The sequence below is a fragment of the bacterium genome, assembly GCA_037128595.1.
Lineage (GTDB): Bacteria > Verrucomicrobiota > Kiritimatiellia > CAIKKV01 > CAITUY01 > JAABPW01.
Genome location: JBAXWB010000004.1, coordinates 1 through 57,671, shown reverse-complemented (window position 1 = coordinate 57,671; position 57,671 = coordinate 1). Strand labels below are relative to the sequence as shown.

Annotated in this window: 53 protein-coding genes, 1 tRNA gene and 1 pseudogene (1 of these 55 running past the window's edge); 26 read left to right on the top strand and 29 right to left on the bottom strand. The window is 57.9% G+C overall.

The genetic code is table 11. The features are described 5' to 3' along the window. Together WCS52_03175 and WCS52_03170 are read right to left on the bottom strand one after the other, a co-directional pair. Nucleotides 1-769 carry the 5' portion of a metallophosphoesterase gene (locus WCS52_03175; GenBank protein ID MEI6166172.1) on the bottom strand. Its footprint begins 710 nt before the window's first position, so the window shows 769 of its 1,479 coding nt (coding positions 1-769); it begins with the start codon at nt 767-769; the stop codon falls past the left edge of the window. Next, nucleotides 766-1,137 carry a hypothetical protein gene (locus WCS52_03170; protein MEI6166171.1) on the bottom strand — a complete coding sequence of 124 codons (372 nt, stop codon included), beginning with the start codon at nt 1,135-1,137 and terminating at the stop codon, nt 766-768. Before WCS52_03170 ends, WCS52_03175 begins: the two co-directional genes overlap by 4 nt. Nucleotides 1,138-1,387: 250 nt before the next feature. On the opposite strand from WCS52_03170, the gene WCS52_03165 reads away from it, so the two are divergent. The 4 genes from WCS52_03165 to WCS52_03150 all read left to right on the top strand — a co-directional run bounded on the left by WCS52_03165 (nt 1,388) and on the right by WCS52_03150 (nt 8,598). Next, nucleotides 1,388-2,065, top strand: a complete 678-nt coding sequence (locus WCS52_03165) for a response regulator transcription factor (GenBank protein MEI6166170.1) — start codon at nt 1,388-1,390, stop codon at nt 2,063-2,065. After that, a complete protein-coding gene (locus WCS52_03160) occupies nt 2,062-3,597 on the top strand; it encodes an ATP-binding protein (GenBank protein MEI6166169.1) in 1,536 nt (511 codons plus the stop codon). Before WCS52_03165 ends, WCS52_03160 begins: the two co-directional genes overlap by 4 nt. After that, complete coding sequence (mfd, locus tag WCS52_03155) at nt 3,590-7,030, top strand: transcription-repair coupling factor (protein MEI6166168.1); 3,441 nt, start codon at nt 3,590-3,592, stop codon at nt 7,028-7,030. The genes WCS52_03160 and mfd overlap by 8 nt, the downstream gene beginning before the upstream one ends. 155 nt (nt 7,031-7,185) lie before the next feature. Then, nucleotides 7,186-8,598, top strand: coding sequence for a hypothetical protein (locus tag WCS52_03150; GenBank protein ID MEI6166167.1), 1,413 nt, complete (start codon nt 7,186-7,188; stop codon nt 8,596-8,598). Between the two features lie 21 nt (nt 8,599-8,619). On the opposite strand, the gene dinB is transcribed toward WCS52_03150, so the two are convergent. The 4 genes from dinB to WCS52_03130 are packed head-to-tail and all read right to left on the bottom strand — an operon-like array spanning nt 8,620 to nt 12,186. Then, nucleotides 8,620-9,810, bottom strand: a complete 1,191-nt coding sequence (gene dinB, locus WCS52_03145; GenBank protein MEI6166166.1) for a DNA polymerase IV — start codon at nt 9,808-9,810, stop codon at nt 8,620-8,622. Then, nucleotides 9,807-10,940 carry a serine/threonine-protein kinase gene (locus WCS52_03140; protein ID MEI6166165.1) on the bottom strand — a complete coding sequence of 378 codons (1,134 nt, stop codon included), beginning with the start codon at nt 10,938-10,940 and terminating at the stop codon, nt 9,807-9,809. The genes dinB and WCS52_03140 overlap by 4 nt, the downstream gene beginning before the upstream one ends. Beyond that, entirely contained in the window at nt 10,937-11,704 is a 768-nt protein-coding gene (rlmB, locus tag WCS52_03135; protein ID MEI6166164.1) for a 23S rRNA (guanosine(2251)-2'-O)-methyltransferase RlmB, read from the bottom strand. The genes WCS52_03140 and rlmB overlap by 4 nt, the downstream gene beginning before the upstream one ends. A 59-nt stretch (nt 11,705-11,763) precedes the next feature. Beyond that, nucleotides 11,764-12,186: a hypothetical protein gene (locus WCS52_03130; protein MEI6166163.1), complete on the bottom strand. Its 423-nt coding sequence runs from the start codon at nt 12,184-12,186 to the stop codon at nt 11,764-11,766. A gap of 262 nt (nt 12,187-12,448) precedes the next feature. Between WCS52_03130 and WCS52_03125 the strand changes: the two genes are divergently transcribed. The 4 genes from WCS52_03125 to WCS52_03110 are packed head-to-tail and all read left to right on the top strand — an operon-like array spanning nt 12,449 to nt 16,707. Then, the gene (locus WCS52_03125; GenBank protein MEI6166162.1) at nt 12,449-14,140 is read left to right on the top strand and encodes a SurA N-terminal domain-containing protein; all 1,692 of its coding nucleotides are present in this window, start codon (nt 12,449-12,451) and stop codon (nt 14,138-14,140) included. Then, nucleotides 14,118-14,798 carry a deoxyribose-phosphate aldolase gene (deoC, locus tag WCS52_03120; GenBank protein MEI6166161.1) on the top strand — a complete coding sequence of 227 codons (681 nt, stop codon included), beginning with the start codon at nt 14,118-14,120 and terminating at the stop codon, nt 14,796-14,798. Before WCS52_03125 ends, deoC begins: the two co-directional genes overlap by 23 nt. Next, nucleotides 14,795-15,970, top strand: a complete 1,176-nt coding sequence (locus WCS52_03115; protein MEI6166160.1) for a phosphopentomutase — start codon at nt 14,795-14,797, stop codon at nt 15,968-15,970. The genes deoC and WCS52_03115 overlap by 4 nt, the downstream gene beginning before the upstream one ends. Before the next feature lie 32 nt (nt 15,971-16,002). After that, nucleotides 16,003-16,707, top strand: coding sequence for a hypothetical protein (locus WCS52_03110; protein MEI6166159.1), 705 nt, complete (start codon nt 16,003-16,005; stop codon nt 16,705-16,707). A 59-nt stretch (nt 16,708-16,766) separates the two neighbouring features. Here WCS52_03110 and WCS52_03105 read toward each other — a convergent pair whose 3' ends face one another. From WCS52_03105 to rsmI, 7 genes are all read right to left on the bottom strand, one after another. After that, entirely contained in the window at nt 16,767-17,129 is a 363-nt protein-coding gene (locus WCS52_03105; protein MEI6166158.1) for a hypothetical protein, read from the bottom strand. Nucleotides 17,130-17,140: 11 nt separating this feature from the next. Continuing rightward, nucleotides 17,141-17,563, bottom strand: a complete 423-nt coding sequence (locus WCS52_03100) for a hypothetical protein (protein ID MEI6166157.1) — start codon at nt 17,561-17,563, stop codon at nt 17,141-17,143. Continuing rightward, on the bottom strand, nt 17,560-18,402 hold the full coding sequence (locus tag WCS52_03095; GenBank protein MEI6166156.1) for a lysophospholipid acyltransferase family protein: 843 nt from the start codon (nt 18,400-18,402) through the stop codon (nt 17,560-17,562). Before WCS52_03095 ends, WCS52_03100 begins: the two co-directional genes overlap by 4 nt. After that, on the bottom strand, nt 18,389-19,138 hold the full coding sequence (locus WCS52_03090) for a 16S rRNA (uracil(1498)-N(3))-methyltransferase (protein MEI6166155.1): 750 nt from the start codon (nt 19,136-19,138) through the stop codon (nt 18,389-18,391). The genes WCS52_03095 and WCS52_03090 overlap by 14 nt, the downstream gene beginning before the upstream one ends. Before the next feature lie 10 nt (nt 19,139-19,148). Next, a complete protein-coding gene (gene dnaJ / locus WCS52_03085; protein MEI6166154.1) occupies nt 19,149-20,318 on the bottom strand; it encodes a molecular chaperone DnaJ in 1,170 nt (389 codons plus the stop codon). Nucleotides 20,319-20,417: 99 nt separating this feature from the next. Continuing rightward, nucleotides 20,418-20,948: an STAS domain-containing protein gene (locus WCS52_03080; GenBank protein MEI6166153.1), complete on the bottom strand. Its 531-nt coding sequence runs from the start codon at nt 20,946-20,948 to the stop codon at nt 20,418-20,420. A 50-nt stretch (nt 20,949-20,998) separates the two neighbouring features. Next, nucleotides 20,999-21,679, bottom strand: a complete 681-nt coding sequence (rsmI, locus tag WCS52_03075) for a 16S rRNA (cytidine(1402)-2'-O)-methyltransferase (protein ID MEI6166152.1) — start codon at nt 21,677-21,679, stop codon at nt 20,999-21,001. A gap of 147 nt (nt 21,680-21,826) precedes the next feature. On the opposite strand from rsmI, the gene WCS52_03070 reads away from it, so the two are divergent. The 3 genes from WCS52_03070 to WCS52_03060 are packed head-to-tail and all read left to right on the top strand — an operon-like array spanning nt 21,827 to nt 25,234. After that, nucleotides 21,827-22,936 (top strand): glycosyltransferase family 1 protein, encoded by a 1,110-nt coding sequence (locus WCS52_03070; protein MEI6166151.1) that lies wholly within the window; start codon nt 21,827-21,829, stop codon nt 22,934-22,936. Further along, nucleotides 22,933-24,108, top strand: coding sequence for a glycosyltransferase family 1 protein (locus tag WCS52_03065; GenBank protein ID MEI6166150.1), 1,176 nt, complete (start codon nt 22,933-22,935; stop codon nt 24,106-24,108). The genes WCS52_03070 and WCS52_03065 overlap by 4 nt, the downstream gene beginning before the upstream one ends. A 7-nt stretch (nt 24,109-24,115) precedes the next feature. After that, entirely contained in the window at nt 24,116-25,234 is a 1,119-nt protein-coding gene (locus WCS52_03060) for a glycosyltransferase (GenBank protein ID MEI6166149.1), read from the top strand. A 24-nt stretch (nt 25,235-25,258) separates the two neighbouring features. Here WCS52_03060 and WCS52_03055 read toward each other — a convergent pair whose 3' ends face one another. Further along, entirely contained in the window at nt 25,259-27,811 is a 2,553-nt protein-coding gene (locus WCS52_03055) for a PAS domain S-box protein (GenBank protein ID MEI6166148.1), read from the bottom strand. Between the two features lie 361 nt (nt 27,812-28,172). Between WCS52_03055 and WCS52_03050 the strand changes: the two genes are divergently transcribed. From WCS52_03050 to WCS52_03040, 3 genes are all read left to right on the top strand, one after another. Next, entirely contained in the window at nt 28,173-28,880 is a 708-nt protein-coding gene (locus tag WCS52_03050; protein MEI6166147.1) for an ABC transporter ATP-binding protein, read from the top strand. Next, nucleotides 28,877-29,908 (top strand): ABC transporter permease, encoded by a 1,032-nt coding sequence (locus tag WCS52_03045; protein MEI6166146.1) that lies wholly within the window; start codon nt 28,877-28,879, stop codon nt 29,906-29,908. The genes WCS52_03050 and WCS52_03045 overlap by 4 nt, the downstream gene beginning before the upstream one ends. A gap of 81 nt (nt 29,909-29,989) precedes the next feature. Beyond that, nucleotides 29,990-30,175, top strand: coding sequence for a hypothetical protein (locus WCS52_03040; GenBank protein ID MEI6166145.1), 186 nt, complete (start codon nt 29,990-29,992; stop codon nt 30,173-30,175). A gap of 6 nt (nt 30,176-30,181) precedes the next feature. Here the strand turns inward: WCS52_03040 and WCS52_03035 are convergent, their stop codons facing one another. The 3 genes from WCS52_03035 to WCS52_03025 are packed head-to-tail and all read right to left on the bottom strand — an operon-like array spanning nt 30,182 to nt 33,124. Further along, nucleotides 30,182-30,511: a hypothetical protein gene (locus WCS52_03035; GenBank protein ID MEI6166144.1), complete on the bottom strand. Its 330-nt coding sequence runs from the start codon at nt 30,509-30,511 to the stop codon at nt 30,182-30,184. Between the two features lie 30 nt (nt 30,512-30,541). After that, a complete protein-coding gene (locus WCS52_03030; protein MEI6166143.1) occupies nt 30,542-31,423 on the bottom strand; it encodes an ATP-binding protein in 882 nt (293 codons plus the stop codon). Nucleotides 31,424-31,438: 15 nt separating this feature from the next. Then, nucleotides 31,439-33,124 carry a PAS domain S-box protein gene (locus WCS52_03025; protein ID MEI6166142.1) on the bottom strand — a complete coding sequence of 562 codons (1,686 nt, stop codon included), beginning with the start codon at nt 33,122-33,124 and terminating at the stop codon, nt 31,439-31,441. Nucleotides 33,125-33,290: 166 nt separating this feature from the next. On the opposite strand from WCS52_03025, the gene murC reads away from it, so the two are divergent. From murC to WCS52_03005, 4 genes are all read left to right on the top strand, one after another. Beyond that, nucleotides 33,291-35,618, top strand: coding sequence for a UDP-N-acetylmuramate--L-alanine ligase (murC, locus tag WCS52_03020; GenBank protein ID MEI6166141.1), 2,328 nt, complete (start codon nt 33,291-33,293; stop codon nt 35,616-35,618). Between the two features lie 74 nt (nt 35,619-35,692). Beyond that, nucleotides 35,693-36,052, top strand: a complete 360-nt coding sequence (locus WCS52_03015) for a hypothetical protein (protein MEI6166140.1) — start codon at nt 35,693-35,695, stop codon at nt 36,050-36,052. A 21-nt stretch (nt 36,053-36,073) separates the two neighbouring features. Beyond that, a complete protein-coding gene (locus tag WCS52_03010; protein MEI6166139.1) occupies nt 36,074-37,471 on the top strand; it encodes an undecaprenyl-phosphate glucose phosphotransferase in 1,398 nt (465 codons plus the stop codon). Nucleotides 37,472-37,521: 50 nt separating this feature from the next. Further along, nucleotides 37,522-37,606 (top strand) — tRNA-Leu (locus tag WCS52_03005). Nucleotides 37,607-37,717: 111 nt separating this feature from the next. Here WCS52_03005 and WCS52_03000 read toward each other — a convergent pair. The 9 genes from WCS52_03000 to WCS52_02960 all read right to left on the bottom strand — a co-directional run bounded on the left by WCS52_03000 (nt 37,718) and on the right by WCS52_02960 (nt 46,914). Continuing rightward, a complete protein-coding gene (locus WCS52_03000) occupies nt 37,718-37,888 on the bottom strand; it encodes a hypothetical protein (protein ID MEI6166138.1) in 171 nt (56 codons plus the stop codon). Then, nucleotides 37,888-38,433 (bottom strand): hypothetical protein, encoded by a 546-nt coding sequence (locus WCS52_02995; GenBank protein ID MEI6166137.1) that lies wholly within the window; start codon nt 38,431-38,433, stop codon nt 37,888-37,890. Before WCS52_02995 ends, WCS52_03000 begins: the two co-directional genes overlap by 1 nt. A gap of 86 nt (nt 38,434-38,519) precedes the next feature. Continuing rightward, on the bottom strand, nt 38,520-39,665 hold the full coding sequence (locus tag WCS52_02990; GenBank protein ID MEI6166136.1) for a response regulator: 1,146 nt from the start codon (nt 39,663-39,665) through the stop codon (nt 38,520-38,522). A gap of 581 nt (nt 39,666-40,246) precedes the next feature. After that, nucleotides 40,247-41,737, bottom strand: a complete 1,491-nt coding sequence (locus tag WCS52_02985; protein ID MEI6166135.1) for an ATP-binding protein — start codon at nt 41,735-41,737, stop codon at nt 40,247-40,249. 26 nt (nt 41,738-41,763) lie between these two features. Further along, the gene (locus WCS52_02980; GenBank protein MEI6166134.1) at nt 41,764-43,059 is read right to left on the bottom strand and encodes a hypothetical protein; all 1,296 of its coding nucleotides are present in this window, start codon (nt 43,057-43,059) and stop codon (nt 41,764-41,766) included. A gap of 53 nt (nt 43,060-43,112) precedes the next feature. Then, nucleotides 43,113-43,814 (bottom strand): hypothetical protein, encoded by a 702-nt coding sequence (locus WCS52_02975; GenBank protein ID MEI6166133.1) that lies wholly within the window; start codon nt 43,812-43,814, stop codon nt 43,113-43,115. Nucleotides 43,815-43,840: 26 nt separating this feature from the next. After that, nucleotides 43,841-44,362, bottom strand: coding sequence for a hypothetical protein (locus tag WCS52_02970; GenBank protein ID MEI6166132.1), 522 nt, complete (start codon nt 44,360-44,362; stop codon nt 43,841-43,843). Nucleotides 44,363-44,409: 47 nt separating this feature from the next. Next, on the bottom strand, nt 44,410-44,814 hold the full coding sequence (locus WCS52_02965) for a hypothetical protein (GenBank protein MEI6166131.1): 405 nt from the start codon (nt 44,812-44,814) through the stop codon (nt 44,410-44,412). Between the two features lie 72 nt (nt 44,815-44,886). Beyond that, nucleotides 44,887-46,914, bottom strand: a complete 2,028-nt coding sequence (locus tag WCS52_02960) for an AAA domain-containing protein (protein MEI6166130.1) — start codon at nt 46,912-46,914, stop codon at nt 44,887-44,889. 234 nt (nt 46,915-47,148) lie between these two features. On the opposite strand from WCS52_02960, the gene WCS52_02955 reads away from it, so the two are divergent. Both WCS52_02955 and WCS52_02950 read left to right on the top strand, forming a co-directional pair. Beyond that, entirely contained in the window at nt 47,149-47,499 is a 351-nt protein-coding gene (locus tag WCS52_02955) for a hypothetical protein (protein MEI6166129.1), read from the top strand. Continuing rightward, nucleotides 47,496-47,927, top strand: coding sequence for a PA14 domain-containing protein (locus WCS52_02950; protein ID MEI6166128.1), 432 nt, complete (start codon nt 47,496-47,498; stop codon nt 47,925-47,927). Before WCS52_02955 ends, WCS52_02950 begins: the two co-directional genes overlap by 4 nt. Before the next feature lie 67 nt (nt 47,928-47,994). Here the strand turns inward: WCS52_02950 and WCS52_02945 are convergent, their stop codons facing one another. Together WCS52_02945 and WCS52_02940 are read right to left on the bottom strand one after the other, a co-directional pair. After that, a complete protein-coding gene (locus WCS52_02945; protein MEI6166127.1) occupies nt 47,995-48,504 on the bottom strand; it encodes a hypothetical protein in 510 nt (169 codons plus the stop codon). 189 nt (nt 48,505-48,693) lie between these two features. Then, nucleotides 48,694-49,644 (bottom strand): Gfo/Idh/MocA family oxidoreductase, encoded by a 951-nt coding sequence (locus WCS52_02940; protein MEI6166126.1) that lies wholly within the window; start codon nt 49,642-49,644, stop codon nt 48,694-48,696. Nucleotides 49,645-49,811: 167 nt separating this feature from the next. On the opposite strand from WCS52_02940, the gene cobS reads away from it, so the two are divergent. From cobS to WCS52_02910, 6 genes and pseudogenes are all read left to right on the top strand, one after another. Then, entirely contained in the window at nt 49,812-50,552 is a 741-nt protein-coding gene (gene cobS, locus WCS52_02935) for an adenosylcobinamide-GDP ribazoletransferase (protein MEI6166125.1), read from the top strand. Next, nucleotides 50,552-52,876, top strand: a complete 2,325-nt coding sequence (locus tag WCS52_02930) for a hypothetical protein (protein MEI6166124.1) — start codon at nt 50,552-50,554, stop codon at nt 52,874-52,876. Before cobS ends, WCS52_02930 begins: the two co-directional genes overlap by 1 nt. Before the next feature lie 35 nt (nt 52,877-52,911). Beyond that, entirely contained in the window at nt 52,912-53,793 is an 882-nt protein-coding gene (locus WCS52_02925; GenBank protein ID MEI6166123.1) for a helical backbone metal receptor, read from the top strand. Then, nucleotides 53,786-54,754, top strand: coding sequence for an iron ABC transporter permease (locus WCS52_02920; protein ID MEI6166122.1), 969 nt, complete (start codon nt 53,786-53,788; stop codon nt 54,752-54,754). The genes WCS52_02925 and WCS52_02920 overlap by 8 nt, the downstream gene beginning before the upstream one ends. A gap of 4 nt (nt 54,755-54,758) precedes the next feature. Next, a complete protein-coding gene (locus tag WCS52_02915; GenBank protein ID MEI6166121.1) occupies nt 54,759-56,015 on the top strand; it encodes an ABC transporter ATP-binding protein in 1,257 nt (418 codons plus the stop codon). A 36-nt stretch (nt 56,016-56,051) separates the two neighbouring features. Then, nucleotides 56,052-56,309, top strand: a pseudogene (locus WCS52_02910) (ORF6N domain-containing protein). A 184-nt stretch (nt 56,310-56,493) separates the two neighbouring features. Here the strand turns inward: WCS52_02910 and WCS52_02905 are convergent. Beyond that, nucleotides 56,494-57,510: a transposase gene (locus WCS52_02905; protein ID MEI6166120.1), complete on the bottom strand. Its 1,017-nt coding sequence runs from the start codon at nt 57,508-57,510 to the stop codon at nt 56,494-56,496. Between the last annotated feature and the right edge of the window lie 161 nt (nt 57,511-57,671).

Genomic DNA, 57,671 nt, shown 5'->3' with positions numbered 1-57,671 from the left:
TGCGCGCATTCTGGGCCCAGACCGCCACGTTGTTGGATGTACCGTCAAGGTTACAGGCGGACGCCTGCTCGTGGTTTCCGTTGACGAGAAATAACGGGGCCGATTGGGCCACCAGAGCCAGGAAAGGACGCTGCAGCAGATAGCGCTGCACCACGGTTCCCTCGTTAACAACATGAAGGGTATCCACACTGAAATCATCCCCGATGCACATATAGAAGTCGGGGTGATCTGCTGCCGCGGCTTTCAGGGTCTTGGAATAGAGGGAGGAATCGTGCTGTTTCGGGCGCTCAGGATGGGAGTCTCCTTGAATCTCGAACACAAAGGCCTTTCCGGGTGCCCGCTGGGTATGAAAGGAATGCATGCCCCCTTCGGTGAAGACGGATTCGCCCAGCTTACGATATCTCAGGCGATACACGCACGCCGTGTCAACCGGAAGCGGGCCAAGCACAAAATCCACCGGCTTGCCGGAAGCCAGGGCGACAACCCCGGTCTTTTTGGAATAATTTCCCGGGGCCACCCCATACTCGCAAAAGCCCTCCATGGCTTCCGCCGAGAGAACGCTGGCGGTCACCGTATGGTCAGAGGGGCGCCCCAATATGACCGATATCTGCCCCTCACCTGACTCCTTCCCCGGCAAAGTCCTGCCGGTCACCCCGGCAGGACTGCGCAAGGCAAATGAGTCTGTGATCTTGTCCTGCGTCACGCCGCTGAAGGCCGATAACGCAAAAACCAGAACGGGCAGAATCACCTGTCTTGCGCGTGACTTCATTTGCCCTCTCCCTCCGGCGGGGGTGGGTTACCATGCTCAGCGCCTCCCTGAGGCCCTTCACCTTCCCCACGTTGCCCCTGTTGGTCTCCCGATGGCGGAGGCCGAGGCGGCATCAGCTCTTCACGGGTCAACTTGCCGTCCCCGTTTTTATCCAACTTCGCCAGCGCGGCGGCGGCGTTGGCAATCTCACCGGCATCCAGGATCCCATCGCCATTCACGTCCAGCACTTTCATGACCGGCGGCGGCGGACGCTTCCCCCGCTCCTTATTCTGGCCACCTTGCGGCGGTCCGCTACCCTCATCTGCTGCCACTGCGCTGAACATCCATCCCATTGCCATCACTGCTACGACTATTGCTGTCTTTTTCATGATACGCTCCTTTTGGTTTACACTCGTTCGGTTGCCTTCAGGTCGCGCTCACCGAGCGTTACTCACCTGATCCATTCGGTCTCTTCGCGGTCGCCCATCCATATTTTTAGTACCTCCTTTCATTCGATATCCTCTCTTGCATCTACCCGTATTAAACGATGACACCATGACAAATCAGGTGACGCGAAGATGACGGAATTGTCATGAACGTTTGATTGGAACCTGCCCCAGCTCATGCTAGATTTCCGCTATGAAGATTCTGGTAGTGGAAGACGAGCGGAAGATCGCCAGCTTTATCCGGCAGGGCCTGACGGAACAGGGCTTCGCGACGGACCTCTGCCATGATGGCAATGAAGCCTATACCCTGGCAACGACGCAGGCCTATGACGCCATTGTACTGGACATCATGCTTCCCGGTCGCGATGGCCTCAGCATTCTCAAGAATCTCCGGGCCCGCAAGCAGGCCGTGCCGGTCATCCTGCTGACGGCACGAACCGAACCGAATGAACGGGTTGAGGGACTGAACCTGGGCGCCGATGATTATCTCACCAAACCGTTTTACATCGACGAGCTGATCGCCCGCATTCTGGCCGTTACGAGGCGGGTTTCCGGTGCCCCCCTCGGCCTGGTTCAAGCCGATGACCTCGTCATCAACCTGATCACGCGTGAGGTGAAACGGGGCAAACGCGACATCGAATTGACGGCCCGGGAATTCAACCTGCTCGAGCCGCTGATGAGAACGCCCGGACGCGTCTTCACCCGGACTCAATTGCTCGAAAAGGTATGGGGCTATGATTTTGACCCGGAAACCAACCTGGTCGACGTCAATATCCGCCGGCTCCGCAAGAAGATTGATGACACCGAAGCGGTCCCGCTGATCGAAACCGTACGCGGCGTGGGATACCGGGTCCGGAAAACAAGCCCATGAAAATCTTATGGTCATTCAAACTTAAGATTGCCCTGGGTGTGGTGACCTTCACGGGCCTTGTCCTGATGGGGTTCTCGGCTTTTTTTCTTGCCTCCACCCAGCGGATCGGACTGGAACGGCTGGATCGGGAGCTCGTGGCGATGGGAACACCCCAGATCAACCGGCTTCACCCACGGGAACATTGGGCCCAGTTGGACACCTCCCTGCGCTCGTTCCATGAAGACGACCATAAAGGAGTCTATGAATTCATGGTGTGTGATCAGGACCGGAACCCGCTTTACAGTTCCCGCCACTGGCCAACCAACCTGACGGAAAAAGTATTGCGCCTTCAGACCTCATCTGAGCCGTCATTTAAAAACGATCCGGACCCTCCTGCTCGTGAACCGCCGCCTGAACTTCAGCGCCCGCCCCGGGAACCGCGCACACGCCCCCCTCCCCCCGGTCTTCATGAGCCTGCCGGGGGCCGCCCTCCCGCACGCCGCCATTCCGACCCGCAGTATACGACCTTCACCGGGCCGGATAAAACCTGGCGGATAATGACCCTCCAGAATTCAGACATCACGTTTGTCATGGCCCTGGATCTCGCAGAATTTCAGGCGGAGATTCAGGCGGTCCAGACCCTTTTCACCTTTGCAATTCCCGTGGCCCTTTTGTTGCTGGCGATCGGGGGGTGGTTGCTGGCAGGTCAGGCGCTGCGTCCCGTCAGAACCCTCACTCGCGTGGCCGGGAAAATCACAGCCAAAGACCTGCATCAGCGTGTACCGGTGGATAACGCAGCCCCCGAGTTCGCCGAACTCATCCAGATTCTCAACGGGATGCTGGACCGCCTCGAAAAAAGTTTTCAGCAGGCTACCCGGTTCAGTGCCGATGCCGCGCATGAACTGAATACGCCGCTCACCATCCTCCAGGGGCAAATGGAACAAGCCATCCAGAATGCCGCCTCGGAACCGGATCAGCAGATGTATGCCGGCCTGCTTGAGGAGGTTCAGCGGCTCAAGACGATCGTCTGGAAACTACTCCTGCTCGCCAGGGCTGACACGGGACAGCTCACCCTCAAGCGGGAACGGATTGACCTGAGCGACGCGATTGATGATCTTCTGCACGATGCTGATGTGCTGGCCCCCGGCCTGCATATTGACCGCCAGCTCACCCCGGGCCTTACCATCGAGGCTGACCCGGACCTGTTGAGGCAGGTCCTGCAAAACCTCCTGAGCAATGCCATCAAATACAATCGCCCTGGCGGACTGATCAAACTGACACTCGCCCAGCAGGCTGACCGGATTCTGTTCACCATCGGCAATACCACCCCGCCGTCCCTCACCCTCGATGAAAAACTCCTGTTCACGCGCTTCTACCGGGGGGACCGTTCGCGCGGCCGCCACATTGATGGAGTGGGACTGGGATTGAGCCTCTCCCGTGAAATTGTGAACGCGCACCAGGGTACCCTGGTCCTGAAGGAATCCACCGACGGTTGGATCGCCTTCGCCCTGACACTGCCTGCACCATCCGGTAACAAGGCGGAAAATGAGTGATTTTTTATGGAAGAAGGATCTTGAAGACCGCCTGCAATCAAAGCTGGCAGCGGCGTTCACGCAATCACACCTGATTCATATCCCTGATATCCCCACCGCCGCTGAAGCCTGGCTCGTCTGGGAACTCGCGCGTTGGTCGAAGGCCACCATCCTGTGGATTGCCGATGGGCCACGAACCCTGGAATGGATGGCGCGCGACCTTCAATCCCTGGCACCGCCCGGGGATCTCCCCCCGCTGGTCTTCCCCAGCTGGGAGGTTCTTCCTACCAACACGGCCACCTCACCGGATCTAGGGGTCATGGGGGCAAGACTGGAGACCCTGACCTCCCTGGCTACGGCCGAACCGCGGGTCATTGCCACCTGCGCCCAGGCCCTGATGGAACGGACCGTCTCGCGCGAATCGTTTCTGGCGCATACGCGAACGCTGAGAACCGGCGATGAAGTCGACCCGACCGAATTGACCAGCCATCTGGAGCAAAGCGGCTATGCCTTCTCGGCGGAAGTTCAGTTCCAGGGCGACGCCGCGTTGCGCGGGGGCATCCTTGATATCTGGCCCCTGACCAGTCCCTGGCCCATGCGCATCGAGTTCTTCGGCTCCACCGTCGAGTCGCTCCGGACCTTTGATCCTGCGGAACAACGGTCGCTGGCCCCGTTGACGGAGGCCATTCTCCCCCCCGCCAGCGAATGGAAACTCCTGCGCGCGAAGGCGGAGAACCGGGCCTTTTTGTTTGACCACCTTCCCGCCCGCCCTCAAAGCCCATTAAAAACCACTCCATCATCTACAGACGGCTCGGCAGGGACGCCTCGCCCTACCGAAATACTGGAGTCTTCTCAAGGTAGGGCGAAGCCTCCGGCTGAGCCGCGACATTCCCGAGAGATTACTAGCCGGAACGCATGCGACCTGATCGTGGTCTGGGCCGACAAGGATTCCATCCTGGCCCATACGGCCACGTACGAGGAAGCGGTGCGGGAGGCCAAGGCCAGCGCTTATGTAGAACGGCTCGCCTCACTGGAAGCCGTGCTTCTGTCACGCCCGGCCTTACGTCAGGTGTTCATGGGCTCCCGTCCTGACGAAACCTGTCCCCTGCTCGCTCTCGATTTCCAACCCGTCGAGCCCATTCCCTCTGTCACCGCCCGGCATGTCCTGCATCCCGATGCTATTGAAACCAGCCGGCGCCGGTTCCTGACGACCACGGCCGCCAGTCTGGCCACCGGCACGCGCACCGCCTTTTTCTTCGACAGCGAAGGGACCCACACCCGCTTTGAGGATGTGTACGGCACCATCTTTAATAAGTCGAAACCGGAAATCATCATGGCCCCGTTGACCGGCGGCTTTGCCAGCACCGAGTTCAACCTGCTGGTCGTGGCCGAACCGGATCTCTATGGCCGCAAGATTCAACGCAAACGCCTCCCTTCCCGCAAGACCCAGGCGGGTGGCGGCGCCCGGATTACGGACTGGACGGACATGGAGCCGGGGAACCTGGTGGTGCATATCGATCACGGGGTGGGCCGTTACCTCGGCTTGCGTGAGATCACCGTGGGCAGCCAGCTTCAGGAAGCCCTGGCCATCGAGTACGCCGAGGGGGCCAAACTTTATGTCCCCGTGTCCCACGCCCACCTCCTCACCCGCTATGTGGGGGTGGGTCGTCATTCGGTGGCACTGCATCAACTGGGCGGCAAACGCTGGATTCACGAGAAACTCGCGGCCCAGCATGCGGTGCAGGATATGGCGTCGTCCCTCCTTGAAATCCAGGCGGCCCGCGATTCCCAGGAGGGCTTTGCCTTTCCGCCGGATAACCCCTGGCAACATGAACTGGAAGCCTCGTTCCCATATCAGGAAACCGATGACCAGGAATCGGCCATCCGGGAGGCGAAAAAAGATATGGAGGCCAAACGGCCCATGGACCGGCTCCTGTGCGGGGATGCGGGCTATGGCAAAACGGAAGTGGCGATCCGCCTCGCCTTCAAGGCCGTCATGGCCGGCAAACAGGTCGCCGTCCTGGTCCCGACCACCATTCTGGCCCAGCAGCATTTCCAGACCTTTTCCGAACGCATGGCCCCCTTTCCGGTCCGCATCGAGATGCTCAGCCGCTTCTGCACCCGCGGCGAATGCAGTCGCGTCATTCAAGCCCTGGCAGAGGGCAAGGTGGATATCGTCATCGGGACGCATGCCCTGATCCAGCCGACCATCGCCTTTAAGGATCTCGGACTGGTAATTATTGATGAGGAGCAGAAGTTCGGGGTTCTGCACAAGGAACGGTTCAAACATATTCGCCGGCTGGTCGATGTCCTCACCCTGACCGCCACCCCGATTCCCCGCACGCTCTACATGAGCATGACCGGGGCCCGCGACCTGAGCACCATCCAGACGCCGCCCCAGGAGCGGCTGGCCGTTGAAACCATTGTCACCCCTGACTCCGATACGGTGGTCCGGGAGGCCATTCTGCGGGAGTTGAACCGGGAGGGCCAGGTCTTCTTCCTCCATAACCGGGTCCATAGCATCGAACGGTTGCGTGAACGGATCCATCGCCTGGTCCCCGAAGCCCGGATCGGCGTCGGTCACGGTCAGATGGGCGCCGGCGCCCTGGAAGAGGTCATGCGCAGTTTCGCCCAGGGTGAATTCGATGTCCTGCTCTGCACGACCATCATTGAGAGCGGACTGGATATCCCCAACGCCAATACCATCCTGATCGACCGGGCGGATCGTTTCGGACTGGCGGAACTTTATCAGTTACGGGGCCGCGTGGGCCGCTCCAAACATAAGGCCTATGCCTATATGCTGTTGCCCACCCAGGCCCATGTGGATCCGACCGCCCGCAAACGCATCCAAGCCATCAAGCAATATTCCGGAGCCGGCACCGGTTTCCGGCTCGCCATGCGCGACCTGGAAATCCGGGGTGCCGGGAACCTGCTGGGCGCGAGTCAGAGCGGCCATATCGCCGCCGTCGGCTTCGGCCTGTACTGCCAGTTGCTCCGCCACACCATCGCCCAGAAAAAGGGGGAACCGTTGCCCCCCGTCATCGACGTGGATCTGATCTTTGATTTCCTCAGCCTGTCCCCCTCCGACACCGGTGCCAGCCACTCGGCGCTCATTCCTGCCACCTATATTGAAGATGAGCGCCTGCGCGTAGGCATGTACCGCCGGATCGCCGAGACGGGATTTGTCAAGGAAGTGCGCGCCCTGCGGACCAGCTTCCGCGACCGCTTCGGCCCCATTCCCGCCGAATGTGAGCGCCTGCTTAAACTGGCCGAAATCCGCATTCTGGCCGCTGGCAAGAAAATCAAATCCATCGAAGTCGAAGAGGCTAAACTGATGTTGAAACGCCACCAGGACTACCTGATGCTGCCAGGCGGCCGTTTTCCCCGCCTGAAAACCACCTCCCCCGATGACCGGCTGGATGAAATCCGCAGCCACCTGCGGAAGTTGGAGTAATAAAGAGAGTTGCGAGTTGAAAGTTCAGAGTTCAAGGTTTTCTGTTATTAACTTTGCACTCGCAACCAATGGAGCAAAAGTCCAAAGTCCCGACTCTTGAATTTATTGTTTTTAACTTTGAACACGAAACTTTGAACTTTAAACCAAGGCCGTATATGAACTTGAAATATCTGATTTTCATACTCCTCCTCTCCACCGCGGTTTCATCCCGGGCAGACGGCATCCCCCCCTCTTTCCGCTATGGGGCTGAAGAACGCGCGCGAATTGAGTATTTCGACCACATCCCCAGCAAGGTGGACGTTCCGGCTTATGCACGGAATGGCGAAAACGACTACGTCCGGTTCCGGACCCGCCTCTGGTCTGAACTTGACCTGCTCCCCTCGGTTACGGCCCGAGCCCGGGTGGTTAATGAAAGCCGCGCCTGGATCTATCCCGATGTCTCCCAGAAACCCCAGCGCTCCACCTCGGAGTGGCCGGACGAATGGGTGTTCGACAACCTCTATCTGGAGGCCCGCGACCTGCTCGATAAAACGACAGACCTTCGCGTTGGCCGACAGGAGCTGATTTATGGCAACGGCCGGGTGATGCTGGATGGCACTCCGGGTGACGGCTCACGTACGCTCTATCAAAATGCCGTCAAGGCGAGCATTAAATCCATTCCTGAGTCCAAATTGGATCTCTTCGGCATCTACAATCCCGCTGAAGACCAATGGGCCATTAACGGCGCCCAACGCGACCTGTCGGGATTCCCCAAGGCCCCAGAGGGCGTTACCGAAAGCGGGGCGGGAATGTACCTGACCAATGCCACACTCAAAAACCTGCCCTTTGAGTCCTACCTGATCTACAAAAAGGAAAGCGCCTACAACCAGCCGGTGAAAGCGGATGCGGCGGGCCATTTTGCCCCGCCCCCCTTTGCCTGGCAGACGGTGAACCCCGCCGCCAAGGAGTTGCAAAATCCTGATTTCGACATTGAAACTGCCGGATTCCGGTTGATGCCTGTGTTTAACGATAATCTGACGGGGAACCTGGAAGTGGCCGGACAGTATGGTATGCATGGGGATACGGACATGCATGGGTATATGGTGGATGCCTCCCTTGCCCAGAAGTTTGCCACCACCCCCGCCCTGCCCGTTCTAAAGGCCGACCTGTATCTGCTGTCCGGTGATAACCCCGGCACAGACACGGATGAAGGCTGGAATCCCATCTGGTCACGTTGCCCGCAAAGCAGCGATCTGTATGTCTTCGCCTATGATCTCGAACAATCCGCGGCTCGCTGGTCCAACCTCATTGACCCCAATCTAAGCCTCTCCATCACCCCGACCAAGCGGACCAAAACCACCGCTTCGATTCATTACCTGGCCGCCTTTGAGGCAGACGGAAACGGCGGAGGCCGGGAGCGCGGCTGGTTGGGCCAGCTAAGGGAAGATGTCACACTGGCTGAAAACTCGCTCCGGCCGAAAGATAAACTGATATCGCACTTCCTGATTGAATGTCTGGAACCCGGCAACTACTACAAAAACGACGACACCGCCCTATTCGCCCGCTGCGAGATTTCCTATCTGTTTTAAGCAGAATTACTACTTACCGGCTTACTCCCATTTCCCGCGTTTAATGGCGTCACTGCCGAAGGAGTGGCGCAAGGCATCCACAGCCTGATCCAGTTTCTTGTTGCGGGTGGACTGCGCCTGGCCGGCCAGATCCGTAAACAGTTCCTGCTGGGCGGGTACGGTCTGATCCGGGGTGACGAGATGGCTGACCCCAAAGCCTACCAGCCGGATGGGGCGCACCACGTGTTCACGCTCAAACAGGGTCATAGCGGCGGCAATCAGTTCGCGATCACTATTGAGCGCCGCAGGAAAGGAGAGCTGCCGGGTGATCGTTGAGAAATCGCCGAACCGGAGTTTGATCTGGGCGGTTTTGGCCAGCTTCCCGGACTTGCGCAAACGCCCCCCGACCTCCTCCGTCAACTCGAGAAGGCGTTGCCGGACCCGCTCACTATCCGTTTCATCTTCTGAAAAGGTGTGTTCATTGGAAATACTCTTCTCTTCCCAGTGAGTGATCACCGGCCGGCTATCACGGCCCCGGGCCAGGTCGGCCATATCCGCGGCGCCAGCTTTCCCGAACAAACGCTCCATCGTCCTCATGTCCAGGGCCTGCAACTGACCGATCACCTTCAGGCCTTCCTTTTCCAGATGGGCGCCCGTCACCTTGCCGATCCCCCACATTTTGGTCACAGGGAGCGGGGCCAGGAACGCCATAATCTCGGGCTCGGTCACCGGGACCACGGTGATCCCATCCGGCTTGTTCATGTCGCTGGCCATTTTGGCCAGGAATTTATTGGGAGCCACTCCCACGGAAGCGGTCAGTCCGAGCCGGGTCTTGATGCGCCCCTTCACCTCCCGGGCGATCGTTACGGCATCCCCCCACAATCGCAGCGCCCCGCGGACATCCATGAAGGCCTCATCCAGGGAAAGCGGTTCAACAAACGGAGTGAATTCCTCAAAAATGATCATAATCTGAGCCGAGATTTCGGCATAGCGCTCCATCCGGGGCGGAACAAAAATGGCATGCGGACAGAGCTTCCCGGCGGTGCGCGAGGGCATGGCGGAATGGATCCCGAACCGGCGGGCCTCATAGGAACAGGTGGCGACCACGCCACGTTGATCCGGCGGAGAGCCGACCACCAGAGGGAGCCCCCGCCACTCAGGATGATCCAGCGCCTCAATGGCGGCATAGAAGGCATCCATATCCACATGCAGAATGGTTAAGAGCGGAGTCACGTCGCGAATTTAGACAGGTAGGACTCCAATTCACGCCCGTATTCGGAATCCTTACCGGCATGAACCAGTTGTTTATGAACATGCAGCAAGCCATCAGGTCCGGAATCCACCTCACTGACAGAACTGAAGCGATCCGCGGGATCCGCTGCCAACATTTTACGCAAGGTATGAACCAACCGGTCGTTCTGTCTAACGTAATCAGGCAAAAAGCCCGGCAGGCGTTCAGCCAGTTTCAGTTTGAACCGTAACAGTTCATCCTCATCCAGTGCCGGATCACAAATGGATTCGCCCCGTAGCATTTCCAGACAGACCAGACCGGCACTGAAGATGTCCGACTGGATCTGGGGCGGTTTCCGTTCATGGATCTCGGGGGCCATGTAGATGGGCGTGCCCAGCAGCCAGTTGGATTTCTCGCCCATCAGCACCGCCCGTCCGAAATCGACGAGCTTCACGTAACCCAATCGATCGATCATCACGTTACCCGGCTTGATATCGCAATGGACAAACCCTGCAGAGTTCAGGGCCTCCATTCCGCGCAACATCATCCGCATAATATAGATGGCGACCCCGGGTTGCACACACACCTTGCGGCCATCGAGCCTGAAGATCACATCGGTGAAGCGGGCCCATTCCTCCGAAGTGCTCCGGGCCCGGGTGGTCGCGAGATGGGCGCCATCCAGGAACTGCTTCATATCCACGCCATCGATACCATCCATCTGGAGATAGCCGATCCCGCAGGTCTCTTCATAACTGTCGCGGGAGACCAGATTGGGGCTCTGCATGGCCTGGAGGCGTGACGTCTGGATCGCGATCCGGCCCATATCAGTCCAGTACAACTCAGGGCTCGGATAGATGGCAGGATTGAACAACTTGATGGCGTGGCGGGTCACACACCCCCGGGCGCCCTGTCGTAACCCCAGAAAAACGATCCCCTGCCGCCCGCGTCCCAATTCCTTTAGAAATTGATACGCCGCAGGATAATAGATCCCCTTAACCCGGATGATGGCTTCGTAATTTTCAGTCAGTTGCCCCAGCGTCATATGGGGAGCAGTTCCCGGCACCATCGGCAAACTAACTTCTTGCGCGGCTACATCCACCACGGTATCCGATAACTCCGTGTCATTCGTCATTTCGCAGTAACCGTCCCTTGCTGGCGCCGGACTTCAAACAGGGCGATGGCGGCGGCCACCGCGGCGTTGAGGGACCCCACATGGCCCCGCATCGGAAGCCGGACCACCACGTCGCAGGTTTCCCGGATCAACTTGCCCAGCCCCTCCTCCTCGCTCCCCACAACGATCCCGATGGGTCCCGTCAGATCGGCCTCCTCATAGGGGACCGCGTCGCTGCTTCCCTCCAACCCAACCAGGCGAACCCCCTCCTCCTTCAACGTCAACATCGCCTGATGCAGGTTCACCACCTGAGCCACGGGCACATGCTCGGTGGCGCCGGCCGAGGCCCGGACGACCGCGGGAGTCACCATCACCGCGCGATGGCGGGGGATGATCACCCCATTCACCCCGGCGGCATCAGCCGAACGGATCATGGACCCCAGATTCTGAGGATCCTGCACATGATCCACCAGCAGCACCAGCAAGGGCGATTTGCGCACCTGCGCCCCCTCCAGGACGTCCGAAAGTTCGACATAAGGGTACTCCGCCACCACGGCGGCGACGCCCTGATGGTTTCCGCCACGGCAGAACCGGTCCAGCTCGAATAAGGCCACCGATTGAATTTCCAGGGAACGCTTTTCCGCCAGCTTGAGAAACTGCAGGATGGCTGCGGAGGAGCGGCGGACATTATTCGCCATCAGCAAGCGCTTCACCTCACGCCGCCCGGCCCGCAATAATTCACATACCGGCTGGCGCCCATACACAATATCAGGTTCATTTGACATGGCATCAGGATACACCGGGCCGGCTCATAAAACAATAGCGGTGGAGGGAGCACGGCCGTTCAAGCCGCGGAATGGGTGCGGGACGAATCAAATGTCACGATTTTCGGGCGGGGTGAAAATTCGCCATAGTATTTCTCCGCACATTCAGGACAGACGCCATGAGAGAATTGAGCTTCGGAATGCTCAATCATATATTTCTCGAGCGAGACCCAGTTTTCCCCTTCCTGGATTTTCTTGCAATGCGCACAGATGGACATGAAGCCCTCCAGAAATTTCACCCGCCTTATGAAATACCGGGTCGTAAGCATGGAGAACACACCTAACAAAACCACATAAGCGCCTTCCATGATCGCCTCAGCCCAATTAATCGGCGTGGCCGGGGCGCCGAAGAGCATGTGCGGAAAATCTAATGTTTCATCCCCGACTATCAGGAAGAGCAATACCATGAATCCGAGTAATTGAAGCTCCATGGTCCGCTTCATGATGATTCTCCTGGTCAGACACTGATTCATAGATGGCACCGCCTTTAATTATTTCCCATGAACCACTTCTATACCCGGGCGGCCCTATGAGCAAGGGCGGGAACACCTGATTCGGCTATTGGGTAATCCCTGATGCCTGCCTCCGATGACTTGTTCCGCTGTCTCTTCTTGACTCCCATTCTCGAACCCAGTAGACATAACAGCTTTCCGTCCGATAAGGGCGGGTGATATGGGTTAATATTTTGAAAAAAGGGTACCTATCATGATGATCATGAAGTTCAATAAGATGATCCGCAACAAGGTGGTGTGGTGGATTATTGGCGGTATTGTCATTATTACGTTCGTTGGCTGGTTCAGTCCCCGGGGGGGGTGTGATCGCGCCCGGCCGGCCAATGACATCGGCAGTCTGGATGGCAAGCCCGTGACCGATGCCGAATTGCGGCATGCCCGGTTCAACACCTACCTCAATGTCTGCCTGATGATGGGCCGTATCCCCACCATCACCCCCATGATGGACCGGGAGCTCCGGTCGATGGCCTGGCGCCGGATTGCCGCACTGCGGGCGGCACAGGAATTGAAGCTGACGGCCTCGTTGGAAGAGGTGCTCGCGGCCATTACCACCGATCCTCAGTTCCAGGACGAAGGCCGGTTCAATCCCCAGCGGTATCAGGTGTTTTGTCGCGATGCCCTCAGCCGGTTGAACGCCACCCCTCAACAATTCGAACAGCAACTCAGGGAAAACATCATCCTCCAGAAGCTGCACAACATCACGGCCTCCGCCATCTGGCTGTCGCCCAGTGAACTCAGGCGGATGGCCTCCCGCTACGCGGACTCATTCAAACTGGAGTATGTGAACATCGCCACCAACCTGATTCCCGCCACGGCCGTCACCCTGACGGACCGGAATCTCAACTCATACTACACAGCCCATTCCAATGAATTCCTGGTCCCGGCCAAAGTCAGCGTTCGCTATCTCCAGTTGCCCATCTCCAACTACCTGTCCAAGGTAACCGACAAGGTGGATACCAACACGGTCGAGGATTACTACCTCGCCCATACCGATGACTACAGCACCACCGGCACCAATGACGTCAAGGTGGTGAAGCCGTTGGAGGCGGTGTCGCAGGAGATCTCCAATAAACTGCTGTTCGAGGCCGCCACGCAAATGGCTGCCGACACCCTCAATGAACTCAGTGATGCCCTGGTGCCGAATCGCGAAGGCAAAGCCTCCACGTTTGAGGCCATTGCGCAAAGCGTCCATCTCCCCATCCACGAGACCGGCCTGTTTGACGCCATGAATCCGGTGCCGGGCATCGATGCCGGCCTCGCCTTCAACGAAGCCGCCTTCCGGCTGCGCTCCACCGCGGATGAGTATTTCAGCACGGCCGTCCCCGGGAAGACCTGTGCCTACCTGATGGCGCTGAGCACCAATACCGATGCCTATATTCCCGAGTTCGCGCAGGTCAAGGCGAAGGTTGAACCTCTGGCGCAGGCCAATGCCCTCCAGGCCGCCCTGAACCAGCGGGCCGCCGATCTTCACCAGTTCCTGCAGGCCGGCCTGAACAACAAACGGTCGTTCGCCGCCCTGGCCAAGGAAAAATCGATGAATGTCTCCACCACGGAATACTTCTCGGCTTCCGCAGCCCCCGATGCCGTCAGCTCGTCTGAAATTCTCGGGGATATCACCTTGCGGAACGCCGGTGAATTGAGCGAGGTCCTGCCAGCTACCAGCGGCTTGATGATCGCGTATATTGTAGATCGCCGTCCGGCTGGCCAGGCTGAGCTCGGCTCCATTCAAAACCAGGTGTACATGAATACGAGCCGCCGTCGCTCGCGCATCATCTTCAACGACTGGGAAAAATCCCTCGTTTCCGGAGAGCGGATGAAAGATAAATACAAGCCTGAAGACATTCAGGACATCCCCGCCTCTGATGAACAGGATAAATCTAACTGACTCCGGGCGGTGTCTTGCCGCCATGATTGATCACACCCTCCTTAAGCCGGAGGGCACCGCCCGCGATGTTGAACGACTCTGTGAAGAGGCCATCGCATACGGGTTTGCCGCAGTCTGCGTCAATCCCTGGCTGCTCCCCACGGCGGTGCACGCCCTGTCGGGCACTCCCACCATCCTCCCCTGCACGGTCATCGGGTTTCCGCTCGGAGCCACCACCCCGGCCAGCAAAGCCTTTGAAGCCGGTGAAGCCGCCTCGGCCGGAGCGCGTGAAGTTGATATGGTGCTGGCCATCGGCGCCCTCAAGCAGAAAGCCTATGAAACGGTCCTGTCGGATATCCGTGCCGTCGTCCGGGCGGCCGGCTCGTCCTGCTCCGTCAAAGTCATTCTCGAAATCTGCCTGTTGAATGATGAGGAAAAAGTGAGGGCCTGCCAGCTGGCCGTGGAGGCCGGCGCCCATTTCGTCAAAACCTCCACCGGCTTCAGCACCGGCGGCGCCACCCTTCATGATGTGAGATTGATGCGCACCACCGTGGGATCCCGTGCCGGCGTGAAAGCCAGCGGCGGAATTCGAACGCTGGCGGAGGCGGAAGCCATGATCGCCGCAGGCGCCAACCGGCTCGGAACCAGCGCCGGCATCCGCCTGGTCACCACGCCATGAAAGCCTTTCTCATCGTATTGGATTCAGTTGGCATCGGGGCCGCGCCCGATGCCGGCGCCTACGGTGACACCGGGGCTAACACCCTGGCCCATATCGGACAGGCGGTTGGCGGACTCCGCCTCCCCACCCTGCAATCGCTCGGACTGGGGAATATTCCCCCGCTCCTGCCGGGTGGCCTCGCCATTCCGGGCGTCGCCGCTGTTTCACCCGCAAGGGGTGGCTTCGGGGCCATGCGGGAGCGGTCACAAGGCAAGGACACCACCACCGGCCATTGGGAAATGGCCGGACTCCTGATGGAAAAGGGGTTTCATTTATTCCCCCAAACGGCCCCTTCGTTCCCGGCCCCCCTGATTCAGGAATTTGAACGCCGTACTGGCCGCAAAACCATCGGGAACAAGGCAGCCAACGGGATCGCCATCATCAACGAACTGGGCGCCCAACAACTCAAGGAAGGGTCCTGGATCGTCTATACCAGTGGGGATTCAGTCTTTCAGATTGCCGCTCATGAGGGAGTCATTCCCCTGCCGGAACTTTACGAAGGCTGCCGGATCGCCCGGGAATTATGCGATCCCTACGTGGTGGGCAGGGTGATCGCCCGCCCCTATATCGGTCAGCCGGGTGCCTTCACACGGACCGAAAACCGCCGGGATTTCTCCTATCCCCTGCCCGGGCCCACCGTCCTCAACCGGCTGTCCGAGAGCGGCCTTCCTGTCATTACCGTCGGCAAGCTGGATGATATTTTCAGCGGCAGCGGCGTCACCCGTTCGTTTCATGTGGAAAATAACCCGGATGCTGAAGCGGCCATCTTGAAACTCGCCGGCCAGCCGGACTCCTTTTTCTGTTTTGCCAACCTGATTGATTTCGACATGCTTTACGGACACCGGCGTGATGCGGCCGGCTACGCCTCCGCGCTGGAGCAGGCGGACCGCTTTCTGGGGGAACTCCTGCCCAAGTTGACCGATACCGATCTGTTGCTCATCACGGCCGACCATGGCAATGATCCCACCTTCAAAGGATCCGACCATACCCGTGAATTTGTTCCCCTGCTCACCTACGGGGCCGGCCAGACAAATGCCGCCCTGGGGATCCGCGATGGATTCTATGATGTGGCGCAGACCCTGGCGGCCTATTTCAAGATTCCCGCCATGCCACGCGGCGTCAGTTTCCTTTGATCTGCCGCAGGCCGCGTGTTAAGCTTTCCGCCATGTCTGACATCATTGTTACCTGCGCCCAGTGTGGAAACAACATCACGATTTCGGAATATGTGACCGCCGAGGTCATTACCTGCATAAAATGCAAAGCCCAGGTCCCCATTCCGGTCCGGACTCCTGATCTCACGACCGCAACATCGAAATTGAAAATCGCTCTGCCTAAAGCCCCGGAGCCCCCCCCTGCCACCGCCCTGCCACCACCCGTGAAACTGAGCCGGAAAGCCGCCCAGGCGGCGGCCAAAAAGAATGTTCAACAGTATCTCCCTCAAGGGGGAAAAAAGCGCATCCGTGCCCGCAAAATCAGCACCTTTGAAATCAAGGTCCTTCCCTGGCTGGTGTTCGTCGGACTCCTGCTTGCGTTCGGCTGGATGCGCCACGTCCCGGGCGCCCTGGCGCCTGACATCCACCCCCAGTTTATCCAGGGCGGAGTCTGGGCACTCTTGCTGTTGCATGTTTCCGTGATCTGCCTGGCCTTTGGCGATGATGCCTTCAGCGGCATTCTCTGCTTCATCATTCCGGGGTATACCATCTATTACCTGTTCACACAGGCGGATCAGATCTTATTGCGGGCACTGGTGGCTGCCTTGCTGATCGTATTCGGCTGGGACTTCGTCATCGCTGCCGGAGCATTCTGGAACGAAGTGTATGCCACCGTCTCGACCTGGATTGCCACAACCGACACCATCAAGAAAAAGTAAGGTGTTAAACGTAAAATGTAAGATGTTAAAAACGCATCTGACATCTTACGCTTCACGTCTCACGTCTTACGATTCACCTGTTGCCGGTAACTGGCGATGGCGGTATCGATGATGCTGGCCACATAGACCGCCAGCCAGATAAAAAACGGCACCATTAATGAAGCCAGGCCGGGGGCTTCTGCAGGGGCATTCATCGGGTCAAAGGCCAGGCCATAATAGGTTTTCACGACGTGATAAGCGGATAACAACAGCCAGCCCGCCGACAGGGTGGATGCCGTCAGGAAAAACGCGCCCGTCCCCCACCGGCGCTGCATCAACTGACCGGCCCCCGGGGACACCAGCGCAGAAAGCGCCATGGGCGAGATCACCGGCTTGGGCGGTTGAGTCACATGGAGGGGCGGCGGGGAGGTGGTGGAATTCATCGGCATACGCATCAGGCCAACTGGCCCCCCCCCTGCGCCGGGGGCGGCACGACCACCCGGTTCACCCGCAGTGGATAGCGTAACTTCAGATCCCCATCGAGCAGAATCTCGATCCAATAGACGCCTTCCTTATCGAACTTGAGATTCATGAAAAATTCAACATTGGTCACGGTCGACTCAGGATCGTTCAACTGCACCCGGATCTCCTGTCCTTCGGCCACCACCACGCCCTGATCAGGCCCGATGATCCGGGTTTTCTCCATGAACTGACCCTGCCCGCTGCACCAGCGGTTCACGATACAGACTCGCTGGAAGAGGGCAGGGAACTGGGGCATGCCGATCACATCGAACAGTCCGATCAGGATGAACTTCCCGGAGCGTTCCTGCCGCACATCATCACATAACACGCTCATCTGGAGGTCGGGAATCATCATGATAACGATCCTTTGATTTTTCCACCCCAGGCCTTCAGGTGGGTGACAATGAAATTCACCACGGCGGCATGTGCCTCCCGGCCATTGCCCTCCACCTTGATCGGGGGACCGAATTCAAGACGGATGGGACGCCCGGGGTAAACATAGCCGGCATCCTTGACCCATTTGCCATTCGCCATAAAATCGGTCTTCAGCGCCAGCGGGATCACCGGCACCCCGGCCCGGGCCGCCAGTTTGATCCCCAGGGTGTTAAACCCCTCCAGATCAAATTCGACCGACCGGGTCGCCTGGGGAAAAATGACCACCGTCACCCCCTGCCGGATCAAGTCAGCCCCCTCGCTCAACACCCGTTTCAAATCTTCACGCGGATTCTCACGGCTGACGGCAATATGCTTCACCGCGCACATGATCGGCCCGAAGGCGAAATGCGTCCGCAGGCTCTGCTTCACGACAAACGCCACTTCCTTGAAAGGAAGAATAAAGCAGGGCAGCACAATGGTTTCCAGCGAACTCATATGATTCCCGACGATCACCACCGGCCCCGGGGTGTTGGCCAGATGCTCAAGACCGTTCACTTCAACCCGCCCCCCCACCGCTTCAGTCACATACAGCGCTTTCCAGGAGCGGTTGGCATAACCCGCGGCATCAAAGACGCCCCGCCGGATCATGATTTTGCCAACATAATAGAGCCAGAGAATGCGCGTATGAAAACAGACCGCCCGCAGCCATTCCAGGGGCCCCAATCTCAAGGGCGCCCCCGCCCGGGGCGTCACATAACTCGACAATGACTTAACTTGCTGATGAAACCGTTTAGATTGTTCGAGATTATACATGGTCATCCAATAACTCGTAGGCCAGGACACTTACCCCATACAACGCCGCCGTCTCCACCCTGAGCACACGGGACCCATAGCTGATCGGCAGGGCTCCGGCTTTTTTGGCCAGCTCATATTCACGTGGTGAAAAATCGCCTTCCGGTCCGATCAACAAGCCGACCGAGCCAATATGGCGCTCCCGTAACTCATGAATACAGGATTTCAAGGGACGGCTTTCAGGCTCCAATGAACCGATCAGCAAGGCATCCAGCGCCAGCTCCCGCTCCAGCAATGCGGCCAGCGGCGCCACCGGGTACACCTTCGGAATCCAAGCGGTCCGGCATTGCTTGGCCGCTTCAAACGCGATCCGTTGCCAGCGTATCGTGCGATGATCAGCCCGCTCATCCTCCAGGCGGACCACGCCCCGGTCCGTCATTACAGGCCGGATGGCACAGACCCCCATCTCCGTCGCCTTCTGGATGATCAAATCCATTTTCTGGGATTTGGGGACCGCCTGAATAAGCGTGATGGCGACCCCTGCCCCGGCCTGCCGTTTCCGGTCCACGATCCAAACCGTCACGATCCCGGCATTGCGGGCCGTGATGACCGCCGAGGCCTCTCCGCCCAGGCCATCGCATACCACGACGGTCGCACCGATTTCCTGCCGCAAGACATCCGTTAAATGGTGCGAATCATCACGCGACAGCGTGATGGTGTCATCCTTCCAAACATCGGGGGTAACAAAACAACGCGGGATCATCTGTCAGCGCTCACTTGTCACCGGGTTTGGCCTTGAGGAACTGCTCGGCGCGTTCGTGCAGTTTCCGGCTCAGAGGGTAATTATCATCCGCGCACAAATCACTGTAATCCTTAAGCGCTTTTTTCTGCTTCGAGCTCAATTTGACGGGCACCTCAACGATCGCCCGGATATGCAGGTCGCCCCGGCCATCCCCATTCAGGCTGGGGGCGCCCTTGCCACGCAACCGGAACATATGGCCCGACTCGGTTCCCGCCTCCACCGTCAGCGGCACAAACCCGTCAATGGTGGGCACATTCACATCACCGCCGAGAGCCGCGATATGCATGGGAATAGGAACCTCGCAAAGCAATTCGGAGCCTTCCCGGTGGAACAGGTCATGTTCACGCACATGGAGGATCACGTACAGGTCACCGGCAACGCCGCCCCGTACCCCGCCCTCCCCGCGTCCGGCCAGCCGCAGACGGGAGCCCGTCTCAACGCCTGCGGGAATCCTCAAGGTCAGTCGTTTTTTATTTTTGATCCGCCCCGCACCTTTGCAGTCACGACAGGGCTTGGTAATCATCTTGCCGCTTCCCGAACAGACCGGACAGGTCTGGCGGACTTGGAAGAACCCGCTCGCCGCAATCACAGCCCCCCGGCCCCCGCAATGACGGCAGGTTTCCTCGGAACTTCCCGGCTCACTTCCCATCCCGTTACAGGACGCACACTGCTCGGTCACCGGCAGCGTGATATCCTGCTGCGCCCCGAACATGGCTTCCTCGAAGCCGATCTCCAGGTCGAACCGGAGATCCGCGCCCTGTTGCGGGCCCGTGCGGGAGGTCCGTCGGCCGCCTCCCATCAAATCATCAAACACCCCGCCCCCCTCACCAAAGAGGCTTCCGAACAGATCCTGCAAATCAGAAACATGGGTAAAATCCCTGGAGAAATTGAAGCCATCCGGACCAAAGGTGGACTTCAGCCCCTCATGGCCGTACTGGTCATATTGACGCCGCTTGCCGGCATCACTCAAAATTTCGTAGGCCTCGCTGACTTCCTTGAATTTGGCCTCGGAGCCCTTATCCCCCTGATTCCGGTCGGGGTGATATTGCATCGCCATGCGGCGGTAGGCTTTCTTGATATCATCGACTGACGCCGACCTCGCCACCCCGAGCACCTCGTAATAATCACGTTTTGCAGTCACAAATCAGTCCTCTTAAAATAGACCATTGAAAAACACCATTGGGATTCGGATTCAGCCGGGAAGCAGGCGATGCCCGGAGAACGGGCATTCGCCGGAGACTCAAGGATTGGGTTTCGCGGCAGATCCCTGCTGCGCCACCGTCCGCGAGAGATCCTCCTTCAGATAGACAAGCACATCCTTGAATTTAACCATATTATCAGGCGCGGCTTCGATCAGGGCTTCATGGGCCGAAATCATGGTCTGGGTCATCTGCTTCTTGTCCGACCCGATGTCCAGCGGCATGCTTTGACGGGTCATGTCACTCGCCGCGGCGGTATCGATTTTGACCAGATGATTGATCCCCAGCATTTTGATCAAAAAGGCATTTTTATCACTGATATTCCGCAGGATAATTTCACCGTCAGATTTCTTGATCTGGGTGGCCAGACCGGCCAATACCCCCATAAAGGTGCTATCCATGCCCACACAATCCTGCATCTCGATAATCACCCGGCGACAACCCTTTTCAATGGCCATCAATCCGAATTGTTTGAGAGCGGGCCCGATTTTGAAAGTCGCCCGTCCATGTACCCGAACCAATGCGTCGAGGGACTGAATTGCAACTTCTACGCTGTCACTGGATATTTCCATAAGATCCCTTGTTATAACTGGCCAAAGGCTAACACCCATGGCGGTTGCTGTCAACGGGGTGAAGCGATTACCAGAACAATTTCACCTTTGATGGTCCGCCCTTGAAAAACGCGTTTAAGCTCCGTTGCCCCCCCCCAGACGGTCTCCTCGAATTTCTTCGTCAGCTCGCGCCCGACAAAGAGCTCTCGCTCCCCCAGCGTCACCTCAATTTCATCCAGCAGCTTCATCAGGCGGTACGGGGACTCAAACACCGCCACCGGAACGGGACAGGTGGCGAACTCCAGCAGGAATTTCCGCAGGGCCCCGCTTTTCCTGGGGGTGAAACCGGCAAAGACAAATCCCGCACCGGGAAAGCCGCACAGCGAAATCGCCGCAGTGACGGAAGACGGGCCGGGTACGCAAATCACCGGAATCCCGGCCTTGCGGCAGGCGGCCACCATCCGCGAGCCCGGATCGGATACCCCCGGCATCCCGGCATCGGACACCAGCGCCAGCGACTCACCGGCACGTAAACGGGCCAGAATGCCATCCACCCGGGCCGCTTCATTGAATTTATGGCAGCTATACGCAGGGGTCTTGATCCCGAACCGGTCTAACAGAATACGGGTGTGCCGCGTATCTTCGGCTAAAATCCCGTTCACCTGCTTCAACGTTTCAATCGCCCGGGCCGATAAATCGTCCAGATTCCCGATGGGCGTTCCCACTACATACAGTCCCTGCGCCATGCTCATATTTGTTCCTAACCGCCTATCGTCGAAACGGCTTCCACCTTGGCACCCCTTGGGGCGCGTTTCACTCTGTTCTTGTCGTTTTCCAAGCCCTCATTACAATGTCACCCATTTCAAAGGGATTCAGGGACGAAAGCAATGAGAATCTGTGTGGATATACAGTCAGCCGTTTCACAACGGGCCGGAGTGGGGCGTTACACGAGAAATCTGGTGGAACATCTCGCCCCGCTCATGGCGCCCACCGACGCCCTGGATTTGTTCTACTTCGACTTCCATCGCCGTGGCCTCGATTTCCCGTGCCCCGGCGCCCATCAGAAACCCGTACGCTGGATGCCGGGCAAATACGCACAACAGGCGTGGAAACGGCTTCAATGGCCACCCTTTGACTGGTTTGCCGGAAAGGCCGATCTCTATCATTTTCCAAATTTCACCATCCCTCCGCTCACCCAGGGGAAGAAAGTCGTGTCCATCCATGACATGAGTTTTCTGCGTTACCCGGAATTTTCAGAAAAAAAGAACCTGGCCTATCTTTCCACTTTTATCCACGACACCGTCCGGCGTGCCGATGCGGTCATCACGATTTCAGAATTCAGTAAAAAAGAAACCGTCGCGCTACTGGGGCTGGATCCCGCCCGTATCTTCTCGACCCCGTTAGGCGTCACCCCAGGGTGTACCCGTCCCCCGGCCGCCCACATCTCCGAAACCCGGCGGAAACTGAATCTGGAGCGTCCCTATCTCCTGAGCGTCGGCACCCTGGAACCCCGCAAAAACATCCCCTTCCTGATTGACGTCTTTGAACAATTACCGGACTTTGACGGCGATCTGGTCATTGCCGGTATGAAGGGGTGGAAGGTGGAGCCGATCCTGGAGCGTATGAACACCTCCCCGCGCAGGGACTGCATCCGCTACTTGGAATATGTCTCCGACGCGGATCTGTTCGCCCTCTATGCCGGGGCCGAACTTTATGTCATTACGTCCCATTATGAAGGGTTCGGCCTCCCTCCGCTCGAGGCGATGGCCTGTGGCACCCCCGTGGTCTCCTCCATGGGCGGCTCACTCCCGGAAATGCTGGCGGGGGAGGCCTCGGTGCTGATCCCCGGCTTTGACGCCGGTGTCTGGTCCGCCACCCTCATGGCCCTGCTGAATGATCCGGCCCGCCGCCGGAGCCTCGCCCAACAGGCCCCCGCTCACGCCGCCCGCTTCTCCTGGCGGGACACCGCTCTTAAAACACTGGATGTTTACCGGAAGGTTTTGTCATGAAGATCGCACTCGACGCCCGCTGGATATTCAACGAGATCTCAGGCATTGGCGCCCATACCCGCGAATTGATCCGCCACATCGCCCGCGAGGATCATACCAACTCGTACCTGCTGATTTTTTCCGACCGGACGCTCGCCGAGCGGACCTGGGTAGAGGCCGAACTGGCCGACAAACCGAACTTCCGGCCCGACATCGTCCCCTGGAGCGTCTTCTCCCCCCACAGTCAACTCATGCTCCCGTCACGACTCGCCCGACACGGCATTGAGGTCTATCATTCCACCAATTACATGATCCCGCTTTCCTGCTTCCCGCGCGGCCGGGTCGGAAAAATCCGCTGCGTGGCCACCATTCACGATCTGATTCCCCTGCTCTTCCCCTCGGCCACCCCGCGGGCATTGAAAACCAGACTCTTTCCCATCTACCGGCGCCTGATGCTTGAAATCGGGGCACGCGCGGACCGGATCATCGCGGTCAGCGAAGCCTCCCGCTCTGACATCGTGGAGCATCTCAACATCCCACCGGACCGGCACAATACCGTGAAGGTCATCTACAATGGCGTTTCCCCCAGTTTCGTCCCGGCCCCGGTACCGGACCCGCTCCGTGATGATCCCGCACGACCGCGCACCCTGCTTTATGTTGGCCGGAGTGACCCATATAAAAACCTGACGTTGCTGATCCAGGCGTTCGCCCTGGCCCGGCAGACCGCCCCCTTCCCACTGAAGCTGAAAATCCTCGGCCCCCCCGATCCACGCTACCCGGAAGCCGGCCAGCTGGTCAAAGAACTGGGCCTGGAGGAGGCCGTCCTCTGGGCGGGCTATCAAACCAGCTCCGCGCTCGTCAAGGCCTACCAGGATGCGGATCTGGTGGTGCTCCCTTCCCGTTATGAAGGCTTCGGGCTCCCCGTGGTCGAGGCCATGGCCTGCGGCACGCCCATGGTATGCAGCGATATCCCTGTCCTCAAGGAAATCGGAGGTGAGGCGGCCTTCTACACCCCGCTCGGCAACATCCCCGGACTGGCGGAAGGCATCATGACCGTCCTCACCGATGCCCGCTTGCGACGCACCCTGATTGCGCGAGGCTTTGAGCAGGCACGCCAGTTCACCTGGGCCCATGCCGCCCAACAAACCATCGCCCTCTATAAAGACCTGGCGACGACGCCATTAGGAGTGTAACCCCATCATGAGCTACACATTCCCTCCTTCCTGGAAAACCCTGCGCGTGGTGCTCTGTCATGACTGGATCACCGGCATGCGCGGAGGGGAACGGGTCTTGGAGATCCTCTGCGAGGGATTCCCCGGGGCACCCATCTACACCCTCATTCACAATCCGGGTCCCATTACCGACACCATCAACCGCCATCCCATCCACACGTCCTGGCTTCAGGCTATTCCCTCCATTGAAAAGCGCTATCGCTATTTCCTGCCATTTTTCCCCTCGGCCATTGAACAATTCAAGATCCCCCCGGCCGACCTGATCATCAGCACCAGCCACTGCGTCGCCAAAGGCCTGCGCTCGGACACCCCCCATCTGTGTTACTGCTTCACCCCCATGCGCTATGCCTGGCTGTTTCATGACGAATACCTCAAGGGAAACCCTCTGAAGCGGTTGCTGGCGCGCCCCCTGCTGGCCTGGTTACGGCGCTGGGACCGCTTGACGGCCCACCGGGTCACCCGTTTCGTGGGGATCAGCCACTACATTGCCGCCCGGATCAATCGCTTCTATGGCCGCGAGGCGGACGTCCTGTATCCGCCCGTCGACCTCGACCGCTGGACCCCGGATTACCAACCTGCCGGCGACTTCGACCTGATCGCCTCGGCCCTGGTCCCTTACAAAAAAATCGATCTGGCGGTGACCGCCTACAACCGAACCGGCCGTAAATTAAAAATCGTGGGAACGGGCACCGAGTTTGAAGCGCTAAAGGCCATGGCCAGCCCCAACATTGAGCTGCTAGGCCGGCAAACGGACGAGGAATTACTGGAGCTCTATCGCCGGTGCCGCATATTTATCTTCCCGGGCGAGGAAGATTTCGGGATCGCGCCGCTCGAAGCCCAGGCCTGCGGCCGCCCGGTGGTGGCCTACGGCCGCGGCGGCGCCCTGGAAACCGTCAAGGCGAAGGTGTCCGGACTCTTCTTCGACCAGCAAACCCCCGACGCCCTTATCGCCGCCATCGAGGCCTGTTCAAACCAAACCTGGGATCCCCGCCTCATCCGCGCCCACGCCGAGTCCTTCAGTATCCAGGCCTTCATCAACGGCCTCGACACCCTGATCCTGAAAATGGTCAAGGGGCCTCCCCGCTAAAACGATGAATCGGTTGCTCAAGCTTCAATGATCCAGCACGTCACGGACATGTTGCGCGAGTTCAGCCCTGGTGAAAGGCTTGTGCAGTATACATATTCCCGGAGTCAACTGGCCGTGCTGCTCCATGATGTCCACCGGATATCCCGACATAAACATGATGCGGATGTCAGGCCGGATCTTCCGGATGCATTCCGACAATTCACGCCCGCCCATGGCGGGCATAATCACATCACTGAGCAGCAAGTGAATCGAATCCGGGTATTGCTCGCATAGCTGCACAGCGCTCCGGGGCGTGCTGGCGGTTAACACCGTATACCCTTGCTGCGCCAGATGCCGCCGGGCGAGATGGAGCACACTCTCATCATCTTCAACCACCAGCACCGTCTCCGTCCCTGTGGGAATGGGGCTCACGGTTTCTTCTGTCATGTCGCCCGTGGCCTGGCCACAGCTTGGCAAGTAGATGACAAACGTAGTGCCGACGCCGGGCATACTGCTCACCGTAATGGCCCCATGATTCTGTTTGACGATCCCGTACACCGTGGCCAATCCCAGACCGGTCCCTTTCCCCACTGCCTTGGTGGTGAAGAATGGCTCAAAAATATGAGATTGCAGTTCCTGTGACATGCCCGCTCCATCGTCACGGAAAGACAGCGTCACATAATCCCCGGGCGACACGAAATCAACCTGATTCGTGCACTCGGCCTCGCAAAGTGTCCGATTGGCGACCTCAATGGAGATATGCCCTGCCTGGGTGATGGCATCGCGCGCATTGGCGGCCAGATTGACTAACACCTGATCCAATTGCCCGCGATCCAGCAACACCTGCCAGAGTTCGGGAGTCCCCGTGAAATTCAACTTGATGTTTTCGCCAATCACTCGGGTGATCATCTTCATGCTGTCATGAATCGCCTCGTTCAAATCCATCATCACCGGGGAGATGGGCTGTTTCCGTGAGAAGGCAAGCAATTGCCGGGTGAGTTCCGCAGAGCGGACCGCCGCGGTCTTGATTTCATAGAGATCGGCCACAACAGGAGGGGCGAGCGGGGAATTCTTCAGGATTTCATCCACACAGCTCAAGATGATATGGAGTTTATTGTTGAAATCATGAGCCACCCCCCCCGCCAGCCGGCCCACCGCCTCCAGTTTCTGGGCCTGACGGAGCAGGTCAGCAAACTTTTCGCGTTCCGCCTCGTGCTGCTTCTGTGCGGTAATGTCAATGGAGAGAATGAAAATCCCCTCCTCAACGGGCTGAATGCTCAATTCAAACCATCTGCGAGAGTTATCCCGATAAATGAATTCGTTCTCCATTTTTTCCGCTGTTCTTTTTTCCATACATCGCTTGAGGGTCGCAAACATCGCCGTCCCCTCAATGCCAGGAAATGCCTCCATCATCGTGCGACCCAGCAATTCCTCCCGGTTTAGTTGTCCATGCCGGACGGCGGAATCGTTAAGATACAGATAGTGCCAGTCAAACCCGATGATCTGACAGCCTTCAATGAGATTGTCCAGACCGCTTTTGATCCTTTTTTCAGCCTTGAGCAGTGATTCCTCGATCCGTTTACGGCCGGTGATATCGCGGATAAAAGAGACCAACCGCCCGCCATCGACGGGCCTGTATTGGACACTGACTTCAACGTCATACAGGGTTCCATCCTTTCGACGTTGCCGGGACTCGAAACGATCCGCCCCCTGCGCCATAACCTTCTGGATGTGAACGGTGATATCTTCAGCCGATTCGACCGCCTCCAGGTCGGGTATCTGCATGGTCAGCAGTTCTGCCTCGCTGTAACCGCTCATCCTGCAAAACGTTTCATTGACTTCCATCAAATGCCCCTGCATATCCGCAAGCCAAAACCCGTCCATGGCGATCTGCAGGATCGTCTTGTACCGTGCCGCGCTGGCAAGCAGCGCGATTTCAGCCCGCCTCCGTTTTGAGATATCCGTCATCACGACATGGGACAACAGGGCGCCATCGGCCTCCTTCGCAAGGGTTTCCACCAGATGCGCCCAGAAAACGCCCCCATCCTGTTTCTTCAGCCTCACTTCGCAATCATGGCTCTCACCGACGTGCTCTTCGCCTGTCAAATCCGTCGGCTGCGACTCTAATAGCCGCTTGCGATGCAGGTAATAGATATCCTTGTCTTCTTCAACGATGAAGTCGGCGAGGGCCTGGTTAACCAGCGCGCCCCTCGCCACGCCGAGCATCGTGCTGGCGGTAAGATTAGCCTCAACAATTACCCCCCCCTTCGTGAAGGAGAAATAGCCGGCCGGCACTGAATTATAGAGGCGGTAATAGCGTACCCCTGCGGCTTCCGCATCATCCTGCGCCCGCTGGAGTTCCTCGTTCTGCATCTCCAGCTCAATTTGATGCACGTTCAGTTCCTGGAGCGTCTTTTGCATTTGGACAGGGGTCATCGCGGCCACGGTTTCGGGAGAGAGCGTGATCCTGGCCTCGGCCTGCTTGCGCAGGGTGGCCCTGGCCTCGAGCCGTATTTTTCTGGTGACCTCCGCACCGGGAGCCTCAGACTCATCCTTTGACATCCGTAGAGGTCGTTTACGCTTATCGTCAGTGGACATGGAAAGTGCTCCTTACCTCAGTTCGACCATACGCCTCCGGCCTTAATTATCAATCAGGGACTCCCTGATTCAGCCGTCAGATATCCCCTGATTGTTTCACGCCCTGTGGACGGGGAATTCGGGTAGGGTTAAACCCCATTTAGCGGGATCGATTGAGCCTTTATACTGTCTAAAGTAAGGAATGGAGGATTGACCTGGGGGTCAGCCACCACCTTTACAACAATGGGAGTCACACTCCCGCAACAAACGAGACAAGAATCAAATTCTTGAAGGAGATCATATGGGCTTTATTATCGCCGTATTAGTTGTCGTCATTCTGGTCATTGTGATTACCCGAATCATCTAAGAGAAGAAGGACACCGTGGTTTCAGTTCCTGCCATTCAACCCGTACATCTGGAGGTACGGGAACTCTCGAAAGTCTACCCGGGTAACAGGGGATTACTGGCCGCCAGTTTCAGCGTGGCCCCGGGTGAATTGATCGCGGTGGTCGGTCATAATGGCGCCGGCAAATCGACTTTGCTTAAGTTATTGGCAAGCTGGCTGAATCCGGATAGTGGACAGGTCACGGTCCAGGGAGCCGATCTACGGGATCGATTGGCAATCACCCGGAAGATCGGGTTTGTCCCCGAGACGCCCAATCTGCATGACGCCTTTACAGTTGATTACAATCTGAGGCTTTTTGCCCGCCTGTTCGGGGTTCCCGGCACACGTGTGGAGGATACCCTTCGAGAATTCAAGCTTCTCCCCTTTCGGCATAGTGCCGTACGGACCTTGTCAAAGGGCTTGAAACAACGGGTCAGCATCGGCCGCTCGCTCCTGGCGGATCCCCCCATCCTGCTTCTGGATGAACCCACCTCGGCGCTGGATTTTGAAGCGACCAAGGATATCTATCGCCTGATCCTCGGCATTCACGCACAGGGGAAAACGGTCCTGTTCACATCGCACCGCCCGGAGGAAATCAAGTCCCTTGCCACGCGCATCCTTGTTCTCCATGAGGGAGGGGTGGTTTTCGATGGCGCCCCCGACACGTATTTTAAATCCACCTACTACCAGACGTTATACGTATGATCCGCACGGTCATCACCTTGCTCACGCATGACCTGGCCGTCGCGTTTAAAAGCAAGACGCTCTTTCTTATCATTTGTATTCCCCTCTTCGTATTCGCGACATTGACGCTGGTTGATCCTTCCGGCACGAGCCTGACGCCGCGCAAACTGGCTTTGATTCACTCCGGAGCATATGCCCCCGGCGTGCTCACCCATATCCGGTCCGCACCCGCGCTGATGACCGTTATCTGGGTGCCTGATTACGCGGCAGCCACCCGATTGCTCCAGAAACGGGCCCTTGACGGCATTCTGATACCGGACGGAACGGATCCCTCACGCCTTCAGTTGATTGTGGTTAAACACGCCTCTACTGAAACGCAGACCATCCTGCAACTGATGGCCTCACTACAAATCTCAACCGAAGGTAAATATCCCGGCTGGATCGCCTCAGTAAGGGCGCTCCAGACGAGTTCGATCACGCGCCAGACGCTGCCGACGTGGATTTTGATGATGGTCCTCCTCGTCGGGTTCATCGTGTTGCCCTGCCAGGTTGCCGAAGAAAAAGAAAAACAACTGCTTCTGGGGTGGATGCAAACACCTGTTCGTGAAAGCGAATGGCTGGCCGCCAAACTGGTCTATGGAATCGTCTTGATGCTGATTTCGGTGGTGGCGCTCCAGTGGATGGACGGCGACTCCAGTGGCACCCACGGCGTGAGTTATCTGGTGATGGTGTGTACCGGCGGCTTCTGTTTCGGCGCGCTAGGGATCTGCCTTGGACTCCTGTGCCGCAACCAGGCGAGTGCCAGAACACTGGGGGTCTTGTGCTATCTGCCGCTCTTGCTGCCAGCCGCGCTGTCCGACATGTCCCCGGAACTGAGACACGTCGCGCCCCTGGTTCCTTCCTACCATTTCTATGAACCGATCCGGGCAATGCTGCTTGAGGACAGTGGGTTAGGCGTCTTCGCCCCGTCGTGGGTAAGCCTCATGGCCATCGGCCTGCTGGCCTGTTTCGTGTCCCTTCGCCTGGTCAGGAAACGCTGGTTGATGTAGCGTCCCTGATTCCGGCATTGAATATGTATACTATTCCGGTAATAGGAGTACACTTAACCGAAACAACCACAAGGAGATCTCATGAACGAAGCTGAACGCCTGCCCTTGATTACGAAACCGACCATCGCCGTAGCCGCCACCAATAAGGCCGACGGCCTTGCCGCCCAAAACGACACCATTGCCGCCGCCAGTATCGGGGGAGTGGCGTTCCGCTCGGCCGCCACCCTTCTCGTCACCGTCGCTAAGGTGGACGGCTACCAGAAGTAATGCGGACTATGACTTAACGACAATTTTCATATCCGCCCGCCATCCTCCCGCGTCGGCCAGGACCTTTCGATGGTCCGCCTGATATTCAAACGTGAAGAGGATGCGCCCTTTTAATTTTCCTTCCGCCTGCACACGGTAGTTCAAAATAATCCCGCCGAAAAATGACGGGGCCTTGGGCTTTTCGTGTAATAACAGGGAGCCTTCCAACAGTTTTTTCGCCATGGACTCGGGCATATCCCAATGCCCGGTCTCCCATAACTTATCCTCAGCCAATTTCGTCAGCCGGTTCTTGTGGTCACGCTCGATCAGATGGATTCGCTTGCTTTTGACGGTCATAATGTTGGCTATTATCGCGCCAAATGCGACTCATGTCGAGGTTTGAGTTGAGGGCATGCGGTCCGGCAGGGAAAACCGGAAGGTCGCCCCGGACGGCTCCTTCCCCTCGGCCCACACCCGGCCCCCATGCCGGTGAATAATGCGCTGGACAATCGCCAGGCCCATCCCGCTCCCCTCGAATTCCTCCGGCTTGTGGAGTCGCTGAAACGCGCCGAACAATTTACCCGCATAGGCTGGATTGAATCCCACCCCTGAATCCTTGATATAGTAGACCCGGTTAGCGGCTTCAATGGACCCACCGATTTCAATCTCCTTTACCGGCGAGGGAGATGTGAATTTCACGGCATTGGAGATCAAATTGGTCCATACCTGCCGTATCAGCACCGGATCCCCCCAGGCCTCAGGCATCGTCCCCACGGTCAACGTGAAGGTCGCACGGACCGGCTCAGGAATCACCTCGTGATAGACCGCCAGCACCAGGGCACGCATGTCTATCAGAACGGGCTTCAGCTCACCCTTGGTCGTACGGGACAAAGTCAATAAATCCGTAATCAACCGGTCCATTTTACGGGTATTCGCGCGAATCACCCCCAGGAGACGGCGCCCCTCATCATCAAGTTTTTCCCCGTACCCCTCCTCCACGAAACCGGAAAACCCATCAATGGCGCGCAAGGGCGCACGCAAGTCGTGCGAGACCGAATAGGCGAACGCCTCCAACTCCTTATTGGTGCATTGCAACTGGTCGGTGAGATCCGCTACCTGCTGTTCACGCGTGGCGTTCAACGCATTCAGGGCCACCAGTTTGCCTTTCATTCTGCGAACAAACCGCATCCCCATGATGATCGCTGGAATGGCCCCCGCCCCCACCGCCATTGTGGCACACAGCACACCCCACATGAACATCTGATTCATGAAACCTCCCTGTCGTCAGGTTATGAAATCCAACGCCAACTGATCCGTCATCATCGGCAAGGACACAAACACCTTTGCCCCCTGCCCTGCGGTGCTGACCACATCAAGCATCCCCCCCATGGCGGCCAGACGCTCGTGGATATGAAAAAGTCCGAACCCGCAGGCGGTATTTGAAAACCCTGAGAAAGGTTCAGGAAATCCGACCCCCTGATCTGAAACGATAATATGAAGCCGCTGGCTGTCCTTCATCATGAGGGTGACCATCGCCACATTGGATTTGGCATGTTTGGCGACATTGAATAATAACTCCCGTATCACTTGAAATACAAATATCCCCATGGTATCAGGGATTTCAAGCGAGTCCTCCCCGCCCAACTCCACCGTCACCCCGTATTTGTCTTTGATCCAGTCGGCCAGCCAGCGCAACCCCGGCATGATCCCCGCATCAAGCAAAATGGGGGGATATAATTCCCGGGTGAGCGAACGGGAGGCGCTCATCGCCGAAGCGATCAAGTCCTGGACTTCCTGGACCGCTTGCGCCTGCTCGGCCGCCGGCAACGGGAGCGACAGCAGGCTGACCTTCATACTGGCGGCCACCAGAAACGGTTGAAGATGATCATGGAGCTGCAGGGCCAGACGTTTGCGTTCACGATCCTCGGCCTGGGTCAGCTCCATGGCCAGTTTCCGGAGTTGCGCCACGCTACGGGCTAACGACACGTTTGAGGTTTCCAATTCCCGGGTCCGGTTCAGTACCCGGATCTCGAGCGTCTCCGCCAACGCCCGCAACCGCTCTTCACGTTCCCTTAACTCATCTTCCGCCCGTTTGCGCTCGGTGATGTCGCGGATCGCGGCCACATGAACTGAACGCCCCCCCTGGATAAAGGAACGGGCCATGATTTCGACCGGAAAGACCACGCCATCCGCCTTGCGATGGTACCGTAACGGAATGTAAATGATGTTCCCTTTTTGCTGGTGCGCGCCAGAGGTTTTCCGTTGGGTATCCTCCGGCTGCGCGGACAAATCCACATTCCGCATGGACATTAATTCCTCGCGATTGAGGCCGTAGAGGGCTGAGGCGGCCGCATTGACTTCAACAATCTGGCCCACCTCATTATCGATCAGGAAGATGGCATCGGACTCCAGCTCAAACAACTGGCGGTAACGGTCCTCGCTTTCCCGCAGGGCCTTTTCCTCGCGCTTGCGCTCAGTGATATTGCGGCTGATGAGGTACAGGGTCCCATCCGACAGCATTCTCATCCGCATTTCCACCATGATACAGGAGGCATCCGGCCGCATCAGCGCCCGTTCCGCCACCGAGACTTTCCCCTGACTCAACCAGTCGAAGCGCCAGGGACTTTTCTCAAGGCTCTCAGGGGTCACGGGTAATTCCGAAACCGGCTGCCCGATGATCTTGGCCCGCGCCAACCCCAGCATGTCACACATGGCCTCGTTGGTGTCGATAATCACCCCGTCACGGGTCGCCACCATCACCCCATCACCTTCAAGCTCGACCAGCGCACGATAGTAGTTTTCGCCATATTGCCGCATCGCCTCCGACGCCCCGGGATTTGCCTGGGCCGGATAGGATTCAACGGCCGCCAGGAAATCGAAGGTCGCCTGAGAAGTATCCGGCGGGGTGGCCGGCAAGGGCGGAGCTCCCGGCAAGTCATGACAGGCAATGTATTGCGGCTTCACATCCATCAGCCAGCTCCTTGGTTAAAACTCCATGTTTCACACGACAGTTCAAATATAATCCTCCCGCAAGTAATTGCAAGCCCGGACTGGAAAGGATCGGAATGCATGGGAATTTTAAAAATGGATTTTACCGGTCGGATGAGATTATGATCAGGGAGCAGATTTTGCAGCTATGAACCTACATGACGATAAACGCGATGAATGTTTGCGAGCCCTGATTGCCTCGGGCTCCGGCACCATTCACCTGGCCGGTATTTGCGGGGTGGGCATGGCCGGGCTCGCCGTGCTTCTCAAAGCCCGCGGTTTCCGGATCACCGGCTGTGATGTGATGCTCAATAAACTGGCCCACTGGCTCAGGGAACGGGGGATTGACCTCAGCGAGCAACACTCCCCTGCCCACATTACGCCCGAAGTGAACTGGGTCATCCGCAGTGCGGCCGTGCCGGAATCCGCCGCAGAAATCCAGGCTGCCTTACAAAAGAATATTCCCGTTTTCAAACGGGGGGAAGTCCTGCCGGCCTTACTGGCCTGCGCCCCCACCTCGATTGCCATCGCCGGAACCCACGGCAAAACCACCACCGCGTCCTTTACGGCCCAGCTCCTGACCGCTGCCGGTTGTCAGCCCTCTTTCTGCATCGGCGGAGAAGTGGAGCCCCTGGGCGGCGTGGCGGGCGCCGGCGCGGGCAACCTCACGGTCGCCGAGGCCGATGAAAGTGACGGCACCCTTGCCTTGTACCACCCGGATATCGCCGTCATCACCAACATCGATTTCGACCACATGGAACATTTCTCCGGCGTGGACGCGTTTGAGGCCTGTTTCCTGAGGTTTATCACGCAAACCCGCCGGTGTCTGATCTACTGCGCCGATGATGAACGGGCGGCCAAACTGTGCGGCCAACAGGGGCATGGCGTCTCCTACGGACTGTCGGCCACCGCCCACCTTCATGCCAAACGCCTGCAGGAGCACCCCGCCTCGACCACCTTTCAGGTCTTGTGGCGGAACCAGGACCTCGGCCTGTTTACCGTCCCTGCCCCAGGCCGGCATAATGTCCTGAATGCTTTAGCCAGCCTGGCAGTGGGCCTGGAACTCGGGGTGCCACCGGACCAGCTCCGCACCAGTCTGGTAAAAGTGGCGCTTCCCCGGCGCCGGTTCGAGCGCATTATCGATCGCGAGGATGTCGTGGTAATCTCGGATTATGCCCATCATCCGGCGGAGATCACCGCGTTGGTCAGCGCGGCCCATCGGTTGGGCCGACCCCGCACCTTTGGCGTCTTCCAGCCGCATCGCTATACCCGGACCCTGGCGCTCGGCCCCGACTATCCACGCTCGTTCCAGGGGTTGGACGAGCTTATCCTCTGTCCCGTCTATGCCGCCTCGGAAGCCCCCCTTCCGGGCGGCTCCATCTGGGATCTCTATGCCCATTGCCGGAGCCAGCACGCCCTGCGCACCGTGGTGGCCCCCTCGCTGCGCGATGCCTGGGAGTATAGCCGCAATCAGTTGAGACTGGGGGATCTCTTCCTCATCATCGGAGCGGGGGACGTCGAACGTATTGCCGCCTGGGCCCGGGATGACCTGACTCATTCACGTGTCGACGAACTCCACACCCTGACCGGGCGCGCCATTCGCCAGATCGACCTGACCACCACCCTCGTCAAGGGGAATGAGTCCATGGCGGGCCGCACCACCCTCGGCGTCGGGGGGCGGGCCGACCTGTGGATGGAGGTCGGAACGGAACCGGATCTTGTCAAAATCGCCCAGTGGTGCCGCCAGGAATCCATCCCGCTGCAAATCCTGGGCGGCGGCAGCAATGTCCTCGTCAGCGATCTCGGCGTCCGGGGTGTGGTGGCCAGACTCACCGGCGAATCGTTCCGCCGGATTGAGAAACGGAACGAACTCGTGGTGGCCGGCGCCGGAACCCCGCTGGCGCGCCTGACCAACTGGGCGGAAGAACACCAGATCGCCGGCTTTGAATTTCTGGAAGGCATCCCCGGCACGGTGGGCGGTGCCGTCCTGGGCAATGCCGGAGCCTGGGGCGGTTCCATGGCCGACCTCCTGGCCTGGGTCCGTATTCTGGACCGGGACAACCGGAACAGCATCCTGACACGCGAAATGCTCGCCTTTGGCTACCGCACCTGCCCCACCCTGCGGGACCAGATCATCCTGGAGGCCGGCTTCCGGCTCCAACCGGGCGATGCCTCTGCGATTCGACGCAAACACCTTGAACTGGCCACCCACCGGGTCTGGACGAAAGGCCTGCGGACCGCCGGCTCCATATTCAAAAATCCCACCGGCCTCTTCGCGGGAAAAATGATTGAACAGGCCGGACTCAAGGGCTTCACCGTCGGGGGGGCCAGCATTTCGATGCAACACGCCAATGTCATTGTGACGCAGCCCGGGGCAATGGCTTCGGATGTCCGCGCCGTCCTGGAAATCACCCGCGAGACCGTCCAGCGGCAGCAGGGCCACCGACTCGAAACCGAAATCCAGATCATGGAATAAGCCGGCAACTCCGATGATGCAGGACTGGGGAAAACATGCTACGTTATAGGTAGTTTCAACAACAGGGAGAACTTATGACTATCAATGAACTATCACGCGATGAAAAACTGGCCCTTGTCGCCTTGACGGAAGTCGCGGTCATCAGTGACCGGGATATCACTGATAATGAGGTGGCTCAGGTTGAAGCGATTGTGGATGAGCTTGGCGAAGATCTCTTTCATGAACTGGCGGAAGAGGCCGAAGGCCGCTTTGCCGAACGCACCGCGCTGAAAGCCTTCCTCACGACCCTCACCAATCCCGATGCCCGCGAGTTGATTTTCGGCACCGTGCTCAACGAGAATCTGGCCAACACGATTCCCCATGAACAAGCTGAATTTATGGATTGGCTCGCCGCCACCTGGAATCTGCGTGTCGATGTTCAGAAAGGTGAGTAGTCCCTGAAAGCACGCGATACCATGGACGCGCTGGCCAGCGGGCTGGCCGTTTTAGTTGATGCTCTTGCGATTTTCGGCGGGTTTCTGGCCGCCACTTGGTTGCGCTTTGACAGCGGCCTGATCGCTGTGGACAGTATGCCGCCGCGCCTGTACTTCATGTACGGCTGGGGGGCCGGAATTACCACCATTATCTTTCTGTTCATCTATCGCGCCCTGGGACTCTATGTCCGCCCCCAGCAGGGCCATTTTCCCGGTCGGATCCCCCGGCTGATCCGGGCCACGGGCCTGGGCATTCTCATCACCACGGCCCTGGCCTTTGCCATCCGTCCGGATGATTTCCCCCCCTTCTCCCGTTTGACCATTGCCCTGGCCGCCGGATTTATCCTGTTCCTGGTTATTATCGAACGCTGGCTGCTGTTCCGGCTTGAAATCTATCTCGCCCGCCATGGGAATAACCACAAACGCATCCTGATCATCGGCACCGACCTGGTGGCGGCCCACCTGAAACGCGGCCTTGAGTCCGATCCCCGCCTGCGCTCACGAGTCACCGGCTTTATCGAAACCGGTTCCGCCCCCACCGTCCCGGAAATTTCGCCCGGCCAGATTCACGGGCAACTGGCTCAGTTGGACGCCATTCTCGATACCCACCCGGCCGACCAGATCATTCTCTCCGACAGCACCATCGGCCATCAGCGCATCCTGGAGATTATCCTCGCCGCGGAGCGCAATATGATCACCTTCAACATGGTGCCGGACATATTCCGGATCATGACCGGCAGCATGGATATGCAGACGGTGGATGACATCCCCCTGCTGGGCGTCAGCCGCTGGCCGTTGGACACCTTCTGGCATCAGATGCTGAAGCGGGCCGAGGATGTCATTGGCGCGTTATGCGGTCTGGTGTTCCTCTCCCCATTATTTGCGGTGGTCGCCCTGCTCATCAAACGCTCCTCACCGGGCCCGGTCTTTTACCGGCAGAAACGGTGCGGCGAAAATGGCAAGGAATTCACGATCTACAAATTCCGCACCATGCGCAGTGATGCCGAAAAGGAGACCGGCCCGGTCTGGACCGTGGAAAATGATCCGCGCCGGACGTTTTTCGGGGCCTTTCTCCGCCGCACGAACATCGATGAACTTCCCCAGCTCTGGAATGTACTCAGGGGGGATATGAGCCTGATCGGGCCCCGTCCGGAACGGCCGCATTTTGTTGAAAAGTTCAAGGATGACATCGATCGCTATATCTGGCGCCATGCCTCCAAGCCGGGAATGACCGGCTGGGCGCAGGTAAATGGCCTGCGCGGCAACACCAGCATTGCGGAACGCATTAAATACGATCTCTATTATCTTGAGAATTGGTCCCTGGCCCTGGACTTCAAAATCCTGATCCGGACCTTCTCCGCCCAGAAAAATGCGTATTAAGAGTTGACAGTCCGGCCGTGGAATTGGTACCCCTATCGCTCGTTTTTCGTGCACCCGTGGTGAAATTGGCAGACACGTAAGATTCAGGTTCTTATGCCGCAAGGTGTGGGGGTTCAAATCCCTCCGGGTGCACCATCCTTCGCTCTGCGTCCCCCAACAGCGCGACTTGAGCTACGGATGGTCAGATAGGCCTCCACATCCTCAACACTCTTGAGCAGATGTTCGGTCGTCCAGACCGTATTCACCCTATAGAGAGCAGTTCAACTGCTCCGCAGTCGAACTGCTCTCTATAGGGTTATAGGGATCGGGATCACCGGGATCGATGCGAAACCCACCCAACTCGTACAAACTCACAGCGGGTCGATCCACCGACTTCCCCTGGAGCGTCGCCATTAACCGTTCACGGCGTGTCATCATTACCGGGCCATGGCCTTCAAATCCTGTATTCTTTCCCGAATCACCTTATCCTCAGCCTTGTCCATCCCCAATGCTTTGCGATAAAGGGCCTCCGCTTTCGCATTGTCTTCACCCGCATAAAAGTCACCCCAGTGAATATAGCCCCATGGATAGGCTGGATCCTCGGCAACCATGCGCTTATATTCCTGTTCCGCCTCCGCTTTCTTCCCCAACTGAAAAAGCGAATCAGCAATGGCAAGCTTCATGTGCTTGATGATGTCAACACTGGCAGGGAAGAGTTGAATGAACTCCCGGCAATAGACGAGCCGTTGTTCGTGAAAAAGGGGATTATCAAGAGCCGCATTGGCGAGCCCCGTGTCCAAGTCATGTACCCAGTTGGAAAGATATTCGTCTCCGTCAAATAGCGCCTCAGCCTCCTCGATCGATTTGATACCAGGGGTAACTTTATTTTTCAGGATATCCCACAATTGAAACCAGATCTCACAGGCACCGGTTTCGTCTCGCTGATCAATCCGATCATACCCCTCCATCATCAATCTATTCATTTCCTCGGAATCATCCTTGGGGTCGGCGGGAATTGGCGGGTTATCTTTTTTCATGTGTCGAATTATGGCAGGGGCGTCCAGATCAATCAAGATGGCTTCCGGAAAAATTTCTTCGCGATGTCATTCCAGTCGGAATCGCCATACTGCTCCATCACACCAACGCGCAACTCATTAGCGCCAGCGGCATCTTGAGTGCCGGCCCGGAGCAAGAAACGCTCGACATCATCCTGAATCAGCACGACGGCGCTATTGCCGATTTTCAATGAACGGAGATCAGCATCAAAATTTTCGGACTCGATAGTACAAACCCAATTTCCTCCGTACGGGGAAATTTCAAAAAGCTCCGGATTCTTATTCAATGCGGTATTGAGTTTCGCCACTTTCCCTGTCACCGGGGAGACAAACGGAACCGAGCGATTCTTTTGCCTGACGCTGAAAAGGGGCTGTCCTTGTGTTACCACCATCCCGGGCTTCGGATAATCTACCCCGTCGATTTTCCCGATAAGCTTGCGCGCAAAATCATCAATCCCGACTTCCACGCCTCCACCTTGTGTCACGGCCGCCCAGCAATGGCCTTCAGCAATAAATACGCCACCCGGAATCACGAATTCGTTTGGCCGGTTTTTGATCGCATCGGGATATTGGCAAATACGTACCGTCGGCTTCAGTTGCCGCTGCATATTATCCTGCCTCTTGATGAGGGCGATTCTCAAGAACTCGAGGAGCTCGTCTTCTGTGAACGGTTTCTGCACATAATTCATCGCACCGGATTTCATCGTCTCAACGGCCGTTTCCACCGAAGCGAAACCGGTAATGATAATGACATCAATATCCGGACGAAGGGACTTCACGGCCTTCGTCACCTCGACCCCGTCCATTTCGGGCATCTTGAGATCGGTGAATACGAAATCGTACTGCCGGACCTGAATCAACCCCAATGCTTCTCTTCCACTGCTCACGGTGTCAACGCAATAACCATCCAGCACCAGGATCTTTCTGAAGCTGTCCAGGATCACTTCCTCATCATCCACGCAGAGGATCCGGGCTTTGGGGCTCTCCACCTCGATACGCTTCAGTGATTTTGCCTCCCGGCTGAAATCAACCTTCAGATTGGCCTCCAATGCGACCGCGCGTTCCTTTTTGATCTTCTTCGCATGAATTTCCTTGCTGATGAAACGGATCACGACGTCAGCAAAAATGAACACCAGTACTGCGAGAAAAAATACCGCCATATACACCTCAATTAAATTTCGATTCCAACCATAGTGATCGTATCTCAAAAACGCAGGGGACTTCAACTACCTTGAAACAAACTTAAAACGGGCGGTTTTCAATGAAAAGACCCCGTTTTGAGCTTGGCAAGGTGGCGTTCGCCGTCCCCGGCGAACGATTTGCCCCTTTTAAGGCAACTTGATAGGCCTTCAGCCGCCGAGGACGTCGGCTGCCACCTGTGCTTCGCTCTAGTCGCCCCCCCAGTTTCTTCAATGAATAACCCGGATCCCGGCCGGGGTGCCCACTAATTTGATTCATTTGATGTTGACCTAACCCGGCGTAGCCGGAACCAAGAAGAATTTGAACAGAAGCACGCAAAGATCGCAAAGCCAGCTGCGGCGAAGGCGCCGGAGCTGAAGCAAACAACGGTATTTGAAGATTGATTTTACAAGGCGCCAATTCAAAGGATATTGGATTCTAACTCCACCTGAGTCTGCGGCGTCTTCGCCGCAGACTCCTTTGCGCCCTTAGCGCTCTTCTGTTCAAATTCTTTTCTTGTCTGAATCCGTGCCAAAACCCGACTGATTTAAGTCGTAAGGGACTAAACAGCCGGCAGGGTGATGGTGAACATCGTTCCTTTACCCGGTTCGCTCTGAACGGTGATCCGTCCGTGATGGTTGTCGAGAATCCCCCAGATAATGGACAAGCCTAATCCCGTCCCGCGTTGATCTTTTGTGGAGTAAAACGGCTCAAAGATCTTGTTCAGGTTTTCGGCCGGAATACCGCAGCCGGTATCCTTCACCGTGACTTCAAGATACGGTTGTTCGTCCTTCACGCCGAGATGACTGCCGATCGTCAAGGTCCCGCCGTCCGGGCCAATGGCATCAATGGCGTTGACGATCAAGTTCAGGAACACCTGTTGCATCTGGTTCTCATCGGCTTGAACGCGAAGAGCGTCAGCGCAGAACTCTTTCACCAGGGTCACATGCGACAGGGCCAGCTGATTCGCGGCAACGGCAAGCGTGCGTTCAATGGTTTGATGAATATCAACCAGAGTGATCTTCGGGGGCGACTGGCGTGAAAAATCGAGCAACCCTTTTACGATCTCGCGGCAACGCTTGGTTTCGCGGACGATCACATCCAGATCTTTCTGGATCTCCGGCTGATCCCGGGTTCGTTTCTGCAGAAAGCTGCTGTAAGTGAGGACCCCCGTAAGGGGATTATTGATTTCGTGCGCCACTCCAGCCGCCAGCCGCCCGATGGAGGCCAGTTTTCCAGACTGCAGTAACTGGAAACGCATTTCCGCAAGTTTTTCAGTCATAATGTTGAACGACTTGGCCAGTTCGCCAAGCTCGTCGTTACGCGGGTTCGGAATGACATAATCAAGGTTCCCCGCCGCCACATTATGGGTCCCTTTCACGAGCTCCTTTACCGGCTTGTCAACCCACTTCCTCACAAATCCCCCGATGATCAAGCTTATCGCCAGAACCGCGATGACGGCAAAGTAGATGGCCTTCATTTCACTTCTGCCAATCTGAGCGTCCTCGTCCTGCAAGGAAACGGCAACGTCCAGCACGCCCAAGACCGTCTGCTTTGACGAATGCGCATGGCACTCCGCATTCCAGCAGGAACGTTCATTATAGATGGGATTGATGATGGCAAGGATACGGCCGGATTTCACATCTGGACGGTATATCCGCGTGCGCTGCTCAATCCCCAGGTGTTCGATCGGCTGATCAGCCGCGTGACAGGCGTAACAACTTTCGGTTTTTTTATCCACCATTTCCCCAACCTCATCGCTTTTCGATGAGTAAATGATCGTACCCGCCTTATTGAGGATACGGACATTGTGGATAGAATGCTGTTTCCCGATCGTCGCAACCACCTCCCGGATTCGATCCTGCTGATTCATGAGCATATCATGCCGAGTACTGTTTTTTACCGTTTCACTCAGCTGATTCACATGCCGTTCCACTTCACTGATGAGCACGGAGCTTTGGGCGCGGATCAGGAATACGGCATAGACGCCGATGATAAGGAGCGTGGTGATGCCGACCGTTAGAATGAGTTTATGACCTAATTTCAGTAGCATAATTTGTGATTCGATGGCAGCACTGATCAAGATGGCATCAGTTCAGCCGACAGGCCGCGAACTCGCCATATTCCATACAAGCATGCCAGAATGTTCATCCAAATCATGGGTTCTTTGTTGCCAACCCAACCGACGTTTAGACAGAGGTATAAGAAAAACAGAAAAACCAATGACTGGAACGTCTTGGTTTTGAATCCCGCACACCAGTACGACACAGACAACCCGATCACCATCGGCGCCATCATGACAAACACGCGATTCGCATCTGCGGCAAACAGGCGCCCCATGAAACAGGCGGCCAGCAGATACAAGGAAGCCAGCAGATAGCGGTTTTGCCAACCATAAGCCTTTCGAAGCTCATAAATGGCCAAAGCGAAAAAGATCCAAGGGAACTGCAATGCGAGGAAAATGTTCCACAGATCCTTCTGTTGTGAAATCGCAAACAGGATAGTGCCTTTAGTCCCTTCATTATAGGCGGCAGCCAGTTGGAAGTGTGAAAGATTCAGGGCAGAACCAACATAGTATCGATAGGCCGCATAGAGTCCCAACAGGCCCATTACGGCGGCCGTGTTCAGAAAGACCGTACGCGAACAAATCCTGCCAGACTTGAGATATGCGAATAGAGGACATAATGGGCCCAGCAGTAGAATGACTTCCTTGTTGAACATCCCCACCCCCAAAACAACATAGAACCAGTCCCATCGTTCGATGAATAACAAATAAAGCGCAAGTATCCACAACAAGTTGTTCAGCGGATCGACGAAAAACGGGAGCTCAAACTGAAAGAGGCTGTAGATCCAGTTGCTCACCAGCATCAAAACGGCAATAAAAGAAGCAGATGAAGACAGTTTCAACACCCTCCGGCAGAACAGGTAAAAAAGCAGTCCAGATCCATAGACACACAGAAACGTGAAGCTGTTCCAGGCAAAGTCATAGCCGATAGCCCCCTGGCCGTGGGGATTCATCAGTTTCCTGATCAACAATGGTGTGAGAATTCGAAATGCGAAAGGATTGACTGTGGCGGAAAAAAGTTTTTGCGAATTTTGAACGTACGAAATGCAATCAGCATCCCGGGGATGCCGGTAGTGATCGCCGGAGAAATCCCCCATTTGAATAAACAGGAGCGCAAGAAAGATCAGGAGAAAACAGGCAGGAAAACACCTCCCCATCCACTCACCTTGTGAATTTTGAGGAACTTCTTTTACAGTTCTTTTGTCCGATATCTTGGCCATGACTTTGTGTTTTGAGTACATACTATCCCCCACCTTGTTGCAATCCCAAAACGGGTTAAGGATAATACCGACTAACTGGACTGTCAGCAAATTGCCTGCCCCATGAACACTCTCAGATAAAGATGTGAGGTCAACTCCGTGGCTCAGCGCGGATAGGAATCCTTGCCGACGAGTTGGATAGCGTCAATCTCGTTCCAGCCCGGCACTACGTTGGTGGTCAGGGTGATCTTGATGCGGTTCGTCTTGAAGGTCGTCATCGGAAACTTGATCATCAGGTAGTTGAGTTCCGTCGTGGGATCGATGCCTGTCCAGAGCGTATGTGAAACTCCCTGCTCATCGAAGAGCTCAATTCGGATAATTGTCCCGGAGCCGCATGACTCCCGAATGCGCACCTCGGTGGCATAGACCGGCTTCGCGAAGGTCGCTTCCAGCCATTCCAAACCGGCATCCTCGGTCTTCGGCGCCCAGGCATTGCCGTCATCGCCATACTTCTCAACGTTAGGCACTCCGGCGACCTGATTGGCGGCCCACCGCTCCATTTCGACGGCATCGCTATAGGTAGAGGAAGCCGTTGCCGCAACGGCCCACTGTCCGTTCGGGTCGTTCTTGATTTGATCCTGCTTCAGCGCCCACTCCGCACCGGCAAGCTTGGCCGTGGTCTCCGCTTCCACCGCACCCGCCGTGCCGGCTGGCTTCGCGCTTGCGGATCCGGGAGCGGGAGTAATGGACGAGGACGTGGCGGATACGGCAACCGGATTGGTGGCCTCGGATTTCTTGCCGCAGCCCATGCTGGTTACGAATCCCGCTATGATAAGAATAAAAACGTACCCTGCCGCCTGTTTCATTGAATATCTCCTATTATTGAATCGCTTCAGAATCCGTACACTCCGCGTAACTCGCCCACGGTCGGCAGGTTATTGTAATACTCGCCTCTGGGACCTACCCACTGATTACCAACCTGACGCATGGCCACCGGGGTCATGGATCCATTTGAATTCTGAACGTTTATGATCATGGTCAAAGGCTGAGCGGGCGACTGGACGACTACGGCCTGCTGAGCCGGTTGCTGCACATAAACCACTTGCGGGGCCTCCCGGACAACTACAGGTTGCTGCACATAAACCGGACGATCAGAAGACAGTATTACTTCAGTTATGCCGAGTGCGATCAGGCCGAAAACCAACAACCCGGCACCATTGTGATAATACCCGTAATGCCGCCCCCCCTCATTGTAACCGTGATAATTCCGTCCACCATCATAATGACCCCCGTCTCTATCTCGATGATCATAATCTTGATGGCCATGGTCTCCTCGATAGGGATCTGCCATCGTTACAGACCCAGCCAACATGACCGACACCACTACCCCGGAAACTTTAATTAGCTTGTTCATTGTATTACTCGGTTCTTTCAGAAGATGATAGATTACCCGTGAGCTCCTTACGAGGGATTCGGTTTTGAGATCTGCAGGTAGCGAAGCACCCCGGACGCCAGCCCCAGCAACCCAAGCAGGATCAGAATCCTGGCGAGAATCCGGTGCGGCCCTCTCAAAGTATTATACCCCCGCGACCCAAAAAAACCTAACAACGGAACCACCACCAGCAAAATCCCGATCGTGAGACCCAGGATCGCATGGGGCGATGCGAAATGCGGGTACCCATGCTCAATCTTTTCGGAGACCATCACGGCAATCCCGATCAGGCCCGAACACGCGCCGATGGCCCCAAACCACCTGTGACGGGACAGCCAGTTCCCTGATCGCTTCCAAGCGGTTACAGCAGCCAAAATACAGAACACCACCATCAACGCGAGCAAGGCCAGATGTACAAATACGGGAATGGGCATAAGAAACCTCTTTCTGTGATTTGACGTTCATGTTACCTGTCCTGATAACCCCATACAAGCGAAGAAGCAGACTCACTCCATCCCCACCCTCACCCCTGCCCGCACGGCCATCGACAGAACCTGGTCAATGGCGCTGCCTGCGGCGTGGGTGCGGAAATAACTGACATCCGACACGATGACCAGTTTCCCTTTTGCACGGGAGATGCTGACGTTCAATAGATGGGGCGCGCTGCTGGCCCCTTTTCGGCCGGCCAGCAGGACCCCGGGCATTTCCGGCAATGTGTCGACGGTATCCATGATCACCATATCGCGCTCGTTCCCCTGGAACCGGTGCACCGTCCGGCACTCCACCATTCCTCCTGGGATCCCCGACTCCGCCAGTAAGCTTGAAATGAGGCGGGATTGCTGGGCGTAGGGCGTGATGATCGCAATCGATTCAACCCCGTCCCGGACCGCTTCCGTAGCCAACCGGACGCACCACTCGGCGGTCCGCTTATTGAACCGCGAGTAACTGCCCTCTGATTTGGAGCACTGGGTGGTCCCCTCCGTATCGACCACCACCAGCGCCTCGCCCGGATAAGGATGACAGGCAGCAATGGCGTTTCGGGTGGAGGTGCCTTGGTCGCTCACCAGCTTTCCGCCATAGAACAATTCACTGACCAGCGCCCCGATCGCAGGGTGCATCCGGTATTGGGTGTCGAGCATGACAACGACCTTGCTGAGATCCGGGTCCGGCACGGTGACGTCGAAGATGTTCCGTCCCATGGCCTGCTGCGCATAACGATCGCGCGCCACGACAATCGGAGGCAGTTGCCGGGGGTCCCCCACCGCAATCACCTTCTTGGCGGCCAGCCCGGCACAATAGAACAGGGTTGGCAGCACCGCCATCCCGGCTTCCTCGACAATCACCACGTCGAACTGCTGCGCCAGCAGCAGTTTGCTGATATACATATTCGTCATGGTGGCCAGTACCACACGGGCGTTATCCATCACGGCCTGATCTTTACCGCCCAGTCTCTCGGAAACCGTATGGATTTTCGTCTGATAGAGCGTATTGGCCCTGATCAGTCTACCGCGCCGGCACTGAATAAAGGCCTGTTTCCGGACGGGCGACATCCTCAGGAGATGATGAAGGAACCGGTATTTAACAATACCGGAGATATCGCCCACATGCAGGGGGTCATCGGGGATCAGATCGAACAGCTCCATCTGGTGCCCGCCTACCGCCCCCTTGAGCTTCCTGAGTGCTTTATCGCACTCCTGGATTTGCCCCACGACCGGTTGGCCCCGGGCTTTCAGCCGGTCAAGCTGCTGACGCAAAGCCTCATTCTGCGCCTTGATGACCTCGCTCAGACTGGCCCCGAACGTCTCGGCACTCGTTTGACCAACCCGGACAATCTGACCAGCCTTCATGTGGGGCTGTGCCTCCGGATGAGAGGCCAGCACGGCCAGAGCCTGATCGATCGCCGCATTCGTGGTCGACGTGAGCAGGATGCGATGCCCCTGAGCCAGAAGCTGCATCACGATATGGCTGATGGTCCGCGTTTTACCCGTCCCCGGCGGCCCCCAGATGAAGGCCAGATTCGAGTCACAACATAACTGGACGGCCTGGCACTGGCTGGCATTCAGGTCAGGGGCCGTGAAAACCGCGGAGGCCCTTTGCTCCTGGGGCGCGAGCTTCCCGAACAAGGTCAGCGCACTCGCAGCATGGAAGGCGGAGGAGGCCGGCAGGGAGTCGAGTGTCTGCAACAGCCGCTCATAAAGGAACCAGGGGTAAATGACCAAGGTCCAGGATGAGGATCCCTGCGGGAATGCGGTTGCACTCCGCAGGGTCAGATGATCGCCCTCAATCGCGATTATGGTCACCTGTGTTTCCCCCTCATCATGAACCAGCGTACATTCGCCATTGAGGATTAGCTTGTCGGCGGAGGCGGCCGCCGTGACTTCATAGAGCCGGTAGTCACGCTCCCCGGGCAGGGCGGTGTCGATGGGGGTGCTGACAGGTACCTCATATGGGCCCAGCTGCTCCCGCATGGCCTCCATCTCCATCCGCACAGCCTTCTGAAAGCTGTCTACAAACTGTTGAACCGTTTCCTGCATAATCCCCTATCACGACAATGGGTCCATATTGAGTCATGATTGACAGGAAGATCAAGACCGGAACAGGCCATTTCGCCCTCCAGGATTTTTTGCTTTGACCTTTCTGGCAGTGGTTTCGACAGAGCGATACCCTCCATAAGGATTGAAAACATGAAATATCAAGTGTTTTCCCAATGGAGCTCCGGTACCTGGACGCCAACCCGGTGGAGTGTGCTGCGGGGAGGAACGTGACCAATGGACCGTGAAACCTACAAGCGGAGTCGCCGGGCACTGAGTGAGGCCTATGAGATTCTGGACACCGTGGCCACCACGAGCTCCCTGCCCGTGGCATCAGCCGCCTGCCGGCGCGCCCTGCACCTTTTCTGCCTGCTGGACCATGAACTGAACGGGACGGTCTATCCTCCGGACTTTGCGGCTGGCCCCACCCTCGAAACCATCCGGGCCCGCCATCCCGGCCTGTTCGCGCATGAAAGCATCCTGCACCCGTCCATGATCTTTCCCGCTGTCGAGTGGCGTGATGACCTGGCATTCCCTGCCACGACGGAGCCGGAGCAGCACTCATCGCCATCCCATGGGTCTGCATGATGATGTCGTCAGAAGGGTTGACCGTCACCTACTACCACGGGATGAGCTTCAAGCGGCCGATCGCCCGGCTGGTGGAGAAGCAGGTCACCGCATCCTACGGGGACAGTATGTTCAGCCTGTCCCAGTGCCGGTTCTCATCACGGTGGCAAGGCACGCTGGTGGCGCCCGTCACCGCGAACTATTCGTTCTACTGCCAGAGCGATGGCGGAGTGCGCATGACCATAGACGGTTCCCTCGTGCTCAACAACTGGCGAAACGTCTCCTGGAAGGCCAGCGGAACGCACGGTGAAAAAATGCTCGACGCCGGCGAACACAAGATCGTGATTGAGTATTTCAAGGAAAAAGGGCACGGCGGACTCCGCTTACGCTGGGCCGGAGGTCCGATCCCCGACAACACCGCCCTCGGCATACCCTACTTGAGGAGATAAGGCGGGCTTCTTACAGGGATGATGTGGACACATGCCCGACGTGACTACTCCGGAGTTTGAGCAGAATCTAAATAGAGGCCGCCTGGATCTTCCGCCAGTAGACGAGGGTCGTCCGCTTCCGGTGTCCTTGCGGGCCCCCGTTGTGGATGCGGCACAATACCTCCAGATCGCCCCGTTCCAGTGCGGCAGGACAATACCGCTTCCAATAAGCCAGGATCACCAACTGTGAGTAGCGCGGGTCACGGCAATCTTCCCATTTTCCCGGCACCCCGGAATCCTTCCAGTATTCCCAATGGATCTGGTACAACCCGATGGCACGGCCGCCATCCCCCACGACAAAGGGATCATGCCCACTCTCAACGGCCGCCATCGCAACAAACGGTAAGGGCCGGGCCGGCTTCGGGATACCCGAAGGCACCGGCTTCTTGACTTCGGGACACGCAACAAGGGGCGGCCGGACAGGCAGACACGGCAGCAGCTCACCCGGCTCGCCCTGAAGGGAGCATGAGGTCAGCCGGTGCGAGACACACCCCTGGCCCAGGGTAGCCCAGACAACCGCGACCAGGGCTGCTCTCAAAGTTCTATTCGTTGCGCTTATCACCGTGTGGTTACCCAAACCCCTTCCTTGGTTTTTGTGCCCACAGCCTAGGGAAGGCGGCGGGAGGAAGGAATCAGGGAAACCCTTAATCCGGACATCGAAATACCTGAAGGGCTCAAAGGCCGTTTCATCCGAATAACGGAGAGGGGCAATGATTAAATCAGAGTTTTATATTTTCTGAATTCGCTCTTTCGCCCGCACCACCCACCGGGTGGGACTGAGTTCATCCTCCAGGCTCAACGGCATCGGTTTGCCACCGAGCAAATTATCCACAAATAAATCGAAGCAGGTAGTCGTATCTCCGGACATCACCAGATCCCGTAGGGCGCCGCCCACCGGGATCACCCGTGCCAAGGCCCCGTCGGCATTGGACTCGATCACCCCCTGGGTCCCGAAGATCCTCAGGATTTCATAGCCCCAGCACCGCTCCTGCATCGGATTCAGATAGTTGGCCAGGCCGCCGGCCACTCCGCCATTTTCCAGCCGCATCAGGAAGGAGGCGGCACGCCGGCACTCACTTCCGGGCTGGGTATTTCCCAAGGTCGTCTCGGCCAGTTCCATGGACGCGATGCGCACACCGGCGACCTGTTCGATAAAACGGGCCACATAGATTCCGACCTGCAAGGCCAGGCCCCCATCCAACGCCTCATCGGCCGGCCGCCAGGCCGCCCAGGGATAGGACTTCTGCGCCAGCACCTGCACCACCGTGCCGATGGTTCCAGCCTGAATCTCCGCCTTCATTTCACGGTAGGGACTCCCCATGACCGAGCCCCCCATTTCGTGGAACTGGCGCCCCGTTTTCCGGCTGACAGCAATGATGGCGTCCAGATCGGCTTCTGTGAGGGCGCTGGGCTTTTCCGCGTAGACGTGCTTGCCTGCCTTCATGCTTTTGATCGCATCTGCCGCCTGATCCGCCCGCCGGGGTGAACACAACGACACCAGATCTATCTCCGGATCGGCCAGCAGTTCATCCAGGGTGACATAGCGCCGGCAACCCGCAGGACAGTCGGCCTCCGGAAACGCCGCCACCGCGCCCAATGCGGCTCGGGGATGCGCCGCCAGCCCACGATGAATTTGATGCCCATTGGCCCCATAGAGCCCGACTCGAATGCGTTTCATTAATTTCCCTCTGAATCCTGACTTCTGTTTCTTCGTCCTGTTAAAATATACCTTATCCGGTGACAAATACAGCCAGGAAATCTGGACCAACAGCGACCACTTATTCAAACTGATACTATGCCGTTTTTCGGCTTTTGTTCCAATGATGGCGTGATAGTATTCCTTTCATGCGCCCACTTATTACCGCCATACGGACCCTGACGATTCTCCCTGTTCCGGGGAAGGATGCTGCCAGCCTGGCCAAAGCCCTCCCCTTTTTTCCCGCCATCGGGGTCCTCCTTGGCGCCCTCATCATCCTCGCGCTCTACGTGGCCAGCTTGACCGGCTGGTTCGTCGGCGCCGGCGTAATCGCCATGATGGCCTCGGTCTGGCTCACCCGCGGGCTGCACATCGACGGACTGTCTGATGTGATGGACGCACTGGGTGCCAGCCGGATCCGGGAACGACGACTGGAGATCATGAAGGACCCGCACACAGGGGCGTTTGGCGTCATGGCTATTGTGGCCGACCTGCTCCTGAAAGCCGTCGCCTTGAGTCATCTGGCGGCCCTGGGTCAATGGTCACTTGCCCTGGTTCCTTTCATCATCTCCCGCACCGCGCAGGTCCTGCTGGCTACCACCCTGCCCTACGCGCGGCTGGAGGGCGGGAAGGCCGCCGCCTTCGTGCAGGAAGCCCGTCCCTACCACCTGGTCCTGGCCCTCGTGGCCGCCGTCGCGTTCTGTCTGGCCGCATCGGGACTGGCCGGCCTGATCCTTCTCATGCAGGGTCTGGTCATTGCCTTTCTCCTGAGACTCTGGATGAAACACCATTTTGGCGGGGTCACCGGTGATCTGCTGGGGGCCTCCAACGAAATCATTGAAACGGGCCTCCTGACGGTTGCGGCCTTCATTGCCACGGCAGGACACTGATGACGATACTGAACGTAACCTGGTTCCTATTGGTGCTCGTGATGGCTGGCGGAATCTGCGCCTCCATCTGCCGGGCCTTACGCGAACGCCTCCAACGCACCTCCGCCATCACCAAAGTCCTGCTGGCGCTCTCGATCCTGGCCGCCGGAATGCTGTTGCTCCGCCCCCATGAGGATACCTTTACCGGCCTCGACACCTCCTGCTACCGCCTCATGGCCCAGGCCCTCGCCAACGGACGTCCCCTTCATGACACCGACCGGACCCTGCTGGAACTTCCGCCCTCACTCCGCCGGTCGGTCCTGCTTGAATTCCAACAATGGGGCCGTGACACCCGGGATCGCTCCTTTCAAATCACCTCAGTGAACACCGGAGCCATTCAGCCCTATTTCTACCCGTTTCTCCCCATGGCCGCCGCCGGACTCGACGTCCTGAGCGGGGGCCGTGGCGGGGATTATCTCGTCCCGCTGCTGGGCCTGCTGGTCTTTATCGCCGTCCTCAGCACCGGAGCGGCGCTGGGCCATAAATACGGGCTCCTTGCCAGCGTCATGCTCCTGATTGGAACGCCCTTACCCGCCTATCTCTTTCGCGGATTTTATGCGGAAGCCGCCGGAGCCGCCCTGGCAATCCTGGTGCTCCTCGGCCTGAGCTTATCCGTCTGCACCCCCCTCTTCCGGCGCTTCGCCCCGTTGGCCATCGGACTCTCCGTGTGCTTTCACCCCGTCGCCATTGTCCTCGCCCTGCCCGCCCTCATCCTGCTCCTGATGGACCCCGCCCTGACCAAACGCGGGACCCTTTATTGCCTCATCGGGTTTGCCGCCGGACTTGTCCCGCTGTGGGCCATGACGGTCTGGGGCTGCCAACCGTATGGCGATATCCTGGATTGGCATAGCTTCAGTCACCGTCTTTCAGTTGAACCTCTTCAAAAGCTTCTAGCCCTGTTCGTTCTGGTTTTCCTGGTGGCGGTGGCCACACTGATAGTGGGATCACCGTCCCTCAAAACGCGCCTGATCCAAACCCTGCGCCGGGTCATCGAGCAGCCGGTCCTTTTTCTACTGTTGTTGCTCATCGCGGCGGTCCCGTTTGCCATCCCGGCCTCGCTCTGGCCAGGCAAAGGGCTCGTCCTCTCCGGCCTGCACGAGTATCGGGACGGGGTACGCTGGGGATACGGCGCCCTTCTCCTGGCCGGCCTGATCGCAACCTTCTGGATCAAGGACCAGCCCCGCGCCCGTGCCCTGCTGCTACTCACAGTGTTCCTGTCCCCGTTCTTCTTCTACCTGAAAGGGTTCGAACCCATGGGGCTCTGGAGTCAACGCCGGCTGATCCCCCTGGTGTTACTTCTGATCATCGCCCTGACTCCCTCCCTGACCACCGCCAGCCTGCACTGCGTGCAGCGATGGGGCCGTTTCCCCGCCACGTTGATATCCGGTGGCCTGCTGCTGGCCGGCCTGTTCAACTTCAGTCAATGGCCGGCCCCCTATCTCGCCCGCCACGAACACGGTGCCACGGAATGGGTCGCCGCGTTCTCCCGCGACCTGGGGCAGCGGCTCACCTTCTTCGATTACTATCCCTATAGTGTGCCCTTTGCCGCCTCAGGCAAGACCCGGGTCATCGGCTTGAGCGAGTACGGCTACACCGCGCTCCCGGCCCTTTCCAGCTGGCTGGCCCAACGCGCCGGGCAGGAAGAGGTCTTGTGGGTAACCGCCTACAGCAATCCCGGCCTCGAAGCGGGCGTGGTCCTTCAAAGCCAGGGCCGTCAGACGGCCGGGTTCAAGCGCATTGTGAGCAAGACGTCACTCCCCGCCGAATGCCGCGACTATGTCGTGGAGGTGGACATCCTGAAAGGGACACCCATCACCAACTCCGCGGGGCTGGCTGTGCGCAAAATTCTTGACGATGGCCCATTGGCCTTGCGCGGCCCCTGGGGCTGCCGGAGCCCGATCCAAAAGGGAGACGTCCAACTGCCGGCTCATTGGAGTCGGAATGGGTCGGGCCTGATCGGCCCCGTGCCGGCTCCCGGCCGCTCCGTCCGCATCACCCTGGAGGCCGCCGCCTCACGGGATGATGGTGCGCCGGGTCAGGTTCTCAAGATCACCCCACCCTGGCCGGGCGCGGCCCTGGCATTAACTATCAGTAACCATCTCACCCGGGTTTCAGGGATACTCACCCGTCCTGCCGATGCGCCCCTACTGCCCCCCACGGGCACCTTCACCCTTTGGGCGGAAGCCCCCTATAATCCTGCGACCATCGGTATTCGCGGCTATCCCGGCGACCTGGGCGCTCAAATCCATCTGATCGCCATTGAAGAAATCGGAAGTCAGCCATGACGCGATGGGTGCGCCACTCTGAATTATGGAGGGTTTTGCTCTGTCAAAACCTTCTTCGCCGTCTCGGGATGCTCGCGGTACCGATTGCCACCTTACTGATACTCGCCGGCTGCAAACCGGCTCCTGCGCCCGTGCCTGCCTCCACCACCTCATCCCCCCGCATCATCTCCCTGGCCCCCAGCATTACCGAAATTGTCTACGCCTTGAATGCCGGCAACCAGTTGATCGGGCGCAGTTCCGCCTGTGATTACCCGCCTGCCGCCGTCAGCAATGTCCCGGTCATCGGCGATTTCGGGGTCCCGTCCCTTGAGCGTATCGTGGCCCTCAGGCCGGATCAGGTCCTCTATACCGATGTGGCCGACCCGATGATGGACAGCAAAATGAAACGCGTGGGACTCCATCCGGTCCATGTGGCCTGCGCCCGACTCGCGGACATCCCTCCCGCCATTATCCACGTCGGCCAGCTGATTCACCGGGAAGCCGAAGCCCGTGCCATGGCCTCCAACCTGGTCGGGCAGATTGAGCTGGCGCGCCAACAGGCCACCGCGTTCACACATCGGCCCCGGGTCCTGGTGCTGATCTGGCATGACCCCTTTTACGCCGCAGGCGGCCAATCGTTTGTCTCGGATCTGATCGCCCTGGCCGGCGGACTGAATATCGGGGATGAAATCGACCGGGATTATTTTCAAGCCTCTTCCGAGTGGGTGTTGGCGCATAACCCGGATATTGTATTCTGTTTTTTCATGGCGAGCAGCACCCCGGTCCGGAATGTCATCATGAGGCAGCCCGGCTGGAGTCACATCAACGCAGTCCGGGATGGACGGGTCTATGACGGGTTTGATAACAATGTCGCCTTGCGCCCCGGTCCCCGGGTAATGCAGGGCCTTGAGGTCATCAAAAAACAGATCCATGAATAAGCGTCGAAATTTCTGGCTGGTGCTGGGCTTGACCCCGTTCATTCTGACGCTCTGCGTCATGATGGGGCCCTCCGGCTTTGGCCTGCCGGATCTGAACCTCGAGCGAGAAATTCTCACCCTGCGCCTGACGCGGGTCTTCTGTGGACTCGTAATCGGGGCGGCGTTGTCCTGTTCCGGCGTGGTCTTTCAGGCGATCTTGCGCAACCCCCTGGCCGAGCCCTACATCCTGGGGGTCAGCAGCGGTGCCGGACTGGGCGCGGCCATCGCGATTGTCACGGGCATTGCGGCCGCAGGCGCCTATGTCCTGCCCCTCTGCGCTTTTGTCATGGCCGTGATCACCCTGGCGCTGGTCTACGGCGTGTCCCGCAGCAGCGGCGACTCCCCGTCCATCTACGGGCTCATCCTCAGCGGGGTAATCGTCAGCGCGGTCTGCTCCAGCCTGCTCATGTTCATGGTTTCCGTCTCATCCATCGAGGGGATGCACAGCATTCTCTGGTGGATGCTGGGCAATCTGGAGGTCAGTTCCAATGCCGTACTGATCCTGATCAGCCTGGTGGTCACCGCCGGAGGGCTGGGCCTCTGGTCCATGTCCCGTGAACTCAATGCCCTCACCCTGGGCCACCATATGGCCCATCACCTGGGCATTCGCGTCCGGGTCACCATTATCATCGCCCTGCTGCTGGCCACCCTGGTGGCCTCTGCCGCCGTGGGGGTGGCCGGTCTGATCGGATTTGTCGGCCTGATCGTCCCACACATCATGCGCCATCTGGTGGGAGCGGACCACCGGCGCCTGATTCCCGCCGCCGCCATTGGCGGAGGCGCCTTTCTGGCCGCCTGTGACGCCTTGGCGCGTACGGTTCTGGCGGTCGAGATTCCGGTGGGGGTCATCACGGCCCTGCTCGGGGGGCCGTTTTTCCTATACCTGTTGAAACGGCGCCGGGCGCAAAGCTGGCCTGAATAACCCCATGCCTACCGCCATCCAACTTGATCACGTCACCGCCAAATACCGGGACCATGCGGTGCTGGAAGATATTTCGTTAACCATTGCCCCCGGCGAAATGATCGGGATTCTGGGTCCCAACGGAGCCGGTAAATCCACCTTGTTCAATATCGTCTCAGGCCTGCTGGTCCCCACCGCGGGCACTGTCAGCCTGTTCGGTACCGAATTGCGCCGCCTGCCCGCGCGCGAGCGCGCCCGGGCCATTGCCGTCGTTCCTCAGGAACTCGATATTCCGGTTCCCTACACGGTGGGTGAGATTGTCATGATGGGACGGACCGTCTCCATCGGCCGGTTCGCATCCCCCACGGCACAGGACCGGCAGGCCGTCGAACGGGCCATGGTCTACACCGATGTCGCCGATATCCGCAACCGCCCCCTGAATGAGTTGAGCGGCGGGGAACGGCAGCGTGCCATTGTCGCCATGGTGCTGGCCCAGGAGCCCCGGATTATTCTCATGGATGAAGCTACCTCGCATCTGGATATCAATCATCGGCTGGAAATCATGCAGCTGGTCGAACGGCTCAACCGCGAGGAGGGCGTCACGGTCTTGATGATCAGTCATGATCTTCAGATGGCCGCCGAGTTCAGCCGCCGCCTGATCGTATTGCATCAGGGCCGCATTGTGGCGGATGGCACCCCGAGCTCGGTGCTCACGGAAGAGACCTTGCGGCGGGTTTACCATTGCGATGTCCGCGTTTGCCAGGATCCCCAGAGTGGCGGACTCAGCATTCTAGCCGCCCCGCGCCTGCCGGCCGCCGAAACAGGCAAAGGCATCCATATCCACGCCGTGGTGGGCGGTGGCTGCGGCGAAGCCACGTTGCGCAGACTGGCCTTATGCGGCTACTCCCTGAGCTGCGGGGTAGTTAATCGGGGCGACATGGATGCCGAAGTCGGGGAAGTATTGGGCGTCACCCTGGCGTTGGAGAAACCCTTCTCCCCTGTCAGCCGGGAGGCCCTGCAGACAGCGCAGGACCTGGCGTCAAAGGCGGAAGCGTTGATTTTAACCCCTGTGCCATTCGGGACGGGCAATCTGGCGAATCTGGAATTACTCGAGCGCGCGTTAGCCGAAGGAAAACCGGTCTTTATCGCCCCAGGGATCGAAGCCCGAGATTACACCCCTACCCGCCAGGCGGAGCAGAAGATACAGACGCTTCTGGAGCGGGGCGCAAAGCCCTACCGGGATGTAGCCGAATTATTGACCCTCCTGCCCGCCCATTCGTAAACAGAGCCGTAACGGGCGCCTTTTAAACGACTCAACGAGCAAGTCCGCCGCAATATCAAAAGATTCCTGGAAGACTTCTGCTTCCAGCTCACCCTGGCGGAAGCCCGGCGTTCAAGGTCGCAATTTGCGACCTTGAAGCGAGGCCAGAATATCAAGTATTTACCCTACGCGTTCACCGAGCACGGCGCGATCATGGCCGCGAATGTATTGCGGTCCGAACAGGCGGAGGAGATGGAACAAATAGGGACACACAAATTGAAATTCGCCCACAACAATTTATCCTATCGCCTTTGAAATTATTAATTCTGAGGGCCGCGCGGCCGCTGGCTCTGGACAAATCCAGCCTTAAACGCAACGCCATTTGCCAAATCTTGGCAGAACTACATCAATTCAACTCCGACATCACATTGCGCGATGACTGCTTGGCTAAATCGCCTGCAGAAATCATCTCCGTGTTCATCCTCCGCTATTCCCTCCCTTACACAGTCGCGGCGGCACCATACACGTCCACTCTCAACTGCCGTGCCGTGAACATGTCCCCGAAATCCGCCCCTTTCATCGGGCGGGCTCCTGTTGCCCGTTTGGCGCTGAAGTGCTCCCGGTGCCGGCCAAACGCATCTTCCACAAATACCCGACTCCCAATAATTGCTCCATCTGCGAAATACCGGATCCGGCTCCGCAAGATCTCATTCAGCGGCAACTTGCCCTTATTCACAATCACCTCTTCTACCGCTTCGGGACTGATCCCCTTTTTCACCGGCTGCCCATCAGCCCGAAGCCCCTTAGCCTCACCCTTCACAAACAGTAACTGACGGTACCGCGCGCCTACGGCCGCCCATCCCTCCGACGCTTCGCCATCCTTCGTCACCACCATCAGCGCCTCCCGAGCCTCCTTTGATCCACCCATCGCCTCCCCATAGCCGCTAAAACGATAATCTTTAGGATCCTTTACAATCCCTGCCCTGATCGGATTCAAATCAATGTAGGCCGCCATGGCACTTAACATCCGCGAGGTCCCCTCTATCAGCGCACTCTTGAACCGTTCCTCCCACAATGTCCCTTTCCGATGGTGGCGTTTGTTGTAGGACATGCTTACCCGCTGTTTCAATGTCTTCACAAATTCACCCAAGTCATACATCCGGTAGGTGAACTCGCGTTTCCGTGCATCAGCCGCCACATGATTCCCCGCTGCCCTCAAGCAAGCCAGGTGTGACCCGATGTTCTCCACCACCGTTTTGTCATAAAGGAATAATAAACGCCGCAACAGCTCTGTATCGCTAACCTCTTCCCGCTTTGGCACATAAGAAAGTGCGTGAAAATGATTATCGAGCACCACGTACGTCATGATCCGGATCCCGGAAAAGGATGCCACCGCCCGAAGCGTCTTCCGGAATCGCTCCTTCTCGTCATCATCAAACACCATCCTCCGGTCCACCACGCGCGACCAGATATGGTAATAGGCCGATTCCTCCTCGACTATTCTCGAACTGCGCATAGATCCTCCTCCTGACGACTCCCCGCCCAGAATCTAAACGCATTTATATCTACCTTTTATATTAATGTATAGATGTTTATTAACTAATTGTGTGTCCCTACGATGCCGAACTGCGCATAGATCCTCCTCCTGACGACTCCCCGCCCAGAATCTAAACGCAT

Excerpts from the sequence above, each read along its gene's own strand:
- WCS52_03170 (MEI6166171.1), bottom strand. The coding sequence starts at position 1,137 with ATGAAAAAGACAGCAATAGTCGTAGCAGTGATGGCAATGGGATGGATG.
- WCS52_03165 (MEI6166170.1), top strand. The coding sequence starts at position 1,388 with ATGAAGATTCTGGTAGTGGAAGACGAGCGGAAGATCGCCAGCTTTATC.
- WCS52_03160 (MEI6166169.1), top strand. The coding sequence starts at position 2,062 with ATGAAAATCTTATGGTCATTCAAACTTAAGATTGCCCTGGGTGTGGTG.
- mfd (MEI6166168.1), top strand. The coding sequence starts at position 3,590 with ATGAGTGATTTTTTATGGAAGAAGGATCTTGAAGACCGCCTGCAATCA.
- WCS52_03150 (MEI6166167.1), top strand. The coding sequence starts at position 7,186 with ATGAACTTGAAATATCTGATTTTCATACTCCTCCTCTCCACCGCGGTT.
- WCS52_03140 (MEI6166165.1), bottom strand. The coding sequence starts at position 10,940 with ATGACGAATGACACGGAGTTATCGGATACCGTGGTGGATGTAGCCGCG.
- rlmB (MEI6166164.1), bottom strand. The coding sequence starts at position 11,704 with ATGTCAAATGAACCTGATATTGTGTATGGGCGCCAGCCGGTATGTGAA.
- WCS52_03130 (MEI6166163.1), bottom strand. The coding sequence starts at position 12,186 with ATGAAGCGGACCATGGAGCTTCAATTACTCGGATTCATGGTATTGCTC.
- WCS52_03125 (MEI6166162.1), top strand. The coding sequence starts at position 12,449 with ATGATGATCATGAAGTTCAATAAGATGATCCGCAACAAGGTGGTGTGG.
- deoC (MEI6166161.1), top strand. The coding sequence starts at position 14,118 with ATGAACAGGATAAATCTAACTGACTCCGGGCGGTGTCTTGCCGCCATG.
- WCS52_03115 (MEI6166160.1), top strand. The coding sequence starts at position 14,795 with ATGAAAGCCTTTCTCATCGTATTGGATTCAGTTGGCATCGGGGCCGCG.
- WCS52_03110 (MEI6166159.1), top strand. The coding sequence starts at position 16,003 with ATGTCTGACATCATTGTTACCTGCGCCCAGTGTGGAAACAACATCACG.
- WCS52_03105 (MEI6166158.1), bottom strand. The coding sequence starts at position 17,129 with ATGAATTCCACCACCTCCCCGCCGCCCCTCCATGTGACTCAACCGCCC.
- WCS52_03100 (MEI6166157.1), bottom strand. The coding sequence starts at position 17,563 with ATGATGATTCCCGACCTCCAGATGAGCGTGTTATGTGATGATGTGCGG.
- WCS52_03095 (MEI6166156.1), bottom strand. The coding sequence starts at position 18,402 with ATGACCATGTATAATCTCGAACAATCTAAACGGTTTCATCAGCAAGTT.
- WCS52_03090 (MEI6166155.1), bottom strand. The coding sequence starts at position 19,138 with ATGATCCCGCGTTGTTTTGTTACCCCCGATGTTTGGAAGGATGACACC.
- WCS52_03080 (MEI6166153.1), bottom strand. The coding sequence starts at position 20,948 with ATGGAAATATCCAGTGACAGCGTAGAAGTTGCAATTCAGTCCCTCGAC.
- rsmI (MEI6166152.1), bottom strand. The coding sequence starts at position 21,679 with ATGAGCATGGCGCAGGGACTGTATGTAGTGGGAACGCCCATCGGGAAT.
- WCS52_03065 (MEI6166150.1), top strand. The coding sequence starts at position 22,933 with ATGAAGATCGCACTCGACGCCCGCTGGATATTCAACGAGATCTCAGGC.
- WCS52_03060 (MEI6166149.1), top strand. The coding sequence starts at position 24,116 with ATGAGCTACACATTCCCTCCTTCCTGGAAAACCCTGCGCGTGGTGCTC.
- WCS52_03055 (MEI6166148.1), bottom strand. The coding sequence starts at position 27,811 with ATGTCCACTGACGATAAGCGTAAACGACCTCTACGGATGTCAAAGGAT.
- WCS52_03045 (MEI6166146.1), top strand. The coding sequence starts at position 28,877 with ATGATCCGCACGGTCATCACCTTGCTCACGCATGACCTGGCCGTCGCG.
- WCS52_03040 (MEI6166145.1), top strand. The coding sequence starts at position 29,990 with ATGAACGAAGCTGAACGCCTGCCCTTGATTACGAAACCGACCATCGCC.
- WCS52_03035 (MEI6166144.1), bottom strand. The coding sequence starts at position 30,511 with ATGACCGTCAAAAGCAAGCGAATCCATCTGATCGAGCGTGACCACAAG.
- WCS52_03030 (MEI6166143.1), bottom strand. The coding sequence starts at position 31,423 with ATGAATCAGATGTTCATGTGGGGTGTGCTGTGTGCCACAATGGCGGTG.
- WCS52_03025 (MEI6166142.1), bottom strand. The coding sequence starts at position 33,124 with ATGGATGTGAAGCCGCAATACATTGCCTGTCATGACTTGCCGGGAGCT.
- murC (MEI6166141.1), top strand. The coding sequence starts at position 33,291 with ATGAACCTACATGACGATAAACGCGATGAATGTTTGCGAGCCCTGATT.
- WCS52_03015 (MEI6166140.1), top strand. The coding sequence starts at position 35,693 with ATGACTATCAATGAACTATCACGCGATGAAAAACTGGCCCTTGTCGCC.
- WCS52_03010 (MEI6166139.1), top strand. The coding sequence starts at position 36,074 with ATGGACGCGCTGGCCAGCGGGCTGGCCGTTTTAGTTGATGCTCTTGCG.
- WCS52_03000 (MEI6166138.1), bottom strand. The coding sequence starts at position 37,888 with ATGATGACACGCCGTGAACGGTTAATGGCGACGCTCCAGGGGAAGTCG.
- WCS52_02995 (MEI6166137.1), bottom strand. The coding sequence starts at position 38,433 with ATGAATAGATTGATGATGGAGGGGTATGATCGGATTGATCAGCGAGAC.
- WCS52_02990 (MEI6166136.1), bottom strand. The coding sequence starts at position 39,665 with ATGGCGGTATTTTTTCTCGCAGTACTGGTGTTCATTTTTGCTGACGTC.
- WCS52_02985 (MEI6166135.1), bottom strand. The coding sequence starts at position 41,737 with ATGCTACTGAAATTAGGTCATAAACTCATTCTAACGGTCGGCATCACC.
- WCS52_02975 (MEI6166133.1), bottom strand. The coding sequence starts at position 43,814 with ATGAAACAGGCGGCAGGGTACGTTTTTATTCTTATCATAGCGGGATTC.
- WCS52_02970 (MEI6166132.1), bottom strand. The coding sequence starts at position 44,362 with ATGAACAAGCTAATTAAAGTTTCCGGGGTAGTGGTGTCGGTCATGTTG.
- WCS52_02965 (MEI6166131.1), bottom strand. The coding sequence starts at position 44,814 with ATGCCCATTCCCGTATTTGTACATCTGGCCTTGCTCGCGTTGATGGTG.
- WCS52_02960 (MEI6166130.1), bottom strand. The coding sequence starts at position 46,914 with ATGCAGGAAACGGTTCAACAGTTTGTAGACAGCTTTCAGAAGGCTGTG.
- WCS52_02955 (MEI6166129.1), top strand. The coding sequence starts at position 47,149 with ATGGACCGTGAAACCTACAAGCGGAGTCGCCGGGCACTGAGTGAGGCC.
- WCS52_02950 (MEI6166128.1), top strand. The coding sequence starts at position 47,496 with ATGATGATGTCGTCAGAAGGGTTGACCGTCACCTACTACCACGGGATG.
- WCS52_02940 (MEI6166126.1), bottom strand. The coding sequence starts at position 49,644 with ATGAAACGCATTCGAGTCGGGCTCTATGGGGCCAATGGGCATCAAATT.
- cobS (MEI6166125.1), top strand. The coding sequence starts at position 49,812 with ATGCGCCCACTTATTACCGCCATACGGACCCTGACGATTCTCCCTGTT.
- WCS52_02930 (MEI6166124.1), top strand. The coding sequence starts at position 50,552 with ATGACGATACTGAACGTAACCTGGTTCCTATTGGTGCTCGTGATGGCT.
- WCS52_02920 (MEI6166122.1), top strand. The coding sequence starts at position 53,786 with ATGAATAAGCGTCGAAATTTCTGGCTGGTGCTGGGCTTGACCCCGTTC.
- WCS52_02915 (MEI6166121.1), top strand. The coding sequence starts at position 54,759 with ATGCCTACCGCCATCCAACTTGATCACGTCACCGCCAAATACCGGGAC.
- WCS52_02905 (MEI6166120.1), bottom strand. The coding sequence starts at position 57,510 with ATGCGCAGTTCGAGAATAGTCGAGGAGGAATCGGCCTATTACCATATC.